Genomic DNA, 57,671 nt, shown 5'->3' with positions numbered 1-57,671 from the left:
CGTTTCCCAGCATGGTATTTACCCAGGTGAACAACTCATTCTCCATGGATGCATGCCCACCACCGGTAATGATGGCTGTGTGCTGGCATCCGGCATCTTCAATACCCCGGAAACAGGACAAGCCATCGCTGACGGCCCGGACACCCTTTTTCAGGGCATGTTCTGCCCACTCCTGAATGGTTTTTCGCCGGAAGTTATCAACGGCATTGAACTTCATGTAGATAGGGTGGTTATCAGCATCTGTCTGAACTGCGGCCACGAAGGGGGCTTTGTTCTCTGAGCCTCTGCCCCGGCGGCCTCCGTGGCGCTCTCCGCCCCAATAGGCGTCATCAATCTGAACAAAACCACTCAACTGCCAGCTGTTATCTCTTTCCATCATGACCTGCATGAGTTTGTGTTTCATGCGCAATGCGGCATTGTAGGAAATGCCAAGTTGTCGATGAAGCGTCAGGCAAGAAATCCCCGCTTTATTCTGGGTGACGAGATAGATACCCAGAAACCAGGTAGCTAGAGGCAGCTTTGTTGAGTCAAAGATAGTGTTACTGGTAAGCGAGGTTTGGCAACGGCAGCAATTGCACTGGAATTCAGCTTTCCGGTGAAGCTTGCAGAAACTGCGGGAGCCACACTTCGGGCATTGGAAGCCATCTGGCCAGCGCCAAGAGGACAGCGCGTTCTCACACTGCTCTTCACTGCCGTAATTAGCCAGAAATTGCATAATGCCAAGGCCTTTTTGGAACTGAATGGTGTTTTTACACATCAGTTTTACCTCCAAAACACATGACTATCGACGTTTATTATAGCAGCTGGCTCACGACGTAGGGTCGGTGGTAATCAGGTACGCTTAAGGCAGCATTTCCTGCTGCCTCTTACTTCCCATTCCCATTTCTTCCTATTCTGCTAGCAGAACGGCGATTTCTGTCTATCTTTTCTTTATGGCTTCTATTCATCGACAATCCTGAACAGTGGATTGCAGTGAATTCAATAGAGGATACCGTTTGCTCAACCAATTCCCTGGTTGAGGCAATAATGCTCAACGGCGTCGATATCAGCCAGAGGGTGATGAGGATAAATGCTACGAACGGCAGTGATTGGCGCAGGTTATCTCGGTAAATTTCATGCGGAGAAATACGCCCGGCTGGCAACCAGTGATCTGGTAGGTGTCGCCGATATTGATGAGGCCTGTGGCCAGGAGGTTGCCAGCAACTGCAATACCCACTATTTCAGCGATTATCGGGATCTGCTCGGGCAGGTTGATGCAGTCAGTGTTGTTGTCCCTACCGCCTTGCATCACGCCATTGCCAGTGACTGTCTGAAAGCGGGTGTGCATGTGCTGGTAGAAAAACCCATAGCCAGTAACCTGTCTCAGGCTGAAGAGATGATTAAACTGGCCAGGGAGCGACAACTCATTCTCCAGGTTGGCTTTCTCGAGCGTTACAACGCTGCGCTGGGCAGCGCTTACGATAAGGTGAAACAACCCCGGTTTATTGAGTCTCATCGACTGGCCAGCTTCAAGCCACGATCCATGGACATCAATGTCATTATGGATCTGATGATTCATGACCTGGATATTATTCTGAATATGGTTGATTCCCCGATCATGGATATTGCCGCCAATGGCAGTGCGGTCTTGTCAGAAACCATTGATATTGCCCAGGCCCGTTTGTCATTTGCCGATGGTTGTGTTGCCAATCTGACCGCCAGTCGTATCAGTCAGAAAAGCAAAAGAAAGATGCGGATTTTTCAAAAATGTTCATGTATTTGTGTTGATTTTCAAGCGCTGAAACTCAGCCATTTCTTTAAAGGTGAAGGGGAGTTACATCCGGGAATTCCGACGATTGAGTGTCATGAGCAGAGTTATCAGGGCAGTGATGCGCTCAGGTTGGAGATTGAAGACTTTCTTCTCAGTGTTAAAGCATCAAGCCCACCAAAGGTCAGTGGTGAAGATGGCAAAGATGCATTGAATGCTGCTAACAGAATTTCAGAAATTATCGTTAGAACTGGCATGTGCCTTTAAGTAGCCAGTAAAAGATAAAAGAGCCATTGGTAGAGGAATCATCGGTACCATTTTCACTGTAAAAGGGGAGCCATGAATCAAAAAAACATGAATACCATACCAATGGTGGATGTGCAGGCATGGCATCGACCAATACAGGCGCAGTTAGAAAAAAAGCACTTGATGTATTACGCAGTGGCCGTTTCATCATGGGAAAAGAAGTCGAGTTTTTTGAGCAGGAAGTGGCTCATTACCTTGGCGCCAGGTACGCCATCAGTTGTGCAAATGGCACAGATGCACTGGTTCTTGCCCTCCATGCCGCCGGTATAGGTGCAGGTGATGAGGTATTAACCACCGGTTATACCTTCTTTGCCACTGCTGAAGCCATTATGCAGGTGGGGGCAACGCCCGTTCTGGTGGATATAGACTCTGAGACATTTAACATGGACCCGCTTGAGCTGGAGCGAAGCATCACTTCCCGTTGCAAAGCCGTGCTGGTGGTTCATCTGTTTGGTTTGCCTGCGGCGCTATCCGAGATTCAGGCGGTCTGTGATCGTCACGGCTTAATTCTGCTGGAAGACTGTGCACAGACGTTTGGGGCTTCTTATCAATCCCGCAAAATCGGTAATTTCGGTTTGCTTGGTGCGTTCAGTTTTTTTCCCAGTAAAAACCTCGGTGGATTTGGTGATGGTGGCCTGGTTATTACCAGCGACTTAAAAGCTGCCGAAACAGTACGGATGCTGTGCAATCATGGCAGTGCCCGCCAGTACTATCATGAGTGTTCAGGCTACAACAGTCGTCTGGATGAGATTCAGGCGGGCATGTTGAGAGTTAAACTGAACCATCTTGATGAGTTTAATGCTCAGCGAAAACAATTGGCCCAATGGTACCGTGAACTGTTAAAAGATACGGAAGTGATATTTCCTGATGACCGTGAGGAACATATCTATCACCAGTTTACGGTAGTATTGCCTTCCGGTAGAGATATGATCAAAAAGCGCCTTGCCAGTAAAGGTATTGCTACTGCCATCTATTACCCTTTGCCGTTAAATAAACAGCGGGCATTGGCAGATCATACCAGTATCGTTGAACTGCCGGTCTGCGAGCAACTGGCTGAACACTGTCTTTCATTGCCTATCTATCCCAATATGACCAGAGAGCAGGTTCAATTGGTTGCTGATGAATTGATCAGAGCTGTATAGTTTTATAAATATATAGTTTTAAAAATATATAGTTTTATAAAGGAAAGTCTGGAATTTTGTATAAGTGATCCTTTGGAGCCTATAGATGTTCTCAAGTGGGCCAATGGAGCGGGTAACCTCCATTGACAGATTGTATCAATCAGAAGAAGCCTCCCGGCCACCCGTTGGTAATGCCAGCTGGAGAGGCTTTTTAGTGTCGGTTTTTAAAGATACCGCATCCACAATGGTTTTGACTGGAGGTTTGGTTACCTGCTTTGTTGGTACATGGATTGGTATCAGGGAAAGGAGTCCGGAAATTTATATCTCATTGCCAGTCATCACTTCTTTGGCGGGAGCCTTATATTTTGGGGCTAAGGGGTATCTGTACGTGAAAAGAAGCAGCCATGGGGAAGGCGATACGCTTGCAACAATGCCCGATAGAGTACCTGTGGACAGGACTGGATTGAACGCTGCTGAGTCTGCTCATTTGCTCAATGGGCGGGTATCTTGTTCAGCAAATAGCGGCAGAGTTGCCAATCCTGAAAGAACTGTCACCGATATGGATTTTTTAAAAGAGTTGGAGCATCAATATTTTGGCTCTGACGGGATGGATTTTGAATTCAGAATAACGTTGTTTCAAGAATTGAAAGACCGGTTTCCAGATTACTTTGCAAAACATCCAACAATAAAAGAGCAATATTTACTGGAAGATACAGAGCAATGCAGAACAATGGTGGAAGGCATTTTCAAATGCTACCGGTATAAACTGAATACCCAGGATCAATATCAGATCTCAGAAACCAGTGATCATGGCGATTGTCTGTACGATGCTTTATGGCAAGGGGTTCCCCCTGAAAAGAAAACGCAGTTGTTGAACCAGTTTCAGGAAGAGCTGACAGTATTGGCCGCCCGGGCAGAGGGAGAGTCTGACCCCTATCTTGTTCTTAAAGTTATATTGAATAATGCGGCAGATAAAGATCAATACAGGGAGATGATTTTGAAAAATGGTAAGAGCCAGGGGCTGGACTCATACACTACTATAAACGACTACAAACGTAAGATAATGGATCAAGGCCTATTTTGGGGGCGTCATGGAATCGAAGGCTGGATTCTGGCTAAAGAGCTTGATTGTAATCTTGTTTTGATTCCGGGGTGTGACTATATTCACGGGGTTGGCTTTGTTGACAGGGATGCTCAGACGATCTTCGAAAGCAGAACGGCTAAAACGACGCTTTACGTTGATAACCGTTTTCTTCACTACAGTGCCGCTGAAAAAAAGACGAAAGATAGCCGAAATGGTAATTTCTCAAAAACTGCTGGCAGCACCACACGGAAGATGACGTGAAGCCTCCTCAATCAGGTTACTCAATCTCGGAAATAACCCATCGCCCATTAGTCGGCTTTTCAGATAATCCCAAAAAGAGAGACCATACAGGCGACACGTTTTTTTCAGGCTGGCAAAGGTGTCGCGACATTGCCGCCCCAAATCGCTTCGCGTCCCACTACTGATCTTTCGTCGTTTAACATATTCTCGTATCTGACTCTCGCTCAGGTTGTTGTGCAGCGGTAAGCTCGGGTCATCCAGAACCAGTAATAGCTCTTCCTTGATTACAGCCAACCCTGACAGAGCATCCTGAAGAAGCCCACTGCACGTTTGGGTTTGGATCAGCGCCTGGAACCCCTGTCGTACTTTTATTGCCTTTTTTTCAGTTGGCTCTGTCTTGAAGTCTTTAAGGTCATCGTAAATGGCCCAGAACCATGTCCGAAGCCATTTCTGAGCCATGGCCTGCTGATCATTGACCGGATGAACTTTTGCCAGCCCTCGCTCTGCATGTATCCAGCACTGGCTGTGTTTGAAAACGTCGAACTGCCTTGCCCCATCACTGAAGGTGGTAAGATGTCCTGCTCCATGCTGTATCAGGCTGCCATAAATCATGGCTTCACTGGCCTGCTGGCGCCGTCTACCAGTTAGTCTCAGGTCTTTCATACATTCTTCCCAGGCTTCATGGCTCAGGAAGGTGACGCCTCTGTATGGATTAAGAACGCGTAGCCACTTTTTGGGGTAATCCAGTTTTTCCAGATAGATCAAGGCATCGTCGGTGAACGTGTAAGTTGACCATGGGCGGTGCAGTAGGCTTACGAAATTTTCCCGGCTTTTGCTGTCTGTGCTCTCGAACCAGGCAAAGGACTCGTTATTGATGATGGTGCAGTAACCGTTCTTCCCCTTATGCCTTGTTCCCGTGTCGTCTGTCTGGATATAACTTGAACAGCGAATACCTGTAGTCAACAGCTCATCTTTCTCAGCATGGAACTGCTCGTGTCCTTTCGTCAGAAGCTGGCTGAGTTCCCCGCTGGAAATAGAGATTCCAATGTCCCATAGCCAGTCCAGCAGTTCTGGCTGGGTAACGGAGCAACCATGATACTGGTGCAGAACGTAGGCCTGCAGCATTGGCCCGTAATGATGTCCATGAAGGCTGGCTGGCGGTTTGGCCGTAATGGTTTGTCCATCGGGTGTCACCCATTGCTCTAAAAGATATTCAATACTGGATGTTTGTATTGTCAGTTCCTGAACATGAAAAGGGGTGGTTCCATTCCTGATTGATCCCTCCGGAACATCAGTGGCAGCAATGGGTATGGATTTTTCCGCCGATGGCTTTCGGGCTGTTTACGCTGCTTTCTGGTTTTCTCGTTGGGCTTCTTAACCTTCTGCTTTGACGAGGTGTCTGGGCTGGCTCCATCGTTACCCTCAGGAGCGGATGGATCTCCATCAGGGCTGCCGGTGTCATCATCGGGAGGTTTGGTGTTTGGTTTGATGTCAGGCTTTGCGGGCAGTTTTTTTAGACGACGAATCTCTGCTTCAAGCAATTCTATCTGCTCTTTGAGCTGAATGATCTGCTCTTGCTGCTGAGTGATGAATCTCAGTAGATCTTCAGGTTGTAACTGCTGGTGTTCTAGAAAAGCCATGGTGAGAGGATAGACGACTGACCGAAATTATCCTGCTTCCAGCACTTTTTGAGAAATTACCCGAAATGGTGTCGCTGGAAATTAGCCTTATGTACATGAGCAAGTGCTTAAACAAAACAGCCACTGACAATGGTTGTAGTGGCTGCATAAGCAAGAGCTGCTGAGCAGGTTCAGGCGGTAGCCAGCTTTTTGAGCGCCTCAAATTTCTCCAGCTGCTCAGGTAAGAAATTGTGCTCTTTATCCCGACGCAGGTAAACCTTAAACAACATACGGCCTTTTTTACTCAGGAATTGAACCGAGCGGGTTGCTACCCCGTGGAATGGCTTGCTCACCAGGGCGATAACCGCCACATTATCCACCTTCAGGTGTCCTTTCAGTGGTGTCCGGCGGTCGCTCAGATTGTAATAGCCGAACTTCTCACCGCCTTTCGGAAAGTGACCGACCATTTCAAAAATAGAACCGTCCACATCAATAACCAGCGTCAGTTCACCCCAGGTTTTAATGTCCCGCAGTACATCCAGGTAATGGCTGGCATCAATCAATGTCACCATGTCAGCCGGCATGGCCTGAATCACATCCAGTTCGCTGGCATTGAGCTGGTTAGCCATTTCGGCAGGCAACATTGCCGGGTTTTCGGTCAGAATATCCTGCACCTGTTGAGCCAGAGTCATGCAGCTTTCTCCGTGTTTTGTCTGTTTAATGGGGGATGCTCAAAGAGCTCAAGAAAATTAATCAGTGCCTGGTGCATAGTGACGTTCCAGAACTGTCCCGGCAGCGTCAGGTCAAGAATACCATGATGAATGGTGGCCAGACCGTTATCCTGCCACGCTGCAAAGAGCGGCATGCAGTGTTCGCTCATGCCGACACCGCCGACTTGGTCAAGCTTGCCAATGTCCAGCCAGCCCCGGTCAAAACCGGAGCCGATGGTTCCCAGTAGCGGCTTGTTACCCGTGGCCTTACTCATCATCATGAGGGGTTTTTTGCCGGCATCCAGGGCTTCGTAATAAGCGGGCAGGGTTCTCAGGCTCATGGCATTATGTCCGGCAAAGTTACCACCGGCGCCGGAACCAAACGGCATGATTTCGGCCCCGGATTTTACGCCATGGTTGTAGATGTTTCGTTCCCGGGTATCCCTTCCCCAGTGACTGACAGTCAGTCGACCCACTTTATGGGAGCTGAGAATATCTACCCCCATACGGAACATTTCTGCGCGCTCCGGTGAGCTGGCCGGTTCTGGCATGGAACCTTTTTCAATGGACTGTTTCATCCGGCTGGAACCCAGCAGAATGAGCTGATAAAGATCGACACCATGGGCTTTGGATTGCAGGAAAGTATGAAGATCCTGCTCCCAGTCATCCATGGTCTGGCCGGGCAAACCAAATATCAGGTCGACGACCACCGCTGCATTGTTCAGGCTGTTTAAATAGTCCAGCCTTTCCAGCAGGAATTCACCGGAGTCAATGCGGCTCATGCGGCGGCGGATAGTCGTATTAAAGCTCTGTGCGCCCAGGGAGAATCGGTTAAACCCGGATTCCAGACAGGCGGCGATTTTGTCGTTATCAAAGCCATGGAAGCGGCCTTCAAAGGTCATCTCTACATCATTGGCCAATGGCAAAGACTCACGAACGGCATTGCCAAGGCGAATAATCTGCTCTGGTGTCAGGTCGGTTGGCGTGCCACCGCCAAAATAAACGCCATGAAACAGGCCTGCCTGGGCCCAGGCATCCTGTGCTGACATCCGGATTTCCCGCTCCAGGTAATCGACATAGCGGGCAATTTCATCGTTCTTTGTGGTGTTCTGAAAGAAACCGCAGTAAGAGCAATGGGTCCTGCAGAAAGGAATTTGAATATAGGCCAGTCGCTTTCCGGAAGCCAGCAGCTGTGGGTTTGCCGGGCTATCCATCAGTTGCTGGTATACCTCCTGAATCTGCTCAGCAGGAACCGCAATGGAGCCGCTGTGGGTATGGGCTGACTTCTTGCCGGCAAAGGCAAACTTCAGTGGATCGGGGGATGATATCCCGGTCAGCTCGGGACCCAGGGTGTGTCTGGCAACCATAATTGGATTGTTCTAACTTAAAAATGAGAATTATTATTATTTGTATTTGTCAGGCGGTGTGCAATTGATACAGATCAACAGATTTCAGGTGAAAAATTTCGGCTTTCCACAATTTGACTGGTGTGGTTACGCGGGAGGAAGGCTAATCTTTGCTGGACTCATCCGTTGGCGTGAATTGTTACCAAAATTTCAGCGATTAAATTTCAGTAAAAAATTTGTAACTGTTCAGCACCCCCACATAAATCTGGAATTTTCTGATTTTTATACCATCCTCTTAAGCACCATTTTTCCACAATATTCGCCAGCATGATTCCAGAACTACCCGCAACTATGTCGGCTGAGATTCTCTTGAAAGAGAATGCAGAGCTGCGGATGAGAGTTGCCTGTCTGGAAGAGCGATGTCGAGAATTGGAAGAAAAGGTTGGCAAGAACAGTCAAAACAGCAGCAAGCCGCCATCGTCTGATGGTTATCAAAAACCTTGTAAAAACAGTAATTCTCCAGATCATTCTGACGACCTTTCCGCAGATAAAGGTACCGATCCATCGGATGAAAAACCCAATCCTAAAAGTCTGAGACAGTCTTCTGGTAATAAAGCCGGTGGAAAGAAAGGGCATCAGGGCACTTGTCTTAAACAGGTCGATATCCCTGACTATATTGAGTACCTTCCGGTTAAAGAATGCAATAAATGTCAGGCGTCTCTTCTTGATAGTGAGCCGGTCAAATATATTGAACGACAGGTGTTTGAACCAGGGAGACCGGGTGAATTTGAAGTAACGGCCCATAGAGCTGAAGTAAAAATCTGCACTTGTGGTTGTCGGAATCAGGCTGAATTCCCGGAAGGTGTTACCGCTGCCGCACAATATGGCTCAGCCACACAGGCTATGGCCGTCTATCTTAACCAATACCATTTCCTGCCTTTTAAGCGCGTGTCAGAGTATTTTAATACTCTCTATAAAATGAGTGTAAGTGCAGGCACTGTCGCCAATTTTGTGGCCAGAACCTATGAAAATCTGGCTTCTACTGAAGAGGTTATTCGTGACGCCTTGCGGGAATCGTCTGTTGCCGGAGCCGATGAAACGGGTATGCGGGCCGAGGGCTCTTTGCACTGGCTACACGTTATGCGGGATGAACAATGGACGCTCTACTACTTGTCTGAAAAGCGAGGTCGTGAGGCCATGGACACGATGGGCATACTGCTAACATTTGCAGGCGTTCTGGTTCATGATCATTGGAAATCCTATTTTGCATATGCGGCAACTCACGTACTTTGCAATGCCCATCACCTGAGGGAGCTTTTGGGTGTTGTTGATAGGGACAGCAATCAACTGGCGTTGCGATTGATGAAGCTACTGAGGCTTTCCTGGCATTACTGCAAGGGCTTTAAGACCATAGGTATGCTACAGATGCCAAGTGTTGTCTGTGAACGAATCGAGAAGATTTATGACCGGTTGCTTCAGCGGGCTCTAATGAAAGAAGTCGTCTATATGGAGAAGCAACGAGAGGAGCTTAAGCGCAAGAAAGTCAAGAATACTAAAGCTTACAATCTCTTCAAACGACTCACTGAGTTCAAGGCTGAGACACTGCGCTTCATGTCAGATTTTACCATTCCCTTCGATAACAATGGCAGTGAGCGGGATGTTCGAATGGCCAAGTTAAAGCAGAAAATCTCAGGCTGCTTCAGGAGTGCAGACGGTGGTTCTATGTTTGCACGGATTCGCAGCTATTTGTCGTCTGCCAGAAAACAGGGAATGGACATATATCAATCACTTCATAGAGCTGTTCGGAATTACTGTAATATGCCTTTGCTCAGTGCTGAATAGTTACAAAAATTTCAGTAAAAAGTTGCTCTACGTGAACCTTGATTAACAAATATCGTCTATTCGAATGATCAATCGATCTGAATGAATAAGGTTGAAATTAATGAAGCAATTTAAGCAGTTTTGTATTTCCCTGTTATTTTCTATTCTTTTGTATCCTATCGCTCAGGCAGATGTGACGCCGGTTACGCCGGATACATTACATATCAGTTATGTCAGGCAGTATATGGCCAACAACCGTTTCTTTGATCGGCTTAACGTCGGCGGATATGCGGGTCAGCCAATTGGTACTCAGGTAAGGGCAGGGAGGGCTGAAGCAAAACGACAGTATGATTGGGTGCTGAGGGAGTATACCTTGTATGAGTCGCTACCCTATATTGCGTTTTATATTCCTGCTTTCATGGTTGGAGCGACCCTGCATGCCTATGAAGTCACCCTTTCGGATTTTATACTTAACCGTTCGACTGTTAATTCCCTGTTAGCGTATATGGCTCTTAGTTTGGGCGTCGCCATCACATTCGCGACATTTGTTCCATTCACTATGAATATCTATTATGGAATATTTACACCCAAGCTTGCAGAAGAGAATTTGATACTGAACTATGGCGCCAAGAAAGCATTGCTGGATAAGCGCACACAACATTACATTGAGGATGAACTGTTTTACAGTTTCTGGCGAAGCCCCGGCAGTATAGCGCTTGGCCGGTTGCAGAAAATTCTGGATAAAGCATTAAGGCTGCCTTTTTACGCCAAGGAACTGGTGTATGATGAAGAAAAAATTGATGACGTTCTGCGCGACTATCCAGCCCATGTAGCCGATCGGCTAAAACTGTTTGCTCATTCTGAGTTGATTTACCAGCAGACCGATGCCTCGATTGCTGACAGCCATTACCCGATTTATTTTCTGGGGGCACCGGGTACCGGAAAAACCCATGCTGCCAAACAGCTGGCTGAAGCAATGGGAACGAATCTTGCCTTTGTCAGTCTGGATGGTGCAAGTATTGATGATATTGTCGGAACCCCTTTTGAAAGTGACGATGCCAAAGCTGGTAGAATTCTTGATGCGATCATTGCCCGTACGGACTCAAGCCTGGACATTAATCATCATAATCAGGTTCTGTTGATTGATGAGTTTGATCGACTGTTCATCTCCGGAAACGAGAAAAGCAAAGATGTTCTGTCGTTTATGTTGAAGTTGCTCGATCCGTCCAATCGCTCCTACTACAATCCCTACCTGAAAACAGATGTACGTTTACCTGACACGATCATTCTTGCGGGTAACCGCGATATTCATGAGTTGAGTACTCATGACCCTGAGCTCGAAGCAATAGCTTCCAGGCTGGATCAAGTTGTATTTGAAGGTTTTGATAGCAGGACGAAAAAGAAAATTGCCTTTGACATTATGGTTCCCAACAAAGAAAGGCGCTATCAGTCTGCGGGTAAGCTTTTTGCCGATTTTACCTTGCCAGAGAGTGGTCGTGAGATGATTCATGCCTTTATTGAAACGGACCAGGACCCGGGGCTGCGCTCCCTTGAAAAATATATAGCCCGGATCTTTGAGCAATTTGCCCATAGCTTTGCACCAAACAGCCTGCCCCCTGCCGGGAATGAGGCTGAACAATGGGGCAAACAGCCGGTGCAGGCAAGTGGATGAAGTGGGTTGTTTGACCAGAATATGGCCTGGCGCATCATCGTCAAGATCGCCAGGCCGTCATAGGGATGGAAACACGCAATTAATGATTCACGACCAGTGGGCAGTGATAGGCCGGATGCTCAGATACACTCACCTCAATATCAAACACCTGCCCAATGGTGACCGGTGTAAGAACCTCATGAGGGGTTCCTTCCGCCGCCATTCTTCCATTCTTGAGAATGACGATCCGGTCTGAGTACCGTGCCGCCAGATTCAGGTCGTGCATGATGACCATAACACCGATACCCTGGTCCGCTTCCTGTCTGGCCATCTTCAGGGTCAACTGCTGATGGGCCGGGTCCAGTGCCGATGTGGGTTCATCAAGCAGCAGATAACGCTGGCCATAAGGGCTTTCATCCCAGATCTGTGCCAGCACCCGTGCCATATGAACGCGCTGACGCTCACCACCGGATAGTGTGGTGTAATGACGATCCTTCAGATGCAAACCATCGACTTTCTTCAGCGCTTCCCGGGTAATCATCAGATTTTCATCATGATGACTGGCACAGGGAATCCGGCCAAGGAGTACCACTTCTTCCGCCGTAAAGGGAAAACTCAAAGATGATGACTGTGGCAAAACACCCAGCATTAAGGCTTGATGGTTCAATGGCCAGTCATTGCGACCATTAAGCAGAACACCACCACTGGATGGTTTTCTCTCGCCACTGATGACTTTCATCAAGGTACTTTTGCCGGCACCGTTCGGGCCCAGTACAGAAACCACTTCGCCGGGCTTCAGGGTCAGGTTAATGTCCTGAAGCAGGTTCCTGCCGCCAATCTGAACCGATACGCCCTGAACGTCCAGAGTGTTTTTCGCTGCACTGTCCTTACCATTACCATGGGCCATATCAGGCAATCCTTTTACGCTGCTGCCACAACAGTGACAGGAAGAAAGGGGCACCCATCAAGGCAGTAACAATACCAATGGGAAGTTCAGCAGGGGCGACAATGGTGCGGGAAATCATATCCGCTACCAGTAACAGAATACCGCCGAGCATGGCTGAGGCTGGCAGCAGAATACGATGGTCCGGGCCGACGGCCAGGCGGATCAGATGGGGAACCACCAATCCCACAAAGCCGATGACACCACTGACAGAAACCGAGACACCCACCGCTAACGCCGTCAGGAAGATCAGTTTCAGCTTGACCTTCTGTACATCAATGCCCAGGTGGCGGGCTTCAGACTCACCCAGCAGCATCGCGTTCAGTACCAGGCCGTAACGACCAAGAAACAGGATAACCGGAACCAGCAGGGTGGCACAGATAATCACCAGGTCCCAGGTAGCACCACCCAGGCTGCCCATTTGCCAGAACGTCAGGTTGCGCAGCATGTTATCGTCAGCGACATAGTTCAACATCCCCATACCCGCCCCGGCCAGGGCATTGATAGCCAAACCGGCCAGCAACATGGTGGCAACAGACGTGCCATTGTTGGTGGTGCCGACTTTATACACCAGCCAGGTGGACAACACGCCGCCAGCAAAGGCCAGGATGGAAACGCTGTAGCTTTGAAACAGGGAGGGAGCACCAGCGAACAGCAGGCCGCCCAGTACGATAGCAATGCCTGCGCCCAGGGCTGCACCACTGGATACGCCGATAATGCTGGGATCAGCCAGCGGGTTTCTGAACAAGCCCTGCATGGATGCACCGGCCACGGCCAGGGCGCCGCCCACAATCAGACCCAGCAGGGTTCTGGGTAGACGTATGGACTCAATGATCAGCGCTGACTGGCTGCTTAAAGAGCTGTCTGTTAGTTCAAGACTGCCTGTCAGTTCAGGACTGCCAAATAAACCAAGCCGGTCAAACAGTATGGTCAGAATATCGCCTGCAGGAATTGGCACAGCACCAACGCCAATGGACACAATCACCACGACTGGCAGCAGGATTGCCAGGGTGGTTAACAGCAGTGCCCCCTGATGGTTACGACTCATGGGAGGATGGATTACCTTGATCTACGTAAAAGGATTTCGCCAGAGACAATGCCACGTCGCCCGTTCTTGGGCCGAGGCCGCCCAGCAGCAGATTACCATCGATGGCAACTACCCGACCGTTTTTACCGGCAGGTGTCTGCTGCAGAATTGGCATCTGTTCCAGCAGTGTTTCCGGGGTCATGTCCGGATTACTGGTTGAACCCGGGAAAATAATCACCTCGGGTGCCAACAGCAGCATGGCTTCATTGGAGAGCGCCTTATACCCTTTAAACTGTTCTGCTGCAGGGTTGTATCCACCGGCCAGACCAATCATGGCATCAGCCGCTGTACCGGTACCGGCAATGGTTGGTGAGCGTCCGCCCATGGCCAGGACAAAAAGAACCGGTACTTTCTTCTCATGCTTCTTTTCATAAGAGGCTGCCAGCGCTTTTGCCTCATTCAGGGAGTCTTCAATGTCTGCCCACAGCGCATTGCCCTGTTCTTCTTTGCCAAGAATGTCAGCAAGCGACTTGATCTGGTTTTCAATACTTTCAGCAGTATGCTTCAGCGGCAGGGCTTCCACTGCAACACCCGCGCTTTCCAGCTGCGCCAGAGTGGAAGGTGGTCCCATGTCTTGCGTACCAATCAGCATGGTTGGTTGCAGCGCCAGAATGCCTTCAGCAGACAGCTGCCGATGATAGCCGAGCCTTGGCAGCTGGTTGACTTCCAGTGGCCAGGTGCTGGTCTGGTCAACGGCGATGACCTGATCACCAGCGCCCAGGGCGTAGATAATCTCGGTAACCCCGTTGCCGGCCGAAACAATGCGTCGATTTTCCTGTGACTCGTGAGCCATTGCAGTATTGGCACTGGTGGCTGCAGAAGCAGCCATTACGGTGGCCATCATGGTAGAGAGCAACAGAGGTTTAAACATTTTCTTCATGAGTCGTCTGTTCCATTTTCTTGTTCCATCAACACTTGCGCAGCGTCAATCTTGTGCTGGCTGAAAAACATCATCAGCTTAACCAGGTTCCCCAGCGGGGCATCTTTATCACCGGCAATCAGCACCGTGGTATCCGGAGCTGCCTTGACCTTTTCCAGTAGTGACACGGCGAACACTTCCCACTGGTCAAACTTCTGTTCACCAATAGCCCAGGGTGCACCTTGCTCGAGAATACTGACGGTCAGCGTTTTGGGTGCTGTGGTAAGCGATGCCTCCTGCTGAGTGGCCTGGGGCAGTTCTACCGGCAGGCTCAGTGTTTGTACATTGGCGGTAAACAGCAGAAACACCATGACGATAAACACCACATCCAGCAGCGGCGTCAGGTCCGCCATGGAGAGTGAGGCACTGGTTTCATCAATGTCGTTGATGCGAATCATGCCGCTACCGCTCCGGCATCGATTACTTCAGGGCAGCCGGTGTTTGAGCCGTTCCTCTCTTTTTTTACAGCAAAGCTATTAACGGTGGAGGCTGAAGGCGCCGTTGCCAAACCGTCATCGTCCATGGTCAGGCCTTCCAGAAGCAGGTTGGTGTGATTCAGGGCAAACTCCAGCCTGGCGAGATAATGGTTAGCCCAGACACCAAAACCGTGAGCTGCCGCCAGGGCCGGAATGGCGATGATCAGGCCGAACGCCGTGGTGAACATCGCCTGCCACAGGCCTGCTGCCAGAATATCCGGCGTGACCGGGCCGGCTGCGGCAGCGATATCACGGAACATATCGATCATACCCAGTACCGTACCGAGCAGGCCCAGCATTGGCGACAGTACCCCAATCAGCATCAATGGCTTCAGCCAGGCATTCAGGTTGCGCTTCTGTTTCAGCAACCACAGGCCGGCAACCTCTTCACGCACTGACTTTTCACAGGTGTTGTGGCTCAGCAGTACCGCGATACCCTGACGAATCCCTTTGCCCTGGCAGAGATTTTGACAAAGGTCGCTCTTGCTTTTTGCGTGCTTCTCGCAACCACAGCATTGACGTACCTCATTAAACAGCCCGGTCAATCCCTTGCGGTTCAGCGAAGGCAGCAGGGCATAAGTCACCAGCCGCTCAAGAATCATGGCCAGGCCAAGGCAAGAGGTGATCAGTAATGGCCAGGCCATGATCCCCAGTGATGCAAGATGTTCTGTCAACATGGCGTTACCTGCTCGGTATTTGATCTCTATAGATGTCTATAAATGGTTTGCTGAATCAACTGATTTCGAATGCGACGGGGATATGCACCCGGGATTTCACAAATCGGCTATTTCGTTGTTCTGGTTTGAATGACCAGCGTTTAACGGCATCAATTGCCGCCTTATCCAGAACGGGGAAACCGGATGACTCAAGAATGTCGATGGTGATCGGATGACCACGTTCATCCACAATCACATCCAGCATCACCACGCCCTGCTGATTTCTCCGCTGAGCCAGTTTCGGATAACGGGGCTGAACCCAATCACGGATTTCCGGCTCAGTCACCATCACCGGTTCATTGCTCAGTCCCGGGGACTGGCTCTCTTCCGTAACGGTTTGCTCCATGACGGGCTCAGTTGGCTGAGACACTTCAGGCTTTTTCTTCTCTACCGGCTTTGGCTGTTCAACAACTTTTTTGGGTTTTTTCTTTACAGGCTCAGTTTTGGGTTCTTTCTTCTCAAGAACGGGCCTGGCCTTTTCTATCGGTTTCTGGACGACCTTTGGTTCAGGCTTGGGTTGCTCCTTAACCACCGGCTCTTCCACCGGAGGCCTGGGTTGGCTGACCGTTGAAAAGCTCAGGGAAACCGGTGCCTGGATAGAACCCATATGGATGGTTCTGGGCTCAGATTCCTGGTGGTCCAGCGCAACCACCACGGCCACATGGGTCGCAATGGATATCAGCAAGGTGAATAAAGCTCTTTTAGGCATGACCAGGAACAGTAATAGAGTTAATTGAGCTAACAGCAGGAGCGTAGGTTACTCGAAGCATAAAATGTGTTCAATAACCTAAATGATAATAATTCGCATTATTTGTGCTAATCAGTAATATCCATTAATTGTTTGATCTGGAACACTATCCGGACCGTAAAAGAGCAGAAAAAAAGTGTCTGTTCAGGACCCTCATGGTCACAGCTGCATTATCACCTTCGGTATACACAGTTATGGTACTAAAAAGAAAAGATATATCCCTGCCGGTTACGCTGTTTTACGATGGTGACTGCGCATTATGCAGGCGCGAGGTTGATCATCTGTCGAAAAAGAACCGAAAAGGTCTGCTCAAGCTGGTTGATATTAGACAGGACGGTTTTCAGGAAAAATATCCGGAATTTGACGTAGTAGAGCTGGATCGCTTGATTCACGCAAAACTGGCTGACGGGCGTGTTGTTAAAGGGGTGGATGCTACCCTGGCAGCCTGGGAGGCGGTTGGTATGGGATGCATTATTGCTCCCTTACGCTGGCCGGGTGTCGCTTGTATTGCTGACCTTGGTTACGAACTGTTCGCAAAAAACCGTCATAGCATATCCCGCCGCCTGGGGCCAATCCTGGGTAAAAACGAGTGCAAAAGATAACCGTCGTGTAACTAGTGCAGCCAAGCGTTGTTATACATACACAAGCACCTCGTTCCCATGGTCCCCCGTGGGAATGCATACGGATCTGGCAGCATGAGAAAGAGCCACTGCCTGGTAGGGTTTTCGGGGGCTCCATGCGAGTATGGTATTTGTGGTGGGATCGGTATGCATTCCCACGCGGAGCGTGGGAACGAGGTGTCCGGAGGGTTTTGCGACAACCTCCAGAGCATGGGAACGAGGGTTTTGTGACACCCTCAGGACCGTGGGAACGAAGTGCAAAAGCATCAATTGCTCGAACTGTAGCAGCGTTTATGAAATATTCGGGCTAATTCAATTCCCTGAAATTAAATTTTCTTAGCTGTCTTCTGTTCTTTCCGTGCAAATATTTATACAAAGCTAAATGAGAATGATTTGCATTTCGTATAAATAGTCAATATGATGCGTCTACTACGGCTTGGTAACCCTTATTGCCGAACCGTAACAACAAAAAAACAGACAGGGTTGTTACCCGCTTGCTGAAAACACCAACACTGGTACAAAAAAACAATGACGTTCCCGAAAAACACGCTGGCTCTGGCGGTGATGGCCGCTACCGTTTCTCTTGCTGCAACTCCGGTTGTTTTTGCTGAAACAGTTGCTGAGAAAGAAAATAAAGCTCAATCGAAACCCGTTTTATTGCAGCAGGTAACTGTTACTGCCACCAGGGCGAAGAAAGATCATGCTGATGTGGTTCAGAACATCGATGTGATTGATCTGGCAGAAATTGAACAGCAACAGGCTTCATCAGTACCAGAATTAATGGAATCTCTGCCCAATGTATCCGTTTCCGGTGGCCCAAGAGGCAGCGCACAAGGGGTTAATATTCGTGGTTTAGAGGGAACACGTGTGCTTCAGGTTATGGATGGTGCACGACAGAATTTCTCAAACGGTCATCGGGGAACCTACTTTACTGACCCTGAATTACTGAAATCAGTTGAAGTTGTTAAAGGTCCGTCAAGCAGTCTGTGGGGCTCAGGGGCTATTGGTGGCGTTGTTGTTCAGAACACCAAAAGTGCACAGGATCTTTTAGAGGAAGGTAAACATCTTGGTGGTTATGTTTCTCAGGGTTACCACAGTAATAACAGCCGTTTATTAACCAGTGGTGCGGTGTATGGGATGCAGGGCGATATTGACTGGTTACTGAATGGTTACTATAACGATGGTGAAAACTATGAACTGGGTAATGGCCAGGACCTGGAAGACTCCGGATCCAGAGAGCAGGGAGGTATGGCCAAACTGGGCTGGAACATTAATGGCGATAGTCGCCTTGAGTTTAAAGCTCAACATGCCCTTTATAATGGTTTGGTGCCCAGTAACCCAACCTCAATGGTGAACGACACCTCTATTCTTCCGGTTGAGAGAGATTCAAAAAATACCAATCTTTCCGCAGCCTGGCTATATAACCCTGACAGGGATTGGATCAATAGTAAGCTGCAGATTTTCCGTAATGACACACATTATGAAGAAGACCGGGTAACCAAAGGGCAGAAAGACGATACCCGTTATAAAACCAATGGTCTTGCCCTGACAAATATCTCTATTGTTGATGCCCTCGAACTGACCTATGGTCTGGATGTTTACCAAAATACGATTACCACTGAGCGTGATACCACCGGCCAGGCATCAGACACCCGTCCGGAAGGGCTGGATGGGCAGTCGGAAACTATGGGGGCATTTGTTCAAGGCAGTTTTCCCCTGAGTCAGTCCTGGGAACTTCAGGGCGGGCTTCGCTATGATCACTTCAGTGCTGAGGATAATCGCGCGGATTCGGATGTTATTAACAAGAAACAGACCGATCAGGCGTTGTCACCTTCTCTGGGTATTATCTGGACGACCACTGACTGGTTAACATTGACTGCCAGTTATAATGAGGCATTCCGTGCACCGGGTATGGAAGAGATGTTTTCTACCGGTACTCACTTTGCTATGGGGCCTATCAAGAATGTGTTTGTACCGAACCCTGATTTAAAACCAGAGGAAGCAGAGAACAAAGAAATATCTGCCCGAATGGAGTTTTCCAATCTATTGGGTGACGATGAGCTTAGACTGAATGCCAACATTTTTAAAAATGACGTCGATAATTTCATTAATCAGTTCACTTATGATCCTGCTTTTGGCGGCTTCGGACCTCCAACAAAAACCAGCTGGGAAAACGTGGAAGAAGCTGAACTTAAAGGTTTTGAAATAGCAGGGGAGTATCGCATTCAAAATATTGAGGCAGGGCTCTCTTATGGCCAGACCCGGGGAGAGGATAAGCAGTCAGGAGAGGCACTGGGTAATATTCCGGCGGATAAAGTCGTCGCCGATCTGGCCTACCTGGCTTTTCATGGCGATGTAAAAGTCGGGACTCGATTCACCCATGTGAATGACCAGAACAGGGTCGATCCGGACAATACCGTTGACCAGTATGAAGGCTATGACCTGGTGGATTTTTATGCGAGCTATGAGCCAGCAGCCGGAAGCTTGAAAGGTCTGAAAGCAGACTTCACCATTAAGAATGCTACCGATAAATACTATCGTGTTGCCTGGCAGGAACTGTACCAGCCAGGTCGCAGTTATCGTCTGGACCTTCGATACATGTTCTAACCTCTGGCCAAGCACCTCGTTCCCACGGTCCCGAGGTTGTCGCAAAACCCTGCGGACACTCCGGACATCTCGTTCCCACGCTCTGCGTGGGAATGCATACCGATCCCGCCACAAATACCATACTCGTATGGAGCCCCCGAAAACCCTACCAGGCAGTGGTTCTTTCTCATGCTGCCAGATCCGTATGCATTCCCACGCGGAGAGGGTGTCGCAAAACCCTGCAGACACTCTGGACATCTCGTTCCCATGCTCCGCGTGGGAATGCATACCGATCCTGCCACAAATACCATACTCGCATGGAGCCACCGAAAACCCTACCAGGCAGTGGCTCTTTCTCCTGCTGCCAGATCTGTATGCATTCCTGCGCGGGACCCACAGGGCCTAAAAGTGTCGGAACGAGGGTTTTGCGACACCCTCCGGAGCGTGGGAACGAGGGATCTGGCTGTATGGGTAATGGGTATTAACGCTTTACTGCACTAGAAAAAATGCGCCATCTTTGAGCTATAGCTGGTAATGCCTTTGCGAAGGAGGTTATTTTTAGGGCGTTCAGCCCGCCCTGTGACTTTCTCCAGCAGACAATCCGTCAGTGACTGTGTTTCCAGCCTTCTGGTCTTTGGTGACTGCTCCTGCGTGTAATCACTGGTAAAGATCACTGTCACTTCCCCGGTTTGCTTTACGCCAATCACTTTTGCGTCTATTGCCGGAATCTCAAACTGAAAGTCACTGACCTCAACGGGTAAAGGCTCAGGTTTGGCCTCCCACAAGCCAGAACGATGGCCAGCGTAGAGCGCAATCACCAGCGCCCGCATGGACCAGAAACTGCTGGCAGGCCCACTGTAATTATCCACAAGACGACTGTCTTCTGAGAAAAGCCCCTGGGTTGGCGCGCCGTAGCGGATGGCGCCATTGCCAATAAAATACCTCAGGCTGGTCGCCAGTGAACGCTGAGCGGCTCCCGCCGTTATTGCCCCTGTTTCCCGATCGTTTGCTATCTCTCTTTTCATATCCACAAAGGCCAGCAACGGTGCCGAGACGGCCAGGCGATAGCAGGCACTGCGCCCAAAAAAGGCAATACCTTCAGGGGTTAAAAGATGACGGTAGGTAGATACAAACGCTGACATAGAGGTGTGGATAAAATGACGGTCGAAGTCAGGGTCTATCTGATCTAACCAATAGAGTGAATAGTGAAAGCCCCAGGCATTGTAGTAATCGTAATTGCCCCTGGCACCATCACGAAACCAGCCGGCTCCCACGTAAAACTCTTTAACTCGCCGATACTTTTTGTGATCAACATGGTCAATCCCGGTTCTTAAGGTAGACATTAAGCTCCACCCACTGCACAGAAGCCTAATCTTGTACGCCCTGAACAACCATCCCGTGCAGGGTGTTCTCGTTTCGCATTATTTCCCCAGAAGTCCAGTAGCTTTTTAATGCATGAGACCAATGACTTTCCTGCATTTATCAACGATGAAATCACATTACCAAACAGGTGAGTCCCACTTTTCATCACCTTGTGCGTCGAGATTTCCTCAATGCTCCCACTTTCACAGAGGTTCGCCTGTGCAGCATGGGCAAGGTACCTTTTCAACGTCACAACCACAAAGGACATCAGAATCAGGCTAAACACCAGTGTCGCTGATTTGGTGTTAAAACGATGCCACCCTGAATAGGATTTGATCTCTTTGAAAATCAGCTCTATCTGCCACCGTAGACGATAGGCCTGGAGCACATCACTCAAGGTGAACTCCACCCGGTTCAGGTTGGTCACAACGAAAACCCACTTCTGTTTTTTGTCATTCCAGCGGACAACCAAGCGGAATGGCCAGGCTTTGAATCCCGGCCATTCTACATCCAGGTCGAGGCACTGGTCTTTGGGGAAGCCAGACAGTACATCCTTCAGTTTTTGTCCTTTGTAGCGATTGAGATTCTTGCCATCCTCCCGTACCGCGCTGAGTATCGTCGGGTTGATACTCTGAGGTGCCTTGCAGATAAAAGAACCCTCCCTGTCATCAATAGCGGCAAAGAGTTCCAGCTCAAAATAACCGGCATCCATTAGCATCAGGATATAGGCCATGGATGTTGGCAGTGGTGGCAGACAGTCTCTTTCTGAACGGGTATCTTCAGTCAGCTGCACCCGCACCAGGTTGTTGGTGAGAAGATCCATTGTCGTATGAAGCTCGACGGCAGCAGGACTGACCGTTGAGAACCTGCCGGGAAATGCTTCTTTCAGGGCATCATAGACAGCTTGTGACGAACCGTCCTGAATCAGAATGTGCTCAAACTCTGAAAATGGACTGTCTTCATCAAACGCCATGACTTTGCGGGAAAATATTTCCAGACACTGCACCCATAGCCACAGGATAAGAGTAGGCAGCGCGTCCTTTTTAGCTTGATTTGCCCAAGAACGATAAGAGACATTCAGCCCCGTCAACTCGTTAAATTTACGGTGTAGATCCGCCTGGGTATCGCAGTTTCCATCACCAGCGAGGGCATCGATCAGTGAGAGGATAAAATCCAAAGGACGGATATCTCGCTGTCGTATAGTAAAACCAAGCTGTTCCGCCATACTTAGGAGTTCTGACCGGTCGAAACAGGTCAACAGTTTTTTTCAACTAATCTACTATTTGCAGTACTCATCTTGGTACGCCCGGCATGGGCATGAACTGATGGGGTGAAAGTCCCCTGTGGGAGAACCTACATCTGACTGGCGGTAAAGACGCCTGCTGATGACAACCACTAGCTTAAGGCAAGTGCAGTCCCGCGAGGGGCTGTGCGGAGGCAGTCTGAGTGCAAAGGTGCGAGCCGACGTACAGAAATCGCATATAAGGCTGAGTCTCTGGGCGAGTGAGCCAAGGATCACAAAGCCCTATGGTTCGTGAGACACGGTAAATGCGGCGGTTGTGCACTGAAAGTTCATGTCCTTATCCGGGGAGATCTGTTCAACATGCGATTGGTAATTCCCAGTTCTCAGCCACTGGTTACAACAGGCTCGGCGAACAGGTCTCATCATCCTGTTCGAGCAAACCCGATGGCAACCAATAGCGCCAGCAGAGGTAACTCCGCGTGGTGATTGGACAGAAGTCAGCAGAGGCCATAGTAGCTGTACGACAGAAGCCATTAACGGATGGGAAGTCGTTAGCGAAGGGCCGAACATCGACGACAAAGAGGAGACTGATTCCCTCAAGGCGATGCAGCCGTCCGGCGACTCACCGTACTTGGCGACAGAATCTTTAACCAGCTTTGAACCATGATCTACTAAATTGCGTACTTGAACCGGCTAATCTGGCAAGTGCATGGAAACAGGTCAAAAGCAACAAGGGTGCTCCGGGTATTGATGGAGTCACTATTGAAGCTTATCCAGACTTTGCCAAACAGCATTGGCCTTCAGTGCGTCAAGCCTTATTGGACGGAACCTACCAGCCATCACCCGTGCGCCGACATGTTATAGAAAAGCCGGACGGCGGTGAGCGTTTGCTGGGAATCCCTACCGTGATGGATAGGGTCATACAGCAGGCCATTGTGCAGGTGCTGACCCCTGTCTTTGATCCGGGTTTCTCTCCAAACAGCTTCGGCTACCGACCGGGACGGTCAGCACACGACGGAGTCCGTCAGGTTAAGCAGTTGATCAACCGGGGGCTTCATTACGCTGTTGACGTTGATCTGAGTAAATTCTTTGATACGGTTAATCACGACGTTTTGATGTCGAGGGTCTCCCGTAAGGTCCGCGACAAACGCCTTCTGAAACTGATTGGTAGCTACCTGCGCTCCGGTGTCATGATTGAGGGCAATGTCTACCCGACCAGGGTTGGCATGCCACAGGGTGGGCCTTTATCACCCTTGCTGTCTAATGTGGTCCTCGACGAACTCGACAAGGAGCTTGAATATCGGGGTCATTGCTTTGCAAGATACTGTGATGATTTTGTGATTCTCGTCAAAAGTCAGCGTGCAGGGGATCGGGTGATGCACAGCATTACCCAATTCATTGAACGCAAATTGAAACTGAAGATTAACTCCCGGAAAAGTAAAGTTGTGAAAGCAACAGAAAGCGAATTCCTGAGTTTCACCTTCACAGGGAAGAAAGTTCGCTGGGCCCAGAAGTGTCTGGACCGATTCAAATACCGGATACTCAAGTTGACCAGTCGTCGCTGGGGTGTCTCAATGCAACATCGGTTACGCAAATTGGCACAATATATCCGGGGTTGGATGGGGTATTTCCGGTTATCGGAATATCACCGACCAATTCCCCTGCTGGATCAATGGATACGTCGGCGAATCCGTTGCTGCTTTCTGAAGCAATGGCGCAAGCCGAAAACCCGTTTTAAGAATCTGGTCAGGTTAGGCGTTGATAAAATTAACGCCGCCAAGATCGCAGCCAGCAGCAAAGGGTATTACCGTCTGAGTAAAACCTATGCGGTACAACAGGCACTGAATAACAGTTACCTCGCGAAAATTGGGCTTGTTTCATTGAAAGACTTATGGATCAGGTTTCACCATCATCGTTGAACCGCCCGGTGCGGACCCGCATGCCGGGTGCTGTGGGGAGGGCTGGAGAAAGACCGGCCCTTACCCGATTTCAGCCATTGATAATGGTTTCGAAGCTTTATTGTGGCTGTTCAAGGTGGGTTCTGCCGCCGGAAACGAACCTTTTTTGAGCTTAATGTCTACCCTAAGAATCCCGGTTAACGACTTCAATACCAGCTGAACCGTCAATGGAAAAAGGTGCCAGTTATTATCCACAGTGGCGAGGGAATTCACCTGAAGAAACCAGTCCGCAACCTGCTTACGCTCATTGTCCGTAAAGGTATTCCAGACCCACTTCTTACTTATCCACAATGCCAGTGCCAGGTCAGCACTTTCGCAGATTTTCTGGTCATAACTTTCCAGCTTGCCCCAATAGCCAAAGTGCTCCGGGTCAGTACCCGCCAGAAATGCGGCTTTTACTATCTCTGGAATCTTCAGCTGGCTGCCATTCAGGGTTGTCATTGCCCCCTGCTGAGTGACCTGTCTCTTGATCACAAATAGCTACCTTGTTCTATCATTTCTCACTGATAAAACAGGTCATGCTTCCACTTTCTCCTAAACCATGGTCAGAACTAACTTTTGGATGTGCTGATTTGGGCGATACTCGACGTACAAAACGACTTGTCAAAGTTGCTGCCGAGCTTTCAGCTCATACCGGTAATTCTTTGTCATCTTCATGCGAAGGTTATACCGCACTGGTAACTGGAGCTTACCGGCTGATTGAGAATGAGGCCGTAAAGCCTGAAGCAATAGCTGAGGCAGGCTTTCAGGCAACTGCCAAAATAGCGAGACAGTCTCGCCTACTTCTGGCTCTCGAAGATACAACAACCCTGGGTTATAACATGCTGTCAGATCCGAGCTTGTGATCTTGGAGGTCCTGAAGGCTCTAAAACCAGAGGATTCCACGTCCACTCTGTCTTCTTGGTTGATGCGGATACAGAGCGAAGCATTGGGCTTATTGATCAAGAACGATGGGTTAGAGAGGACGTTCAGCGGGGGAAAAAAACCACGTCGTCAGCTACCTTACGAGGGAAAGGAAAGCTTTAAGTGGCAAAGAGCCTCTGAAAACACAGAACAAAGGATGGGGGGTAAAATGCCTGACATCATCAGTGTTTGCGACCGGGAGGCGGATATATACGAATATATGCACTACAAACTGGATAACCGACAGCGGTTTGTTGTAAGAGCTACACAAAACAGAATCCTGGTGGATGGCGAACTCTTATTATTTGATTCCTTAGCTCAGACTGAAGTGTTGGGGAAATATACGATAGTGGTTCCTCAAAAAGGAGGTAGAAAGAAGCGAAAGGCAACGCTGCAGGTCAAAAGAAAGAAGATGACAATACAGGCGCCGCAAAGGCCAGGCGGCAGGCCGGAACCGGTAACTATGAATATTGTGTCGGCTGAAGAGATTGGCAATGACTCCGAAGACCGTTTGCACTGGGTACTATTGACAACTGAAGATATTGAAACATTCGAAGACTGTCGCTCTATCATTCGATTTTACGAGCTCCGATGGCGAATAGAAGAGTTCCATAAGGCTTGGAAATCGGGAGCAGGAGTAGAAAGGCTTCGTCTGCAATCTCCGGATAACATTGAACGACTTGCGGTCATATTAATGTTTGTCGCTGTCAGACTAATGCAAATCCGTGAAGCATTAATGTTACCGAATGACAGGCAGCACAAAGACAGAAAGCTTTGGAGTGAAAAAACACTCGCGAATGAGGTGGTCAGTGATGATGAATGGCAGGTTCTCTGGCTAACCTATGAAAAAAAAGCGTTGCCCGATAAGCCGCCAACAGTCACTTGGCTGCTTCAAACGATTGCTCGGCTTGGTGGTTGGGGTGATTCAAAGCATACAGGGCAGCCCGGCTGGTTAGTGGTATGGGAAGGCTGGGCGAAATTGCAGGATCGGGTAAAAACCTGGCAGATAGCCCGGCAGTTCAGCGCTGGAGAGATGTGATCAAGAGTCAGGCTGAGTGACACAGGGTTCAGACTGCTTCTCAAATGAAAAATGCAGCCAGGCGGCCAGCACAGGAATGACACGACTGGTGCCTTCCAGAGCATCTGTTCTGGCACTCTGCTGACTGGGGCGACCGGGGTAATAGGCGTGGCTATAGTTCCATACTGCGTAATGGTCAAAGGCTTCAGCAATATACCGGGTTAGCAGATCACACTGTTCTTCAATGGCTTGCCCATGGTCCTGAAACAGCGCCTGCAGTTCAGCATCATTTCTGTCGTAGGCCGGTTTTCTGACCAAAAGCCGAACGAGATTCTCCCGAAAAATACGCAACCGCATGGAAAAACCGGGGTTCTCACAGGGGATAACCGGACGGGGGCTGGCACTGATTTCAATGGTCATGACAGAAAGTGAAGGAAAAACGAAAGCGGAATAATAAATCAGACAGTATGAATACTCGACTTTAGAGTTTTAAGAGCACAATAGTTCCGGCGCATAATCTGCTAAAAGCAACCATCCCCAATGACGAAATTCGAGATGGTTGCCATGCTCACTTCAGATCATCAAGTAATCCTCAGGGAGCTCGCTTCATATACAACCTTTCTTGCTGGAGCGCTATCATCAACTGCAGTACCAACGTTCTGCGAACTGCTGTTCGGTTGCATGCTTTCAGCCGACGGCTTTGTTACACAGGCGTTGTTAACAATTGATTTTCATTGTGTGTGGAGCAGCTACCACCACTGGCTATCTCAGGGCAAGTGGCAATGGAAGAACTTGGCACGCCACTTGATCCGTCTGGTCTGCTCCAAAGCTCCTGAGAATCAACCTGTGGTCCTGGGGCTTGATGACTGGGTAATCGAACGGTTTTCCGACAAAGCCCCTGCTTGTCGTACACATCATCAACACAGCAAGAAACGCAATCGGCCGACGTACATCTGGGGGCAGTGTTGGGTTTCCCTGGCCATCATATTTGAGCGGGCTGCAGATGAAGTATTTACCGCCATACCGGTGATCTCATTTCCGACACCAGCTTCAGGTAACACCAGCAAACTGAAAATTGCCGTGGCCATGCTCAGGGTGGTACGCAATGAAGTGAAGGATCGAGTGCTACGCCTGCTAACCGATTGCTGGTATATGAACTGGACACTGATAAAGCCAGCTCTGGAAATGAACATAGAAGTTGTTGGTCAGATACCTTCAAATCGGGCCCTCTATGCTTTGCCGCCAGCACCCACCGTAAAGAAGCGAGGGCGCCCAAAAAAGTACGGCATCAAGATGACGACAGAACAGGTTAAGAAACTGCCGGAAGAAAAAGCAACAGTATGGATGTACGGCAAATTTCGCAAAATACGTTATCGTACCCTGATCTGTCGCGCCAGATTCCTTAAAGGTCGTGAAGTACGCGTCGTCTGGAGTCGCTTTGAAAATGACAAAGGTCTGACCGAAAGCAGATAGGACTTACGCATTGACAACAGGCTCTAAAATTTGAGTAACTATTCAGCACTGAGCAAAGGCATATTACAGTAATTCCGAACAGCTCTATGAAGTGATTGATATATGTCCATTCCCTGTTTTCTGGCAGACGACAAATAGCTGCGAATCCGTGCAAACATAGAACCACCGTCTGCACTCCTGAAGCAGCCTGAGATTTTCTGCTTTAACTTGGCCATTCGAACATCCCGCTCACTGCCATTGTTATCGAAGGGAATGGTAAAATCTGACATGAAGCGCAGTGTCTCAGCCTTGAACTCAGTGAGTCGTTTGAAGAGATTGTAAGCTTTAGTATTCTTGACTTTCTTGCGCTTAAGCTCCTCTCGTTGCTTCTCCATATAGACGACTTCTTTCATTAGAGCCCGCTGAAGCAACCGGTCATAAATCTTCTCGATTCGTTCACAGACAACACTTGGCATCTGTAGCATACCTATGGTCTTAAAGCCCTTGCAGTAATGCCAGGAAAGCCTCAGTAGCTTCATCAATCGCAACGCCAGTTGATTGCTGTCCCTATCAACAACACCCAAAAGCTCCCTCAGGTGATGGGCATTGCAAAGTACGTGAGTTGCCGCATATGCAAAATAGGATTTCCAATGATCATGAACCAGAACGCCTGCAAATGTTAGCAGTATGCCCATCGTGTCCATGGCCTCACGACCTCGCTTTTCAGACAAGTAGTAGAGCGTCCATTGTTCATCCCGCATAACGTGTAGCCAGTGCAAAGAGCCCTCGGCCCGCATACCCGTTTCATCGGCTCCGGCAACAGACGATTCCCGCAAGGCGTCACGAATAACCTCTTCAGTAGAAGCCAGATTTTCATAGGTTCTGGCCACAAAATTGGCGACAGTGCCTGCACTTACACTCATTTTATAGAGAGTATTAAAATACTCTGACACGCGCTTAAAAGGCAGGAAATGGTATTGGTTAAGATAGACGGCCATAGCCTGTGTGGCTGAGCCATATTGTGCGGCAGCGGTAACACCTTCCGGGAATTCAGCCTGATTCCGACAACCACAAGTGCAGATTTTTACTTCAGCTCTATGGGCCGTTACTTCAAATTCACCCGGTCTCCCTGGTTCAAACACCTGTCGTTCAATATATTTGACCGGCTCACTATCAAGAAGAGACGCCTGACATTTATTGCATTCTTTAACCGGAAGGTACTCAATATAGTCAGGGATATCGACCTGTTTAAGACAAGTGCCCTGATGCCCTTTCTTTCCACCGGCTTTATTACCAGAAGACTGTCTCAGACTTTTAGGATTGGGTTTTTCATCCGATGGATCGGTACCTTTATCTGCGGAAAGGTCGTCAGAATGATCTGGAGAATTACTGTTTTTACAAGGTTTTTGATAACCATCAGACGATGGCGGCTTGCTGCTGTTTTGACTGTTCTTGCCAACCTTTTCTTCCAATTCTCGACATCGCTCTTCCAGACAGGCAACTCTCATCCGCAGCTCTGCATTCTCTTTCAAGAGAATCTCAGCCGACATAGTTGCGGGTAGTTCTGGAATCATGCTGGCGAATATTGTGGAAAAATGGTGCTTAAGAGGATGGTATAAAAATCAGAAAATTCCAGATTTATGTGGGGGTGCTGAACAGTTACAAATTTGATAATGCCAAAAAACAGATGTCTTCAGGGATGAAAGTGAGAACTACCACTCGACCGACCACTGCACGATGCACTCTTGCAAAATACATTGGCTTTTTGATTAGTGAGCCAAAATCATCAACATGCACAAGACTGGCCGAGGTTACCGACTTTTCTCACGATAGCGCAAACCGCTTTCTTAAGCGTGAAAACTATCAGCCCAAAGATATGTACGATGAAGCAGTCAAAAGTTTAAACCCTATTGGCGGCACCCTGAGCGTTGATGACAGCGTGCTCGACAAACCTTATAGCTACTCCGTGGCACTGGTTGGCCACTTTTGGTCGGGTAAACATCACCGAGTGGTTAAGGGAGTTAACCTCATCACCCTTTATTACACCGACGTATCCGGGCGCCATATGCCGGTGAATTACAGGATATACGACAAATCGGAAGACAAGACAAAAAACGACTACTTCCGTGAAATGTTGATTGAAGTGCTGGTATGGGGGCTGAAGCCAGCGTTCGTTACCGGTGACTCCTGGTACAGCTGCACGACTAACCTGAAGACGATTAAAAACCATCAGACTGGGTTTATGTTTGCCGTTGAGAAAAACAGGACAGTATCACTGGAAAAAGGTAAATGGCAGCAGGTTCAACACCTCGACATCCCCGACAATGGTCTGGATGTATGGCTCAAAGACTTCGGTAAGATCCGGTTGTTCAGGACGATGCTAAAAGACCAGCGTCGCCACTACGTGGTTTACTTGCCAGAGGAAGTCCCTTTTGAACGCAATGACTTCAAGCAGATCCATGACCAGCACTGGCAGATCGAACAGTTTCACAGGGCGATCAAGCAGGTTTGCCATATTGAGCACTTTCAGGTTCGCAGCGAACGACCCGTCAGAAACCATATATTTGCTGCAATTTTAGCTTTTGTTTATCTCCAGAAAATGCAGATAGAGCAGGAGTTTACGAATATTTATCAGCACCAACGGGGGCTGTTTAAAGAGACAATAGGCGCTTTCATTGAGAGTTTTGCAAAGGGGAAGGATCACCTCCTACCAAAATTTATCGGTGTCATCAATGCGTAAGTCCTAGCAGAATATTCATCTCGACCAATCCGGAACTTGAGGGACTGGAGGTGCTTCGTGCCTATTCCCGGAGATGGCCGGTAGAGCCAATGTTTCACCAACTCAAACATGCTTTTGGCTGTTGCCATTTATGGCAGCAGAAATTGCGAACACTGCTTCGATGGATGCATTTGAAAATGGCAGGCTATGCATTATTGCAGTTATTAACCGTTTGTAAAAATCAGGCATGTCTGAATATTTCTCGGATACCCTGGAGAAGCCCGGATACAACCACTGCAGGCATGATGAAAATTGCTCTTTCAGGAATTATTCCGAGGTTCTCTATTCGCAAGGGCTGGAACAGATATAAGCAAAAATATGAGTTCAATTTTCGCGATCTGATCGACCAGTTAATACCGGATAATTCAGAAGCAGCATAACTAAAGGCTTTTAGGCAAAAAACGGAAGTAATAACGAACTTGGAAAAACAGTTCACTGATTTCGGCTTGCTTCACTATAAAAAGCTGACCGAATTATCGTTTTATACAGACTCTAAAGTCGAGTAAAAAAGGTTAAGGTGGATCGAACCACCTTAACCTTCATCTGTCATTCCGCTGTCATTCACAAGAGTGACTAAGCGCAGAGTTTGGCAACCTCTTCTGCTGCCAGCAGGAATGTACCTGCACCATAATCAATATTGTGCTCTTTCCTGGTATCTCTCGGGTAAAGGCAGGAAGCTGAATCCAACCCATCATGCCATCTTCGTGGACACAGGTTTTCAGGGCAGCCCAGGCCTTTTCCAGGGCAGGCATATAGGCATCACGATCCAGGATACCGTTATTGATACCCCAGGCCATACCGTGGGCAAACAGCGAGGTAGCGCTGGATTCTGGTGATGGGAAGCTTTTTGGATCAAGCATACTGGCACGCCAGAAGCCATCGTCACCCTGCAGCTTCACAACCGCTTCGCAAAGTGCCACAAACAGATCAATGTACTTCTGACGGTCAGCAAAATCTTCAGGCATGTGATCCAGTACACGACAGATCGCAGAAACCACCCAGCCATTACCACGACCCCAGAAAACTTTCTCACCATTCTCTTCGCGCAGTTCGCCACCCTGTCCATCAGGGATATAACGCTTGTCCCGGTAGAACAGGCCGGTTTCAGGATCCAGCAGGTGGTCAACACTGTCCCACCACAGGGTATTCATGGCATCCAGATACTTTGGTTCACCGGTCAGCTCTGTCAGCATGGCAAACGCCGGTGGCGCCATAAACAGGGAGTCACACCACCACCAGTCTTCACGGCCCGGCTTTGGATCATTAAGCATCAGGTCAAACGCTTCGATGGAAGACTCTTTCATAGCATCGTCTTTCAGAGCCTGATAGATTTCCAGGTAGGTCTGGCAGCAGGTATGGTCATCAGCAAAACGGTCTTCAGGGCCGACTTGCCACTGGTTGTCTTTTGCCCAATTGATCGCTGCATCCAGGTACTTGCTGTCCGGTTGCACGCCAGGTAGCCATAACACCGGTGTACATGACACCACGTTCCCAGTCAGTGCCCTTGATGTAATAACTCAAGTTACGCACCTTGCTGAAAATCAGCCATTATTGGTGGCATGAAAAATGATCTCATAGAACTTTATTCTGACTACCTGTTGTCGTCGTCTGGGAAGACCACTGCAACGGGAGTGTCAGAGCTTTTGGATAATGTCTACAGTCATGACCAATTCACCCGATTGCTTTCAAACAATGAGTTTACCAGTCGTGACTTATGGCTTTACGTTAAACCCGTCGTGCGACAGGTTGAGTGCAGTGATGGGGTTTTGATCTTTGACGATACGATTCAGGAAAAGCAGTTCAGCAAAGAGAATGCCCTGAACACCTGGCATTTTGATCATACAAAAAATCGCACCGTGAAAGGTATAAATCTGCTCAATGCACACTACCATGCCGGAGATGCGTCGATTCCTGTCGCCTATAAATTGATCGAGAAAACCATCCTGTACACCGACTTGAAGACAAAAAAGGTAAGACGATATGCAGAGCAAACCAAAAATGAAATGATGCGGGAGATGCTGATGATTTGCTGCCATAACCAGCTTATGTTCCGCTATGTCCTTGCAGATAGCTGGTTTTGCTCAAACGACAATATGATGTTTATTCGACACGACTGTAATAAACATTTCCTGATGGCGATGAAGTCAAACCGCAAGGTATCCCTCAGTCTGGACGACAAATTACAAGGCCGTTCACAGCGTATAGATACTGTTGATTTTTCAGAAGATAAGCCTGTACAAGGGTGGATAGCAGGTGTCGATTTCCCTGTTCTGCTATACCGTCAGGTCTTTAAAAACAAAGACGGAAGCACAGGCATTCTCTATCTGGTTTGCAGCGATCTTGACTGTGATGCCGAGACTCTCAAGGCAATCTACGAGAAACGGTGGAAAGTCGAGGTCTTCCATAAAACGCTGAAATCGAATGCGTCAATGGCCAAGTCACCGGCGCATACTGTGAGAACACAGAGTAATCATATCTTTCTTTCAATTTACTCAGCCTTCAGGTTGGAAGTATTGTCATTGAAAGTAAATCTGAATCACTTTCAGCTCAGAGCCAAAATCTATATGGCAGGGCTGAAAGCTTCGTTGGGGCAGCTGAGAGAGCTGTTAGCTGCGTAACTTCAGTTGTTAATCTCATGGGAAGTCCGGAAGCCATCAAAGAAGTGCATGAAAGGTACACGGGATTCCAGGGTCGCGGCCTGGGCAATCAGGGCCAGGTCATGGGCTTCCTGAACCGAGCTGGCGGCCAGCATGGCAAAACCAGTGCTTCTTGCCGCCATCACATCCTGATGGTCACCAAAGATGGATAACCCCTGGGTCGCCAGTGAGCGCGCTGCCACGTAGAACACCGCCGGAGTCAACTCTCCGGCAATCTTATACATATTGGGCAGCATCAACATCAGTCCCTGGGAGGCGGTAAAGGTGGTGGTCAGCGCCCCCGTCTGCAGTGAACCGTGAACTGCGCCGGCAGCACCAGCTTCACTCTGCATCTGGGCAACATGGGGTTTACTGCCCCAGATATTTCTGACGCCTTCGGCAGCCCACTGCTCTGCCAGCTCCGCCATATTAGACGACGGAGTAATAGGATAGATGGCGCAGACTTCGTTGGTACGATAAGCAACGTAGGCAGCCGCCTCATTACCATCGACGGTGACACGAACAGGCTGTTCTTTAGCATGCACTGGCTGAGACATTACCGTACCTCCATTTGAGCAGCCATGACGGGCAATGAGACACCCTGTTGAACGGTCTGCATCTCGATAGCGTGGCAGGGGCACTGACGGTAGCAGGCCAGGCAACCGGTACAGAGATCATGGTTAACCTGATACCCCTCCCCTTTGCCCAGTTTGGTAATGGCACCTTCAGGACACGCCCCGAAGCAGCCATCACATTCAAAACAGTTACCGCAGGAGAAACAGCGGCTGGCTTCATAACGAACCTGCGCCTCACTGAGACCACGAACCACTTCACTGAAATCATTACGCTGTTCTGGAGAGAGGGCATCTTCATGCTGACGATCAGCCCGGGTGCGGTACCAGAGGTGTAACCCGTCAAAATCCACCAGGTGTTGCACTGCGATGTCATTGATTTTGTTACCGGTCAGCCAGCTATCCATACAGCGGGCAGCTTTCTTGCCATGCCCTACAGCAATGGTGGCGGTCCGGTCAGAAGGCACCATATCACCACCGGCAAAAATACCTTCGCAGCCGGTCATCATATGCTCACCAACAGTAAGCGAGCCCCAGCGGTCAAATTCCAGGCCGGGCACTCTGTCCAGCATGCCTCTCTCCACATCCTGACCCAGGGCCAGAATCAGAGAGTCCACCGCCAGCGTTTCATAACGCCCGGTGGGACGTGGACGTCCATCATCACCAATCTCCATGATCTCAACGTTAAACTCGCTGCCTTCTATATTCTGGATGGTGCGCAACCAGTGGATATTGACGCCTTCGGCTTCCGCTTCATCGGCCTCAAAGCTGTGGGCCGGCATATGGTCACGGTCGCGACGATAGATGATCATGGCCTCATCGACACCCATTCTTTTCACCGTTCGTGCGGCATCCATTGCCGTATTACCACCGCCGTATACGGCTACCCGACGACCGAGCACCGGTTTTTCACCCATACCGGTTTCCCGCAGGAAGCTGACCGCGTCCAGCACCTTGCCGGCATCACGGGCAGGAATATCAACCTGCTTGCCAATATGGGCACCAATGGCCAGGTAAACCGCATCAAAATGTCCTTCCTGCTTTTCCGCCATCAGGTCTTCTACCCGGTGATTCAGGGTGATTGAGATCCCCATGGATTCAATACGGGCAATCTCCGCTGCCAGCACGTCCCGTGGCAAACGGTAAGCCGGGATACCAAATTGCATCATGCCACCGGCAACCGGAGCCGCTTCACGTATCTCAACGGTATGCCCCTGCAGGCGCAGATGGTAGGCAGCGGTCAAACCGGAAGGGCCGGCACCGATGACCAGGACTTTTTTCCCGGTCTCGTTTTCGGGAACAGGCATGTGCCAGTTCTGCTCAATGGCCATATCCCCGAGGAAGCGCTCAATGGAATGAATACTTACACCGTCGTCCACTTGCACACGGCTGCAGCCATCTTCACAGGGGTGATAACAGATTCGACCATGGGTTGCCGGCAGCGGGTTATTCTTCATGAATGTGCGCCAGGCTTCTTCAAAGCGCCCTTCCTGGGCCAGTGCCAGGGCACCCTGGATATCATTTCCCGCCGGGCAGGTGTGATTACACGGGGGCAAAGCGTTCTGATAAACCGGCTTGCGGGTAGCGACCGGACCAGTACCCTGTACCGGAGATCGTCCGGGGGGTTGGGTCATATCCAGGGTATTCATAACAGCTCCTTATTTGAACAATGCTCACCATAACAAATCATGTTTGTGCCGCCATGATCAGTGTCATGGGAACCGTTCATCCTCATGATCAATTTCCACAAGCCAGTTCCGTATTCAGAAAACAGGGTTGGTTGTCAGTGTCAGTTAACGAACAAAGACGACTTTATTTTTGATAAGTAATAATTTGAACTGCTGCATTTGATTACCCGAACAGCCATTGACAGTATCCAGACAAATAGCGGCCATGCATCAGGCATTTATCGGGTTAACATATTTTCGAAAATCAATAACTGTTTATAATCTTCAGTGTTCACATACAACTCCATTTTTCCGGTCAGGGAATTCCCCCTCTCTAATTTTGCACCAAAGTTTAAATAAACATTGGCTATGTTTTCTAATGCTTCTATTTGTCGCCAACTAAGGGACTCACATATTGCTTTTACTGGTTGTGCATAAATATCATTTTCATTTTTCTTAAACATCAGGAAAGCTCTGATAGCACCCGCTTCAATAAGCAGCACCTTGTTATCAGAACAACGACCCGGATACGCTCTTCCCCTTAAAGCGTCTACTCTTGAAGCCTGACTATCTGAAGCCTGACTATCGCCAGTAGACTGAGGCAAACTACAGTGACTTGATGACAAGCTATTCATTACTGCTCCAAATAATAAATCTGAACCTGACAGAATAGCTTGCTACCCCCTCCCCTATAATTCCGACCAGGAACCTGCTTCTTCATTCTTCAATGCGTTAAGCATTTTTTCCGGTGTAATGTGCCAGTCCCTGACCCAGACACCGGTAGCGTCATGAATAGCGGATGCAATCGCCGGTGCTGCCGCGTTCACACTGATTTCAGAGACAGACTTGGCACCATAAGGGCCTACCGGGTCATCACTGGGTACCAGGAATGCCTGAAAGTCCTCTGGCAGATCGCCAACCATTGGTGCCCCATAATCGGCAAAGTTGGCATTCAATACACGACCCTGCTCGTCATACTGAATGGCTTCCTGCAGGGTATGGCCAATCGCTCTCATGCTGGCGCCGTAGATCTGTCCCAGGGCCAGTTCCGGATTGATCGGTGTGCCGCAATCCAGCAGTGCATGGAACTTGCGCAGGGATACCTTGCCGGTACGGGTATCAACCGCCACTTCGGCAAAGTTGGCACCGTAGGGGAAGGCAAATTCACTGGTAATAAAGCTGCCCTGCCCCATCAGCTGACCACAGCCGGTACCACTTTCAGCGTAGTGAGCAATGTCACCAAAGCTGATGCTCTTCTGCTTACCCTGAACCACGCCGGGGTATTCCATCACCAACTCATCCACCGGCTCTGCCAGCAGATGGGCGGCCGTTTTCAGAATCTTCCCGCGCAGATCTTCAGCGGCCAGACGGGCGGCATTACCGGAGAAGCAGGTGCCACTGGAAGCGTAAGCGCCTTTATCAAACAGACAGTGGTCCGTATCGCCGGAGATCACATGGATATCAGACAGTTCGGTGCAGAGCACCTCGGCGGTCAGCTTGGCAACCACGGTATCGAGACCAGTACCGATATCGGCACCGCCAGAGTGCACAATCACCGTGCCATCAGACGCCAGCTTGACCCAGGCATTGGCCTGATCAATATCCGGAATACCAGACTTCTGTTGCATGGTGGCAACACCACGGCCAATCTTGATGTGTGGATTTTCCGGTTCCTCTTTAGGCGTTCCCCAGCCAAATCCGGCTGCCCCCTGCTCAAGAATCGGGCCCAGGGCACAGCTGTAGGCAGTCGGCACCTTGGATGGCAGCTTGCCTTCACCCACCTTGCCCAGCAGATCCAGCTTCTGACCCTCCCTTACCCGGTTCTTTTCAATCATCTCCAGATGATCAATGCCCAGGGCATCGGCCATTTCAGCAACAATCATCTGTACGGCGAAGTTACCCTTTGGACCGCCATATCCCTGGTACGCACCGGTAGGCACAATATTGGAATAGTAGGTATCGACCTTGAAACGGACATTCGGGCATGGGTAGAGCGGCAGGGAGATCGCCGGTGCATTACAGGGTACGGTCAGGGCATGGTTGCCATAAGGGCCGGTATTGAAGCGGAAGTTCACATCAAACGCGGTGATGGTACCGTCTTTCTTCGCCCCCATCTTGATATCAATTTCAGCCACGTGTCGTGTAGAGGTGGCAATAAACTCCTCTTCACGGGTGTGACGGAACAGCACCGGGCGGCCAGTAGTGTGGGTGGCAAAGGCGCAGACCTCTTCCACCAGAATATCCTGCTTGGAACCAAAGCCACCGCCCAGACGCTCCTTGATCACATGCACCTTATGCTGCTTCAGGCCGAGCACAATGGCAATCTTGCGACGGACATGCCAGGGCACCTGGGTAGCGGCACGGACAATAATCCGGTCACCTTCCATATAGGTGTAGCAGAGGTGCTGCTCAGGCGGCAGTTGTTGAGACTGGCGTGACTGGTAGGTGCGCTCCAGAATCACATCCGCTTCCGCAAAGCCCTGCTCGATATCACCAATTTCACCGTGGCCACGGGCTGCGATGTTCTTTTTGGGATCGCCACCAAAGGGGAAGTTGAAATGAATCCTGCCATCACGGAGATCAGCCGTTCTGTTCTGCTCATCCAGGTCATCCGGAGCACCCACGCTGTAGCTGATCACACCGTTATGAACAATCGGTGCATCTTCCGCCATGGCTTCTTTAATAGAAAGCACCGGCTTAAGCACTTCATACTCAACCTTGATAGCCTTCAGGGCGGCTTCTGCCTGTGCTTCTGTTTCGGCAACCACCGCAGCAACACGGTCACCGTAATGCCGGACCTTCTGGCCAAACATACGACGGTCCAGTGGTGAAGGTTCCGGTGCGGTCTGACCACCGGGGGTGTAATAAACGTCGGGGCAGTTGCGATGGTCAAATACGGCAACGACACCGGGCATCGCCTGTGCGTCACGGGTATCGATGCGGGTAATGTAAGCGTGGGCATGAGGGCTGCGCAGCATCTTCAGGACACAGGCATCCGATGCAACAAAGTCCTCAACAAAGCAGGGCTCAGCCTTGATGGAGCGGGCTGCATCCACTTTGCCACCGGGCTTACCAACCTGGCGATGCTCTCCGGCAAAAGAAGGCACACTATTGGCAACATAGTCAGGATCAAAGAGACGCTGACGGGCAATGTCAACGGCATCATAAACCTGCTGGTAAGCACTCTCACGCAGGAAGATGGACGACATGACATCGGTAATTTCTGCTTTGGTGGGGTTCGGGCTGCGCTTGAACAGGTCAGTAATCAATAGTGCCAGCGCCGGATCATTGTAGCCGGACTGAATAACACCGGCATCGATCAACGCTGACTGCACCGGGCTGAGCTTGCCATACTCATTCAGAGACTCGGGCGTCACCACTTCCCGGCCATCCAGCTGGGCGGCAATCAACAGGGAAGCGTTGACGGAACAGCCATCCAGCAAAATAGTATCGGAGCCGGCAAAGCCATAACCATCGTCGCTGTTACGGACAGCCCGCATGCCCAGACGCTTCAGCAGTACCTGAACATTTTCACCGGCTTCTGCCTGAATCGCTTTGGGCTTGCCATTGAGGGTAAAGACGATTTCCACGATCAGTTACTCCGTCCATTAAGCCCTTGTTTAACGTTGTATTCATCCACCAGCAGTCCAACCAGGACACTGCTGAGATGACGCTTGTACTCACCGCTGCCAAGGAAATCCGTTGCAGGGAATACCGATTTGCCAACAGCCTCTTCCACAAAACCACGAATCCCTTCCCGCTCCTGCAGTGCCTGATCAGCAAGCAGGGCTTCCACGTCATGAAGACGAATGGCTTTTTCAGCAACACCGGCCAGGGCAATACCAAACTGCTTTTTGCCATCTTTAATGTTGACCGCCAGCGATACGCTGACGATGGGCAGACCTGCACAGCTCTTTACCACTTTCTCACTGCGGCAATAGTCCACACTGGCGGGGATGATCACTTTGGTAATTAATCCGTAAGGCTTTTGCTGCCAAGCCTCAACGGTCATGCGGTCAGATTCCGGTGAACCGGAATGCGCCACTTCTACTTCTGCATCCATGGCCAGCAGTGCCGGCACGATCTGGCAGGCTTTCAAATTGGTAGCAATTTCACCACCGAGAGTAATCTGGTTCCGCATATTACGGCTGAAGATCAGGGCTGCCGCTTCCCGCAGGCCTTCAGGCAGTTCATTATGGTCAACGACCTGCTGCAGAGTGGTCAGCGCACCCAGTTCCCACCCTTTACCGGTTGGCACAATTCCCTGCAAAACGTCGTGCAGACCGCCCTTCAGACCAGAACGGGAAAGATGGATGGCAATGGTTTTATCGGTCTTTGTTGGCGCCGCATTCAAACGTGCACCATTGGCCATATACACGGCCTGATCGCCATGCTGCTGTTTCATGGCCAGAGCCTCTTGAAGAGTCTCGGGCTGCAAGAATTCCCTGATCATAGTGTTTGCCTTTTATCTGCCTTTACGTTTTGCAACACCCTCAGATTCTCAGGAACGAGGTCAACAACGTGGTGTCAACAACATAGTGTCTGGTCATTGCTCGTTCATCTCAGCTCTGGTGTTTCAGAATCACAATTGAGCGGCATAATCTGAGCCAGAAGCAGATATTGATCATTAGATCCGTCCAGTTAATCAGAAAAAAATGATCTGCAGCAAAGCCGGTCGTAAAAAGATGAGAAAAAAACGCAACCCGTTAACATGAAATAAATCAGTTGCTTCTTGATGATTGTGAGTTCCTGGTAAATACCCCGAAGCTATGAACAATAACTAAACAACATCATTGCAACCGATGCTGTGTAAAAAAGACCATTATCAAAATGATGAATCATAATGATAACCGTGTATTTTCCATGAAAACAATTTGATGGAACTATTTCTGCTTCTTCTGGTCCAAATAACAGATTACTAATTAACATAACTATTGAACAACTAAACAAAACAGACCAAACAAAACAGACCAAATAAAACAAACAGTTGTAATAGTTTTGATAGTTGAATAGCTGTGATCGGCTTCCCGGAAATTAAGATTAATCCACTTCTGCACAGGGCATTTATAGAAAATCAAGCTAATACTCCCCAATCAAATATTCCTTTCAGATCAGAAATCATAATATTAATAAAATTTACCTCTTGGTTGATGCTCTATATGAAAAACAAATGGTTAGATACTTAACAATAAATTTTTCCATACCTCAATACTTGAAAAAAGGTAGTTAACATGCAGCCCACTCATCCCACAATAACTCAACAAGTTCTGATTCATCCCATTACTAACAACCCGCCCGCAGGCACGCATTCCAGCAATGACAGCGGAATCCGAACGATACCTCCAACCCATGGGTCAATAAATCCGTTGAATCAGGTGCAGGCTGAACAAAACCACTCCCTGCATGATTACTCTGTGACTCCTTGCGATATTGACAACGCTCAGCCAATTAAGGTGATCCCGACAGCAGAAGTCCCCTCCTGTGATTCCCGGGAGGGCTACGAGACAGCTTCATTCAATCCATTCCAACAAGGTGTTAACGGCGTGAGATTGCAAAGGGAGATATACCTTGCCAGGAATCATATCCAGTCTCATATGGACGAGCACTATCCCGGCAAATTTGCCCTGACCATTCCTGATGACCATGCCATGAAAGTGATTGCCGAATTTGTTGCTCCTTTTGGCTGGTGGGAAGGGGCTTATTACAAGGTTGAGTTCGATTTCAGCAACACTGATAAACACAATGAAGGGCCGTCGGTCAAAGTCATATTGGCCCCACCGGTTGCGCATCTGTTTGGTACAGAGTTATGCCTTGCCCAGGTAATCCCCCACAGTGCTTTTTCACAGTATTGGCGCGGACAAGCTGATGCAAAATACAGCAGCTATAATTTTGACCGGGTACAACAAATGATGAATGTGATTAATTTTCTCATCATGGATACCGACTTCTGGGATGAAGGAGAAGGTTACAGAATCGGCTACCCTAACCCCAGAACTTTTACCCTGCCTGAGTATTTACCATGGCTTCGCAGGTCTGATAACGCGGTATTACGGGCAAATATTAAAAAATTCTCAGACTCCGGGGGGCCTGAAAATGTTAAACGCCATATTTCAGAGAAGATAGCCTCAGTTAACCAAAAAGCTGCAGATAGCGCTGATAGCGCAGATAAAAAGAGTGCACTGTCATTTGAAGTGGACCCGGAAATGCTCTTCCAGCACAAGTCTTCTGGCCTGGTATTTGCCAACATCAAGCCCACAGAGTACAACTTGCCATCTGAAATAACCTCCCACGGCGATCTACCCGGGCGCATACTGATCTATACCCGCGAAGCACTGTCGAGCTGCGTACTGGTGTCACCCATTGTTGTCGAACCCGGTGGTGAATGGAGCCAACAGCTGGCAGCAAAAAATCAGGTTGAGGTAACGCTGGAACGCCATGGAGAAACGTTCACCACTGCCCATAAAGCAGACTACTTTTACCCGGTACAGCTTGATCCACAGGGAAGAGTGGCCGAATTCTATGCTACCTCGGATAAACGATTTCTCATCAAAGATCGCGATGGCAAAATACTGAAACATCGTTGCATACCTCACGCTTTTGGTTCTGAAGGTGCTGAAGGTGTTGAATCAGTGTCGGCAACCCAAAAACCGAACGTTGCTGAAGCACCGCAAACTTTCAGCATCATCGATTTAAAACAGGCACTGGCTATGAAACTCCGTTCCATCACCAGTTACGACCACGAGTTAACCGGTGTGTATCATGGCAACAAGAAAATTGAAAATGATGATGATTTAACCAGAGCAATTGCCAGCTTGGAAAATGATATCAAAAGCAAAAATCGTAACAGGAAAAACATCGAAAAACTGGCGGTCATTTTTGTTAAAGAATCACCTGATACCCGGAAGTGGAAGGCATCATTAAAGCCAACCAAAACCATGGCAAAAAGCAGTAATCTGGCATCACAGTACGATCTGACCATTTCACAGGAGACGCCTGCCACCACTCAGCGTTATCGGGATGGCATGCAGTGGGGAGTTACAGCCAATGCCTGGTTACCGGTTATGGACAGGGAGATGCACAATTATGAAAAAATCGTTGTGGTTAAACAGCTGACTGATTTTGCTCGAAAAACATTAAAGTTGCCCAACAAAAGGGAGGCCATCACCGCGTGTGACGCCAATAACATCATCATGAAATCCATGACCATGACGATGGTAGATGCGCTGAAAAAGGGTAAACACTGGCTCCCTTCTCAATGCTTCCTGGATTTTATGGTCAATGCGATCAATACACACCACGAAATCGGTGAGTTATATGCCGATATCAAGTATCGAAACCTGAAATTACTGACTCATGCATTCTCAGGAACGCTGGATAAGCACAACCTGAAAGACTTTGCATTTTTAATCAACTACCTGGTGTCAGCCTGGAACCAGATGGACAATATCAGCGACCGGGAACGTGATGCACTCAGGCCAAGACTGGTAATGAATGCTTTCACAGAATATCTGGTCAGAGTAATGGAGCGTGAAGCCAAAAACCCTGAGGAATTTGCAGCACAGGGATTGGCCAATGAAGCAGAACTCACGCTGGACAAGATCATCAATGCCTCAAAGACCGGCTTCAGTGTGGTTGCCCATCAACTGACCATCCTTGATTTTCTGTTGCATCGCCAGAACTCCTTAAGCAAGCCGACAGAGAGTGAACTGGAACAGTTACAAATTCTGATCAGAGCTGTCCAGGGATTTATTTCTGCTGCCCGGGACAACCAGTATGCCCAGTTGATGCAACGCCTGTTTCCTGTTGCAAACTACTGGGCACAGCCTGTTGACTTTGCCTCCGCAGAACATCAGCAAGCCATCATCAAGACAGTACTGGAAAAATTTCATGAAAGAACCGGGCAGTCATCCCCATCAAACGCCAGTAAGGATTCAGAACAGCCAATGGGCGTGGTCGAGAGAACGGTACCGGGCAAAACATTCTCGGTTTTAGATGATAAAGAGTATGAATGTATTGACAGAAAATTGGGTGAGCGGCTGTCGGGACTGAAATTACGTAAAAATGTACCGATTGAGGAAGACGGATTCACAAAGTATCAGCAGAGTTGCCATTACTGCGGTGATGCTTTTATAACAAATAATCCTCTGCATGAAACGAAAAAATCGGGAAAAATTGAACGACAAAAGAAAGGTTTTATCTACCGTTCAGGAATGCCTGTTCATAAACCATGCAGAGAGAATAGGCGGGAAGACACAATCAATGCCCTGTCTCTAATCAAGGCCATGGAAAACAATTTCCCTTATGTCCCCAAAAAGGTACAAAAGAAAAAGATAAACGTTTATACCCAGGATATTGAACATAGCTCTCTCCCTGCTAAACCGTATTAAATTGCTTTAGAGCGTACCCCAAGAGCCAGAACTTTTGGGCAATGACTACCTGACCCAACTCGGAGATTGTTATGGATACTACAGGAGCTTCAACTGCTTCAAGCCGGAATCCTTGCCATGTGGCTATGGAAATCACAGACTCATCCTCAGGCTCATTCAATGGCAGCGCCATAGATACCATAGATAATGCTATCGTGAAGGTGGCCATGACCTTGAACCCGGAACAGCGATGCCTGCCACATAGAGATACCGCTGCGCCACAGAGCACCCCGATCGATGAACACTCCAGTGTCCCATGCGAAACCGGCATTCCTTACCTTTCCAGCCTGTTAAACAAAAGGGAAATGACGGCCACATCGGATCAAGTTGACCCGGCAGCTCGCAGCCGTGCCAAAGTGAAAATACAACAATTACTGCAAACAATAACTGGCATAAAATCCGGAACCATAACCCCGGGCTCAAGAACTCCAATTGCGCATACCCCGGAGTGGATAACCCCCGTGGTAACCACTGGTGGCTTTGCCACCGGGCTACTGGCTGCAGGAGGGCCACTGACCCACTTTGAAATAGAACTGGCTCAACAGTCGGGAATATTGGTAACCAGCCATCAGCCCGGTGATCTTGAAAACATCAGGTCAAGACTTAACCGAATCTGGTTTGACGAACCTCACTTTTCCCGCCTCTGCAACATGCTTGATAGTGGCAAATATCGTGTTAATTTCCCTGAAGAAGGCGCTATGTTGATTGTGGTAGCGCTCCACCGGTTCGGGCGCGACGTTGAGGCTGAAGCGCTGATCAGCACAATCGCTCCATTGATGGGCAAAGTCAGGTTTTTCCCGGAACCTGCCGAAAAGCCCCTGCCGCTGAACGGTCATGTGGTCATGAAAAGCATGACAGACATACTGAGACAGTTGGAAAACCGCTTTGGCCCGGATCCTGAACATAAAACCAATACCCGACAGCGAATAGAAAAAAATGCCCTGGTATTTGCTCAGTGGCTACCACTGAAGGACCGGCTTCTTACACTGCTCCAGGATACGGTAGAAGGCGACTTGCCTTATTACAACACTGAAGGGAAGCTGTGTGGCGGCATGCCCCTGGCCACTGTAACGCCAGAGTGGGTTTATCAAGCCAGGCAGTATCAAACAGACAGAAAGCAGATACTGGCGCAACACCCCGAATTAAGGCACCGTACTACCCGCAGACGGGGCAGTGAACGGATTTTGCAACGTTCACTGGAAGTATTACTCACGTACCCACCAGAACAGCGGCAGCCATCTGATCAGGAAGGTTTTCAAAAAATACAGTTAACATTGAAAAAAACTCTGGCAGATATCCACCACAAGCAGGGGTTGCCTGAAACTGAAAAGTATCAGAACGCTCTGAACGACCGCCAATGCTGGCTTGAACAATACCAACAGTTATCCCTTTCAGGCCGGGCACTGATGACGCAGCTACAGCCATTAGAAAACACTGAACAGGTAATACCCTACCTGACAATGGATATGGCAGGAATCCCCGAACCGGTTAAGAAATTACTGGAAAAGCTTCAGCCCAGACCATTAGGTGAACTGCTTGAACGGGGAGATATCACCTCTGCTGAAGTGCTGGCCAGCAAATTGCTGGAAATCGTGCCCATTGTAAGAAGTGAAAGTATCCATGACCCCATGCTGGCCAGGTTGTTCGCACAAATTGCACTAGCCTTCAATAAACGACGATCTCTACTTCTTCTGAATTTGCAATCGCAGGTCAGGATGGATGAACTGCCCTGGGTTAAACACTTACAATCAATCACCCCAATAGACGAAAGCAAAAGACTGGAAAATGCACGAACGCTTATCTCTGACATGATAATCCAGACCTACACATATTTTCCCCATACCATTTTGCCGAATACATTTATCAAATCATTAGGCCAGGTAATAAAAGCACTACCAGAGTCCTCTATGGAGCAGCCTCCCCTGACTGAGGAGCTTGCAGCCGATATATTCATGCATGAATTCTCTGAAAAATTCCTTAAGGCAGCCAAACAAGCTGCCAGCCTGATGCAGGGAACACTTTATGAAAAATATTATGGGCTTGATTACGGGGTCATCGCTAATCTTGAAACCCCGGAAGCACTTTATGATCTATGCCTGAGCAAAAGCGGTACCAGCGTGGACTATTATCATTATGGTGATCGTGTTTATCGAAGCGCCAGGCCTTCCGAAAATGGAAAAATCATTGAGTGGCAACAGGTGATCACCACGCATAACCTGGCAACATTGACCAATGCCATAAACCTGTGTGAATACTTGAGAAGTGAGAATGGCAAGAGATTAAGCCTTAAGGTTGCCGACTGGATAGTGACCAAATGTACACGCTATAACCCTGGTAACCCTGATCAGATAAGATTACAAGAGCATAAAAACCTTGCCTATGCCGTTCGGCAAATGCTTTTTTTCCTCTCTTTTCAACCTGAGGATGTCCAATTTTCAGTGTTGGCAAAACTGCAAGGCATTCCTCAAATACTGGATAATAAAATCAGTATTATCAGTACCAGGAAAACGTGTACCAAAGCACCAGAAACAACCAGCATTTCTGATATGGACGTTGTTGATGAAATGACGGAAGCTGATAAAAATTATAGCGACTTTATGGCAGCTTCTGATGATGATAGCTCTTATTACAGCCCATATTACAGCTCATATTACCGTACCCGAACCACAATAAAACCATCGAGAGAACAGCTACTGGACAGGCTGAACAAAAAGAAAGAGCAGGTAGACATAATGGTTAATAGTCTGGATGCCGCTTTATCCAGCCAACAGGTACATGAGCCACCAAAACCTTTTGTGGGCTGGTTATGATAGTCTTCTCTGATCTGCAACTGTTGTTTACTCGTTCCCTCATGCAAAGGGAACGAGATCGTTTCATCTAACAAAACGAATGACGACAGTCGTTCGTTTTTTTATATCCCGAAAATGATGAATTTAAGGGCGAACATAATGGCCAGAACCCAGACACTGATGCTCACTTCCTTAACACGTCCGGCCAGCAGTTTGATGACCGGGTAAGCGATGAAGCCCAGGGCAATCCCGTTAGCAATGGAGAAGCTCAGAGGCATCATGATGGTGGTGATCACCACAGGGCCCGCTTCGGTCAGATCGGACCAGTCCATAGCGCCCAGGCTGCTGGTCATCAGAACGGCGACGTACAACAACGCTCCGGCAGTGGCATAACCGGGCACCATGCCAGCCAGGGGTGAGAGGAAAAGCGTCAACAGGAACAACAGGCCAATAAATACTGCGGTCAGACCAGTGCGACCACCAACAGCCACACCGGAAGCACTTTCAACATAGGTAGTCACCGTCGGAGCACCGAAGATAGCGCCAACCCATGAAGCAGTACCGTCGGTGACCATGGCCTTACTCATGTTTTCCATCTTGCCATTTTCATCAGCAAGACCAGCTTTATCACCCACCGCAATCAGCGTACCGGTGGTATCGAACAGGTTGACAAACATGAATGCCACGATGACACCGATCATATCAGGGGTCAGGGAGCCCATAATGTCGAGCTTGGCAAAAATGGGTTCAATGCTCGGTGGCAGTGAAACGATACCCGTAAACTGTACCTGTCCTGTCACCAGGGCAATACCGGTCACGATAGCAATGGAGGCAAGCACTGCAGATTTCATCTTGCGATAGCTGAGTGCAAGAATAAGGAAGAGGCTGAGGCTGGCCATGATCTGGGCAAAACCGGTGATATCACCCAGGCCAACAATGGTTGCGGGGTTTGACACAACAATACCGGCAGACTTGAGGCCAATCACTGCCAGGAACAAACCGATACCGGCGGTAATACCGATGCGCAGCCCTTTGGGAATACTGTCAACAATCCACTCCCGGACTTTGAAAATACTCAGCAGCATAAAGCCGATACCACCCCAGAATACGGCACCCATCGCCTGTTCCCAGGAGTACCCCATACCCAGCACCACGGCATAAGCGAAGAATGCGTTCAACCCCATACCCGGAGCCAGACCCACCGGCCAGTTAGCGTAAAGCCCCATGGCAATACAGCTGATTGCGGAGATCAGACAGGTAGCAACAAACAGTGCCCCCCGGTCCATACCGGCAGCGGACAACATTTCCGGCACCACAAACACCACATAGCACATGGTGATGAAGGTGGTGCACCCCGCCAGGGCCTCCATCTTCACGGTTGTCCCGTGCTGTTTCAACTTGAATAGTCGCTCCAGCAGAGAGTTGTCGTGAGACTCGCTACGCTTCTCTACGGAAGCGTGGTCAACATCGGTATTTAGCATGATTTCCCCCAGAGGCCAGTTAACCGGGAATACTCACCATGAACATTCCCCACGGCTTATGGCTGATTTTTTTCAGCTGAGACTGTCCATACCTTTCCACAAACGCCGTGCCGCTTTCCGTGCGTCGGCATAAATCTCACTGACATCAAATGGATGACAACCGTCTTCCAGCACAACGGCACCATCAACGATAACGGTTCTCACGCCACTGCTGTTCATGCCAAATGCCAGGTGACCCGGCAGATTTTCTGCCTGCAGGGGTGTTGGGCTGTGGTAATCGTAAATGACCAGATCCGCCTGGTAACCTGCTTCCAGTCGACCAAAATGACCACCGAAGTTTCTTTCCAGCAAGCGGTTACCGTTATCCAGGAACTTCACGAAGCTGTCCGGCCACAGGGGGCCACCGGCATCACGGTGCTTGAAGAAAGCAAACTTCAGTTCTTCAAACATGTCGCTGCCAATACCATCAGTACCCAGGGCAACGTTTTTATACGACGTCAGTTTTTCGTTATAACCCACATGATTGTTCATGTTGGAACGTGGATTATGCACCAGGAAGGCATCTCTTTCATTCAGCAGTTCAATATCAGAATCCGCCAGGTAAATGCCGTGCCCGATAAGCGTCTGGTCATTGATCAGGCCGAAACGGTCCAGGCGTTGAATCAGCTCCTGTCCGTAGTGATGACGGCTCCAGGTCGCATCGTACTTGTCTTCCGCCACATGGATATGCAGCCCCCGGCCGGTTTCACGCACCGCGTCTGACAGCATGCCCAGACCATCATTGGAAACCGTAAAAGGGGCATGGGCCCCAATATGAGCTTCCACCAGGTAAGGCTCGCTGTCTTTGGTACTGCTGACCAGGTTGGCAAACTCAATGTTCTCCCGAACACCCGCTTCAAGCTCTTTAATGCCCCCATTACGGTCTGTGGTTTCAAAACAGGTCATGCCCCGCAGGCCCGCTTTGAGGAAAGCCTTGCGCAATGTTTTCAGGGAGCCTTTGATATAGGAGGGAGAAGCGTGGTGGTCAATAACGGCAGTACAACCGGCCCGGATGGCATCCAGTGAGCAGATCAGGCCACTGTAATAAAGAATCTCCTCATCAATGGCCCGGTCCAGTCGCCACCAGAGGTTTTTCAGCGTGCTGACAAAATCAGGACTGGGTTTAATATCCGCCATTACCCCCCGGGAAAGGCCGGAGTAAAAATGGTGGCTCTTTTCGGGTTACAGACTGCTCTGCAATGAAAATTGGCCAAAGGCCTTGATATACAATGCCTTCAGGAAACTGCTGGCTAAATATTGCCAAGCCCTGCCACAGGAGGATTCCAGCCTGATTTATGAAATCAGCAGTCTGCAATACGAAAAGAGCCAAAATGGTTATGGCTGCAGACAATCCCCGGCATCACGATACGACCGGCAGCATCGATGGTGCGGGTTGCTTTGGCCCGATCCACCCGGGAGCCGACTTCGACAATTTTGTTGCCATCCACCAGAATATCCACCCCTTCGGTCACTCTGGCGGGTTCAAACTGAACAGCAGTGGCGTTTTTTATCAGTAACATACAACGTGTCCTTATTCGAAACGAACGCTTCCCGCCTCCCGCTGCCCGCAGCCCGAAAAAAACAAGATGTACTTATGCTTTTGCGGGAGACGGGCTGCGGATAGCGGGCAGCAGTCTTATGGACTCAAGTTACGCACCTTGCTGAAAATCAGCCATTATTGGTGGCATGAAAAATGATCTCATAGAACTTTATTCTGACTACCTGTTGTCGTCGTCTGGGAAGACCACTGCAACGGGAGTGTCAGAGCTTTTGGATAATGTCTACAGTCATGACCAATTCACCCGATTGCTTTCAAACAATGAGTTTACCAGTCGTGACTTATGGCTTTACGTTAAACCCGTCGTGCGACAGGTTGAGTGCAGTGATGGGGTTTTGATCTTTGACGATACGATTCAGGAAAAGCAGTTCAGCAAAGAGAATGCCCTGAACACCTGGCATTTTGATCATACAAAAAATCGCACCGTGAAAGGTATAAATCTGCTCAATGCACACTACCATGCCGGAGATGCGTCGATTCCTGTCGCCTATAAATTGATCGAGAAAACCATCCTGTACACCGACTTGAAGACAAAAAAGGTAAGACGATATGCAGAGCAAACCAAAAATGAAATGATGCGGGAGATGCTGATGATTTGCTGCCATAACCAGCTTATGTTCCGCTATGTCCTTGCAGATAGCTGGTTTTGCTCAAACGACAATATGATGTTTATTCGACACGACTGTAATAAACATTTCCTGATGGCGATGAAGTCAAACCGCAAGGTATCCCTCAGTCTGGACGACAAATTACAAGGCCGTTCACAGCGTATAGATACTGTTGATTTTTCAGAAGATAAGCCTGTACAAGGGTGGATAGCAGGTGTCGATTTCCCTGTTCTGCTATACCGTCAGGTCTTTAAAAACAAAGACGGAAGCACAGGCATTCTCTATCTGGTTTGCAGCGATCTTGACTGTGATGCCGAGACTCTCAAGGCAATCTACGAGAAACGGTGGAAAGTCGAGGTCTTCCATAAAACGCTGAAATCGAATGCGTCAATGGCCAAGTCACCGGCGCATACTGTGAGAACACAGAGTAATCATATCTTTCTTTCAATTTACTCAGCCTTCAGGTTGGAAGTATTGTCATTGAAAGTAAATCTGAATCACTTTCAGCTCAGAGCCAAAATCTATATGGCAGGGCTGAAAGCTTCGTTGGGGCAGCTGAGAGAGCTGTTAGCTGCGTAACTTCAGTTATGGATAGACCTTACCCAGCAGATAAGCGTTATTCAGGTAGACATGACTGATAATCCTGCACAGATCATCCTGTCCCCGGGGGATCTCACTCAACTCGCCCATCACATTGATGGACATTTTGTTGACCTGCTTATCACCTGAAGAGTTGCCGCTGCGCAGCCAGACCATATCGTCCTGAACCAGGAAGCCGCTGTTGGTGCTGTTTTCAAAGTCCTCCATCAAACTGAACACGGTGAACTTCTCTTTATAAGGCTTGCTTTCCCAGTTACAGAACTGGGCACAGTTGCCACATTCGGTGCAGTAAGCATCCAGATGCAGAATCTGGTACTTCTCTTTGAAGCCCGGAATTTCCACGGCTACGTTTGCCCGGTTCGGACAGACATCCACACACTTGTTACAGATGTGGTTACACTCAAGGCAGCGTTCACCTTCCTGACGGGCGAAGGCTTCCACGTCGTCCGCAGGCACAGAACTCATGGGAATCAGGCCACGGCGGGCACGAATCCGCTGTTCATCAGCCACAGGCACTGCGCTACTCTTGAATTCAAAAGAATGGTTAACCAATGCCCGGTTGCGGGCAATGGCGGTATCTGTTGCTCTTCTGGCTTCATCAATACAGCGAACCACGGTGGATGGACCGGTATGGGCATCGCCGATCAGGAAGACATTGCTGACGCCAGTCTCTTTGCTGTGACGATCAACAGCCGCCCAGCCATCGGTACCCAGAGGAATACCCATCTTGTTCAGCAGCTCGGAATCAGCCTGCTCACCAATGGCGGTGATAATGGTATCAACCGGCGATGAAAAGGTTTCTTCGGTAGCCACAGGACGGCGACGACCACTGGCATCGGGCTCACCCAGGGTCATGATGCGGCAGGTGAGCATACCCTCTTCGGTCATGCTTTCAGGGTTGGTCAGGAACTGGAACCGTGCTCCGTCGTTAACGGCATTGCCATACTCTTCCCGGTCAGCCGGCATTTCCTCTTCGGTACGGCGGTAGAACACACGGACTTCTTCTACTCCCGGCACTTTCAGAGCAGCACGGGCACTGTCCATGGCAGTATTGCCGCCCCCCACTACCACCACTCGTTTACCAAGTTTGATGGTTTCAGGTGCATCATTGAACTGGCGCAGGAACTGCAGGGAGGGCAATAAACGACTGCAATCGCCTTTAAGCGGCATCTGGTTGCCTTTCTCAGCACCGATACCCAGGAAGACATAATCAAAACCGCTGTGTTTCAGATCCAGTACATCCAGATTAGGATCGCAACCAAACTCAAACTGTACACCGTGGGCCCGGACAAAATCGATATCCTGCTGAATCACCTCGGCAGGGATACGGAAGTTTGGCAGGACATGACGAATGATACCGCCAGCGTCTTTTTCTTTTTCAAACACCACCACCGGGAAACCGGCACGGGCCATGAAATAAGCGGCAGACAGGCCTGCAGGGCCAGCACCGATAACAGCACAACGGGCAGTCTGTTCCCGGGCAGGCTTCTGCCAGGCGGCCTGATATTCATCCCAGCCTTTTTCCATGGCAATCCGCTTCATATCACGGATACGAACGGCACCTTCGTAGTCTTTACGGGAACAGCTGAACATGCATTGATGGTCACAGATATGGCCGGTAATACCTGGCAGTGGGTTCTTGTCATAAATCAGACTGAGAGCCTGCTGGTATTCACCGTTAGCGACCAGCTGAATGTACTCAGGCGCATCCTGACCAATAGCGCATGCCTGCTTGCAGGGAGCGATGGTGCAGTCGGTCAGTGGTGAGTTTGCCTTCTGGCGCGTGGGTGTTTCGTGCCAGCGCTTTTCAGTGTACTCATCAGCGGTTAATGCTTTGGCTGCCAGTGCTTCCAGGGCAGCTACATCAACGGTATCACGGGCCCAGCTGTCACAAGATTCCAGGGCCAGGGCGCAATCACGCAGACGCATATAGCCACCGGGCTTGAGCATCTCGGTAGCCATGGTGATCGGGCGAATACCGGTATTAAAGATGTCAGCGACATTACCTTTCCAGGCACCGCCGGAGTAAGACATTGGTATCTGGCCAGCAAACTCCCGGGCGATAACCGCCGCAAGATTGATGGTCAACGGGTAGAGTGAACGACCAGACATGTACATCTCATCGCCCGGCAAGCGTCCGCGATTATTGACACAGCCCAGGGTATTCGAGAGTTTGACCCCAAAGCTCAGACCCAGGTCAGCACCGGTTTTGCGCAGCCGGTGCAGCATGGGGATTGCATCTTCCATCTGCAGGTCATGGCTGAAGGATTCTTCTTTCAAACCAATGTAGCCAAAACCTCTGTCGTCCAGAACCTTACGGACATAATCAAAGCCCAGCAGGGTTGGATTCAGTTTTACATAAGTATCAATATGCTTTTCTGTCATCATGTAGTGACAGATCGCTTCGATTTCGTGGGGAGGGCAACCGTGCATGGTTGAGAGGGTAACAGAGCGGGCAATGTTGCCGGAGATCCGATCAACGGTGGCCAGCAGTGAACCTAACCGGTCTTTGCACTGGAAGGTTGCCTGGACGTCTTCGCTTTTCAGCCATTCACGGGCAATGGCCTGGTATTGGGCAAACTTCTCATGACCGCTGCTGTCCATCATGTGATCAATGAAGGTTTGCATGGGAGGGGTCTTGATGCCCTTGAGGTCGTAACCGACACTCATATTAAAGATAAAACTTTTTTCACGGTTCCCTGCCCCCGGATTAGCCATGGCCGGATCAAACAGCTCTTCCAGCACATGGAGCACCACCCACGCTTTCAGGTATTCATCGTACGCTTTTGGCAGGGTAAATTCGGTGGACCACTCGGTGTTGTAGCACTCATCTTCCGGATCGATACAGGGCTTTTCGATCTCCAGAGTGTCCATGATCTGAACGGTTTTCAGCTCGATAAAGCGACCACCGGCGGCCCAGGAAGCGATGATGTTCTGTGCCAGCTGAGTGTGTGGGCCAGCGGCAGGGCCAACAGCAGTGGAGGCAGTTTCTGAGCAGACCCTGATGCTCTGGTGATTCTTTTTGCGAAATAGCAGGTCTGTCCGGATACCAAAGAGGGATTGGCTGCTTTTGTACTCTCCATGGATTCGGTCCAGCATTTCCCGAAAAGGGATAGGACGCATAATGTCACCCATTGTCGAAACTCCTCATCCTCAAGCTTTCTTGGAAAACTCTTGTTCTTAAAACTGTTCTTAAAACTGTTCTTAAAACTGTTCTTAAAACTGTTCTTAAAACTGTTCTTAAAACTGTTCTTAAAACTGTTCTTAAATGCAGAGAAAAACGCAGGATTCAGGCCAGATTTGGCAGATGATCGTACCAGGACAGCCAATACCCATTGAAAAAATGACCTGAATCAATGTCTGTTATTTTCACAGCAAATGAGTTCCTGATTACCACCGACCCTACGTCGTGAGCCAGCTGCTATAATAAACGTCGATAGTCATGTGTTTTGGAGGTAAAACTGATGTGTAAAAACACCATTCAGTTCCAAAAAGGCCTTGGCATTATGCAATTTCTGGCTAATTACGGCAGTGAAGAGCAGTGTGAGAACGCGCTGTCCTCTTGGCGCTGGCCAGATGGCTTCCAATGCCCGAAGTGTGGCTCCCGCAGTTTCTGCAAGCTTCACCGGAAAGCTGAATTCCAGTGCAATTGCTGCCGTTGCCAAACCTCGCTTACCAGTAACACTATCTTTGACTCAACAAAGCTGCCTCTAGCTACCTGGTTTCTGGGTATCTATCTCGTCACCCAGAATAAAGCGGGGATTTCTTGCCTGACGCTTCATCGACAACTTGGCATTTCCTACAATGCCGCATTGCGCATGAAACACAAACTCATGCAGGTCATGATGGAAAGAGATAACAGCTGGCAGTTGAGTGGTTTTGTTCAGATTGATGACGCCTATTGGGGCGGAGAGCGCCACGGAGGCCGCCGGGGCAGAGGCTCAGAGAACAAAGCCCCCTTCGTGGCCGCAGTTCAGACAGATGCTGATAACCACCCTATCTACATGAAGTTCAATGCCGTTGATAACTTCCGGCGAAAAACCATTCAGGAGTGGGCAGAACATGCCCTGAAAAAGGGTGTCCGGGCCGTCAGCGATGGCTTGTCCTGTTTCCGGGGTATTGAAGATGCCGGATGCCAGCACACAGCCATCATTACCGGTGGTGGGCATGCATCCATGGAGAATGAGTTGTTCACCTGGGTAAATACCATGCTGGGAAACGTGAAAACAGCGATTACCGGTACTTACCATAAGCTCGACCCCAAGCATCTGGGCCGTTATCTATCAGAGTTCAACTATCGGTTTAACCGGCGTTTTGATATGCCTTCAATGATCTCAAGGCTAGGTCGGGCTGCAGTCAATACAGCACCGATGCCGGATCGACTTCTCAAACTGCCAGACGTCCAGTGGAAACCGGGTTAGCCATCAACCGATAATTGAAAGTCAGTTGACGTATTAATATCATTATTTCGAATGATGATGTGGGTCTTTGCTTGTTCGGAGCGGTTATGAAACCGAATTTAGTTGATAATCTGGAGAACAAGCCGTCATGATGCCTGCTCCACCGGTAATACTGGAGAGGTTCTATTATTTCTTTACCGGGTTATAGACATAAAGAATGAAAAGCTGCACGTATATTCTTAAATTATCTTTCCCTGTGTCATGACGTACGATCAGTGGTAATCAGGAATGAGTTTCAAGGCTGTCGTTTACTGAATGAGATTAATTATTATCTGGTTGGTCACCAAGCAGGCTCTGCTTCAATAATGAGAAGACGTTTATCATTTTGGCGGATCAAGTTGAGAAAATAAAAGCTTACATCTGATGCAGATGAAACGTCATATATCAGTAATGTTTTTCATTTTTATCTTGTCATTTTTTACAGATAAAAACATTACGCGAAATTTCCGAATATTGTTGTCCTTCTTTTTCTGACAGCTTATCAATAGCTTTCAAGTGACATTGAGGATTATCAGAACAATAAAAAAGGGTAAAAAAACGAACCTTTTTCGGATCCAGTGGAACCATAAGGCAAGATAACTGCTCCGGTAATTGAGCAAGGCCACATACTTCGCAGGTACCAAACTGCAAGAACTGAAAAGTTTTTGACATAACCTGGCCTGAAACAAAGAGGTGAAATATTTCTCTAAAGTAAATCCCTGATGTTGACGATATCAAGATAGCACTGAATGCCAATCTGTTTCTCATGGTGACACCAGTCAGTAACAATTACTCAAATATATGGATTTTGTAAATCCGACATTTGATCTCAAGTTACTGTTATTCATGAGAATTGTTATAGTTGGCATGTAAAGTGATTAGATAATGTTGCAAGGAAACAGCTCAGTACCAGTTCCAGGAGGGATGTACAGGCCAAGGATGGCCACCCCAGGGAAATAATAAAAACAAAGAGGAAGTACTTAGATTATAGCCCCGCCAGTCGGGGCTTTGTTTTTTGTACGGGCCATTGTTTTTGTAAGAGCCATTGTTTTTGTAAGGGCCATTGCCTTTCATGATAGTGCACTTATGAGTAACGCTAGATGTCCGTGGGTTTGCACTTATTCTCTTATTCCCCCTTTTCCTTATACTACCCGGCATTTCACGTCTGATTGATAAAACCTTATGAATGCTAAGAAGTGCCTTTTCGGACTGATCCTGTCGTTGAGCCTGACGGGCTGTATTACCTTTCCTACAGAAGAATCTGCAAAAGTACAGGTCATCTGGGATGAAACGGATCGTATTGCAAGTTGTGAGCTGAAGGGAATTGTCTATGGTTCTGAAGGTCATTTTTACGATTACTGGCTGCACAGTGATCGCGATATGGTTTGGGGTACTATTAATCAAATGAGCAAAAAGGCTGTGGAAATGAAAGCAGATACATTGTATCTCTATCGTCCATTTGGCTTTTTAAGTTCCGTAACTATGATGGCGAATGCATATGATTGTCGTCGTGTTGATAAAATCAGGTAGCTGAAACAGCTAATCCTCATGGGTTTTGCCCTGCAAATTCCGGGTCATCTTCCCTGTAGTCATGGGATATCTCTTAACTTCCAGTCTTAACTTCCGGGTAAAGACCCATTGGTGCCAACCTTCCTTCGCCAGGATCAGGCGAGAGAACAGGATCTAAAAAGCATCAGGTCTGGTCTGATGTAATGTCCAATCCTTTCAGGATTATCCGGGTTAACGTCTCTGTTGCCTGGTCATAATCAGACTGCCCAAGCGTATCTTTACCAAGAGCCCGGGTGATCTGGTAAGAGAAATCTGCATAGTGCTGGGTTGATGACCAGAGCAGAAAAATAAGGTGCACGGGATCGACCGGTGCCATTTTCCCCTGGTCTGACCATGCCTTGAATACCTGCGCCCGGTCACGGAACCATTCACGGTAATCTTCACCAAAATACGCCGTCAGATGAGGGCCTCCATTGATAACCTCCTGGGCAAATATTCTGGATGCCAGGGGATTCTTCCGGGAGAACATGATTTTGGTGTGGATGTAAGCTGCCAGTGCTTCTTCCGGGTCATCCTCGGGACTCAGCCGGTCAAAGCTCTGATCCCATAACTTGAGGATATTCGATAGAACAGCAGCGTAGAGCGAGAGCTTATTGCTGAAATAATAGTGGACGTTGGCTTTGGGAAGATTTGCCCGTTGTGCGATGCGCTGCATGGTAGCGCCCTTGAAACCGTGAGCCACAAACTCTTGTTCGGCAGCAGCCAGAATGCTCTTTTTATTATTTTCCCGAATCTTTCCGGGTCGGTATTTTTTTGCAACGGCTTCCATATACGCATTCAATCCTGCTAATAATTGTAACCTCAGGGGATGAGAGAAGAAGTATCCTTCCTG

General features: G+C 49.0%; 46 protein-coding genes and 2 pseudogenes (1 of these 48 cut by a window edge). 19 read left to right on the top strand and 29 right to left on the bottom strand.

The genetic code is table 11. The features are described 5' to 3' along the window. Positions 1 to 757, bottom strand: partial view of an IS1595 family transposase gene (locus MJO57_RS27885; RefSeq protein WP_252017306.1) — the 5' portion only. The gene continues 200 nt to the left of window position 1, outside the view; 757 of the gene's 957 nt are visible here — the first part of the coding sequence; the start codon lies at positions 755 to 757; its stop codon lies off the left edge, out of view. 312 nt (positions 758 to 1,069) lie between these two features. Between MJO57_RS27885 and MJO57_RS27880 the strand changes: the two genes are divergently transcribed. The 3 genes from MJO57_RS27880 to MJO57_RS27870 all read left to right on the top strand — a co-directional run bounded on the left by MJO57_RS27880 (position 1,070) and on the right by MJO57_RS27870 (position 4,519). Beyond that, positions 1,070 to 2,014: a Gfo/Idh/MocA family protein gene (locus tag MJO57_RS27880; RefSeq protein WP_252020382.1), complete on the top strand. Its 945-nt coding sequence runs from the start codon at positions 1,070 to 1,072 to the stop codon at positions 2,012 to 2,014. 119 nt (positions 2,015 to 2,133) lie between these two features. Then, positions 2,134 to 3,195 (top strand): DegT/DnrJ/EryC1/StrS aminotransferase family protein, encoded by a 1,062-nt coding sequence (locus tag MJO57_RS27875; protein WP_252020380.1) that lies wholly within the window; start codon positions 2,134 to 2,136, stop codon positions 3,193 to 3,195. A gap of 103 nt (positions 3,196 to 3,298) precedes the next feature. Continuing rightward, positions 3,299 to 4,519: a hypothetical protein gene (locus tag MJO57_RS27870; protein WP_252020379.1), complete on the top strand. Its 1,221-nt coding sequence runs from the start codon at positions 3,299 to 3,301 to the stop codon at positions 4,517 to 4,519. Here the strand turns inward: MJO57_RS27870 and MJO57_RS27865 are convergent. The 4 genes from MJO57_RS27865 to hutW all read right to left on the bottom strand — a co-directional run bounded on the left by MJO57_RS27865 (position 4,481) and on the right by hutW (position 8,194). After that, on the bottom strand, positions 4,481 to 5,692 hold the full coding sequence (locus MJO57_RS27865; protein ID WP_252020377.1) for a transposase: 1,212 nt from the start codon (positions 5,690 to 5,692) through the stop codon (positions 4,481 to 4,483). The two genes, MJO57_RS27870 and MJO57_RS27865, sit on opposite strands and share 39 nt — an antisense overlap. A gap of 41 nt (positions 5,693 to 5,733) precedes the next feature. After that, positions 5,734 to 6,138 carry a hypothetical protein gene (locus MJO57_RS27860; protein ID WP_252020375.1) on the bottom strand — a complete coding sequence of 135 codons (405 nt, stop codon included), beginning with the start codon at positions 6,136 to 6,138 and terminating at the stop codon, positions 5,734 to 5,736. Between the two features lie 170 nt (positions 6,139 to 6,308). Further along, complete coding sequence (gene hutX / locus MJO57_RS27855) at positions 6,309 to 6,809, bottom strand: heme utilization cystosolic carrier protein HutX (RefSeq protein WP_252020374.1); 501 nt, start codon at positions 6,807 to 6,809, stop codon at positions 6,309 to 6,311. Further along, positions 6,806 to 8,194, bottom strand: coding sequence for a heme anaerobic degradation radical SAM methyltransferase ChuW/HutW (hutW, locus tag MJO57_RS27850; protein ID WP_252020372.1), 1,389 nt, complete (start codon positions 8,192 to 8,194; stop codon positions 6,806 to 6,808). The genes hutX and hutW overlap by 4 nt, the downstream gene beginning before the upstream one ends. A 306-nt stretch (positions 8,195 to 8,500) precedes the next feature. Between hutW and MJO57_RS27845 the strand changes: the two genes are divergently transcribed. Further along, entirely contained in the window at positions 8,501 to 10,015 is a 1,515-nt protein-coding gene (locus MJO57_RS27845) for an IS66 family transposase (RefSeq protein ID WP_252017330.1), read from the top strand. Between the two features lie 100 nt (positions 10,016 to 10,115). Beyond that, on the top strand, positions 10,116 to 11,666 hold the full coding sequence (locus MJO57_RS27840; RefSeq protein WP_252020370.1) for an AAA family ATPase: 1,551 nt from the start codon (positions 10,116 to 10,118) through the stop codon (positions 11,664 to 11,666). A gap of 79 nt (positions 11,667 to 11,745) precedes the next feature. On the opposite strand, the gene MJO57_RS27835 is transcribed toward MJO57_RS27840, so the two are convergent. The 6 genes from MJO57_RS27835 to MJO57_RS27810 are packed head-to-tail and all read right to left on the bottom strand — an operon-like array spanning position 11,746 to position 16,495. After that, positions 11,746 to 12,552: a heme ABC transporter ATP-binding protein gene (locus MJO57_RS27835; RefSeq protein ID WP_252020368.1), complete on the bottom strand. Its 807-nt coding sequence runs from the start codon at positions 12,550 to 12,552 to the stop codon at positions 11,746 to 11,748. A gap of 1 nt (position 12,553) precedes the next feature. Further along, complete coding sequence (locus MJO57_RS27830; protein WP_252020366.1) at positions 12,554 to 13,636, bottom strand: iron ABC transporter permease; 1,083 nt, start codon at positions 13,634 to 13,636, stop codon at positions 12,554 to 12,556. Then, the gene (locus MJO57_RS27825) at positions 13,626 to 14,555 is read right to left on the bottom strand and encodes a hemin ABC transporter substrate-binding protein (protein ID WP_252020364.1); all 930 of its coding nucleotides are present in this window, start codon (positions 14,553 to 14,555) and stop codon (positions 13,626 to 13,628) included. Before MJO57_RS27825 ends, MJO57_RS27830 begins: the two co-directional genes overlap by 11 nt. Further along, the gene (locus MJO57_RS27820) at positions 14,552 to 14,992 is read right to left on the bottom strand and encodes a biopolymer transporter ExbD (RefSeq protein WP_252020362.1); all 441 of its coding nucleotides are present in this window, start codon (positions 14,990 to 14,992) and stop codon (positions 14,552 to 14,554) included. Before MJO57_RS27820 ends, MJO57_RS27825 begins: the two co-directional genes overlap by 4 nt. Beyond that, on the bottom strand, positions 14,989 to 15,747 hold the full coding sequence (locus MJO57_RS27815) for a MotA/TolQ/ExbB proton channel family protein (protein ID WP_252020360.1): 759 nt from the start codon (positions 15,745 to 15,747) through the stop codon (positions 14,989 to 14,991). The genes MJO57_RS27820 and MJO57_RS27815 overlap by 4 nt, the downstream gene beginning before the upstream one ends. Positions 15,748 to 15,802: 55 nt before the next feature. Further along, positions 15,803 to 16,495 carry an energy transducer TonB gene (locus tag MJO57_RS27810; protein ID WP_252020358.1) on the bottom strand — a complete coding sequence of 231 codons (693 nt, stop codon included), beginning with the start codon at positions 16,493 to 16,495 and terminating at the stop codon, positions 15,803 to 15,805. 194 nt (positions 16,496 to 16,689) lie between these two features. On the opposite strand from MJO57_RS27810, the gene MJO57_RS27805 reads away from it, so the two are divergent. Both MJO57_RS27805 and MJO57_RS27800 read left to right on the top strand, forming a co-directional pair. Beyond that, the gene (locus MJO57_RS27805) at positions 16,690 to 17,136 is read left to right on the top strand and encodes a thiol-disulfide oxidoreductase DCC family protein (RefSeq protein WP_252020356.1); all 447 of its coding nucleotides are present in this window, start codon (positions 16,690 to 16,692) and stop codon (positions 17,134 to 17,136) included. A gap of 546 nt (positions 17,137 to 17,682) precedes the next feature. Continuing rightward, complete coding sequence (locus MJO57_RS27800) at positions 17,683 to 19,761, top strand: TonB-dependent hemoglobin/transferrin/lactoferrin family receptor (protein WP_252020354.1); 2,079 nt, start codon at positions 17,683 to 17,685, stop codon at positions 19,759 to 19,761. A 476-nt stretch (positions 19,762 to 20,237) separates the two neighbouring features. Here the strand turns inward: MJO57_RS27800 and MJO57_RS27795 are convergent, their stop codons facing one another. Both MJO57_RS27795 and MJO57_RS27790 read right to left on the bottom strand, forming a co-directional pair. Next, on the bottom strand, positions 20,238 to 21,083 hold the full coding sequence (locus MJO57_RS27795; RefSeq protein ID WP_252020352.1) for a DUF2264 domain-containing protein: 846 nt from the start codon (positions 21,081 to 21,083) through the stop codon (positions 20,238 to 20,240). Further along, the gene (locus tag MJO57_RS27790; RefSeq protein WP_256491593.1) at positions 21,083 to 22,360 is read right to left on the bottom strand and encodes an IS4 family transposase; all 1,278 of its coding nucleotides are present in this window, start codon (positions 22,358 to 22,360) and stop codon (positions 21,083 to 21,085) included. Before MJO57_RS27790 ends, MJO57_RS27795 begins: the two co-directional genes overlap by 1 nt. 641 nt (positions 22,361 to 23,001) lie before the next feature. Here MJO57_RS27790 and ltrA point away from each other — a divergent pair. Then, positions 23,002 to 24,264: a group II intron reverse transcriptase/maturase gene (ltrA, locus tag MJO57_RS27785; RefSeq protein WP_252017357.1), complete on the top strand. Its 1,263-nt coding sequence runs from the start codon at positions 23,002 to 23,004 to the stop codon at positions 24,262 to 24,264. Between the two features lie 60 nt (positions 24,265 to 24,324). Here the strand turns inward: ltrA and MJO57_RS27780 are convergent, their stop codons facing one another. After that, on the bottom strand, positions 24,325 to 24,777 hold the full coding sequence (locus MJO57_RS27780) for a DUF2264 domain-containing protein (protein WP_252020350.1): 453 nt from the start codon (positions 24,775 to 24,777) through the stop codon (positions 24,325 to 24,327). Positions 24,778 to 24,821: 44 nt separating this feature from the next. On the opposite strand from MJO57_RS27780, the gene MJO57_RS27775 reads away from it, so the two are divergent. Together MJO57_RS27775 and MJO57_RS27770 are read left to right on the top strand one after the other, a co-directional pair. After that, on the top strand, positions 24,822 to 25,148 hold the full coding sequence (locus MJO57_RS27775; RefSeq protein WP_252020348.1) for a transposase DNA-binding-containing protein: 327 nt from the start codon (positions 24,822 to 24,824) through the stop codon (positions 25,146 to 25,148). Next, a complete protein-coding gene (locus MJO57_RS27770) occupies positions 25,145 to 26,245 on the top strand; it encodes an IS4 family transposase (RefSeq protein WP_252020346.1) in 1,101 nt (366 codons plus the stop codon). The genes MJO57_RS27775 and MJO57_RS27770 overlap by 4 nt, the downstream gene beginning before the upstream one ends. Here the strand turns inward: MJO57_RS27770 and MJO57_RS27765 are convergent, their stop codons facing one another. Further along, positions 26,246 to 26,644 (bottom strand): hypothetical protein, encoded by a 399-nt coding sequence (locus MJO57_RS27765; RefSeq protein WP_252020344.1) that lies wholly within the window; start codon positions 26,642 to 26,644, stop codon positions 26,246 to 26,248. It lies immediately after the preceding gene. A 120-nt stretch (positions 26,645 to 26,764) separates the two neighbouring features. Between MJO57_RS27765 and MJO57_RS27760 the strand changes: the two genes are divergently transcribed. Continuing rightward, positions 26,765 to 27,697 (top strand): transposase, encoded by a 933-nt coding sequence (locus MJO57_RS27760; protein WP_252020342.1) that lies wholly within the window; start codon positions 26,765 to 26,767, stop codon positions 27,695 to 27,697. A 38-nt stretch (positions 27,698 to 27,735) separates the two neighbouring features. Here MJO57_RS27760 and MJO57_RS27755 read toward each other — a convergent pair whose 3' ends face one another. Then, on the bottom strand, positions 27,736 to 29,250 hold the full coding sequence (locus MJO57_RS27755) for an IS66 family transposase (protein ID WP_252017330.1): 1,515 nt from the start codon (positions 29,248 to 29,250) through the stop codon (positions 27,736 to 27,738). Between the two features lie 131 nt (positions 29,251 to 29,381). Here MJO57_RS27755 and MJO57_RS27750 point away from each other — a divergent pair, with 131 nt between their 5' ends. Next, positions 29,382 to 30,416, top strand: a complete 1,035-nt coding sequence (locus MJO57_RS27750; RefSeq protein WP_252026884.1) for a transposase — start codon at positions 29,382 to 29,384, stop codon at positions 30,414 to 30,416. Positions 30,417 to 30,466: 50 nt separating this feature from the next. Further along, the gene (locus tag MJO57_RS27745) at positions 30,467 to 30,835 is read left to right on the top strand and encodes a hypothetical protein (RefSeq protein ID WP_252020341.1); all 369 of its coding nucleotides are present in this window, start codon (positions 30,467 to 30,469) and stop codon (positions 30,833 to 30,835) included. Between the two features lie 177 nt (positions 30,836 to 31,012). Here MJO57_RS27745 and MJO57_RS27740 read toward each other — a convergent pair whose 3' ends face one another. Beyond that, on the bottom strand, positions 31,013 to 31,906 hold the full coding sequence (locus MJO57_RS27740) for a glycoside hydrolase family 105 protein (protein ID WP_252020339.1): 894 nt from the start codon (positions 31,904 to 31,906) through the stop codon (positions 31,013 to 31,015). 108 nt (positions 31,907 to 32,014) lie between these two features. Between MJO57_RS27740 and MJO57_RS27735 the strand changes: the two genes are divergently transcribed. Further along, on the top strand, positions 32,015 to 33,073 hold the full coding sequence (locus MJO57_RS27735; protein ID WP_252017920.1) for a transposase: 1,059 nt from the start codon (positions 32,015 to 32,017) through the stop codon (positions 33,071 to 33,073). An 11-nt stretch (positions 33,074 to 33,084) separates the two neighbouring features. Here the strand turns inward: MJO57_RS27735 and MJO57_RS27730 are convergent. The 5 genes and pseudogenes from MJO57_RS27730 to MJO57_RS27710 form a co-directional block, all read right to left on the bottom strand. Beyond that, positions 33,085 to 33,648: pseudogene (locus MJO57_RS27730) on the bottom strand (pyruvate:ferredoxin (flavodoxin) oxidoreductase); the annotation flags it as partial. Continuing rightward, on the bottom strand, positions 33,648 to 35,312 hold the full coding sequence (locus tag MJO57_RS27725) for an NAD(P)-binding protein (protein WP_252020335.1): 1,665 nt from the start codon (positions 35,310 to 35,312) through the stop codon (positions 33,648 to 33,650). The gene MJO57_RS27725 and the pseudogene MJO57_RS27730, both read right to left, overlap by 1 nt. A gap of 257 nt (positions 35,313 to 35,569) precedes the next feature. After that, on the bottom strand, positions 35,570 to 35,956 hold the full coding sequence (locus MJO57_RS27720; RefSeq protein ID WP_252020333.1) for a hypothetical protein: 387 nt from the start codon (positions 35,954 to 35,956) through the stop codon (positions 35,570 to 35,572). A gap of 63 nt (positions 35,957 to 36,019) precedes the next feature. Beyond that, a complete protein-coding gene (locus tag MJO57_RS27715; protein ID WP_252020331.1) occupies positions 36,020 to 38,920 on the bottom strand; it encodes a molybdopterin-dependent oxidoreductase Mo/Fe-S-binding subunit in 2,901 nt (966 codons plus the stop codon). A 2-nt stretch (positions 38,921 to 38,922) separates the two neighbouring features. Beyond that, on the bottom strand, positions 38,923 to 39,783 hold the full coding sequence (locus MJO57_RS27710; protein WP_256492542.1) for a xanthine dehydrogenase family protein subunit M: 861 nt from the start codon (positions 39,781 to 39,783) through the stop codon (positions 38,923 to 38,925). 778 nt (positions 39,784 to 40,561) lie between these two features. Here MJO57_RS27710 and MJO57_RS27705 point away from each other — a divergent pair. Beyond that, positions 40,562 to 43,717 (top strand): hypothetical protein, encoded by a 3,156-nt coding sequence (locus tag MJO57_RS27705; protein WP_252020327.1) that lies wholly within the window; start codon positions 40,562 to 40,564, stop codon positions 43,715 to 43,717. A 635-nt stretch (positions 43,718 to 44,352) separates the two neighbouring features. On the opposite strand, the gene MJO57_RS27700 is transcribed toward MJO57_RS27705, so the two are convergent. Next, a complete protein-coding gene (locus MJO57_RS27700) occupies positions 44,353 to 44,661 on the bottom strand; it encodes a hypothetical protein (RefSeq protein ID WP_252020325.1) in 309 nt (102 codons plus the stop codon). A gap of 279 nt (positions 44,662 to 44,940) precedes the next feature. Between MJO57_RS27700 and MJO57_RS27695 the strand changes: the two genes are divergently transcribed. Beyond that, positions 44,941 to 46,566, top strand: coding sequence for a hypothetical protein (locus tag MJO57_RS27695; RefSeq protein ID WP_252020316.1), 1,626 nt, complete (start codon positions 44,941 to 44,943; stop codon positions 46,564 to 46,566). Positions 46,567 to 46,667: 101 nt separating this feature from the next. On the opposite strand, the gene MJO57_RS27690 is transcribed toward MJO57_RS27695, so the two are convergent. From MJO57_RS27690 to MJO57_RS27680, 3 genes and pseudogenes are all read right to left on the bottom strand, one after another. Then, positions 46,668 to 48,026 carry an NCS2 family permease gene (locus MJO57_RS27690; protein WP_252020315.1) on the bottom strand — a complete coding sequence of 453 codons (1,359 nt, stop codon included), beginning with the start codon at positions 48,024 to 48,026 and terminating at the stop codon, positions 46,668 to 46,670. Between the two features lie 72 nt (positions 48,027 to 48,098). After that, positions 48,099 to 49,223 (bottom strand): annotated as a pseudogene (ssnA, locus tag MJO57_RS27685) (putative aminohydrolase SsnA); the annotation flags it as partial. A 143-nt stretch (positions 49,224 to 49,366) separates the two neighbouring features. Next, the gene (locus tag MJO57_RS27680) at positions 49,367 to 49,585 is read right to left on the bottom strand and encodes a hypothetical protein (RefSeq protein ID WP_252020311.1); all 219 of its coding nucleotides are present in this window, start codon (positions 49,583 to 49,585) and stop codon (positions 49,367 to 49,369) included. 166 nt (positions 49,586 to 49,751) lie between these two features. On the opposite strand from MJO57_RS27680, the gene MJO57_RS27675 reads away from it, so the two are divergent. Next, the gene (locus tag MJO57_RS27675) at positions 49,752 to 50,810 is read left to right on the top strand and encodes a transposase (RefSeq protein ID WP_252017920.1); all 1,059 of its coding nucleotides are present in this window, start codon (positions 49,752 to 49,754) and stop codon (positions 50,808 to 50,810) included. A gap of 6 nt (positions 50,811 to 50,816) precedes the next feature. On the opposite strand, the gene ygfK is transcribed toward MJO57_RS27675, so the two are convergent. Then, a complete protein-coding gene (gene ygfK, locus MJO57_RS27670; RefSeq protein ID WP_252020309.1) occupies positions 50,817 to 53,966 on the bottom strand; it encodes a putative selenate reductase subunit YgfK in 3,150 nt (1,049 codons plus the stop codon). A 329-nt stretch (positions 53,967 to 54,295) separates the two neighbouring features. Here ygfK and MJO57_RS27665 point away from each other — a divergent pair, with 329 nt between their 5' ends. Further along, the gene (locus MJO57_RS27665) at positions 54,296 to 55,252 is read left to right on the top strand and encodes an IS1595 family transposase (protein ID WP_252017306.1); all 957 of its coding nucleotides are present in this window, start codon (positions 54,296 to 54,298) and stop codon (positions 55,250 to 55,252) included. A gap of 450 nt (positions 55,253 to 55,702) precedes the next feature. Here the strand turns inward: MJO57_RS27665 and MJO57_RS27660 are convergent, their stop codons facing one another. After that, the gene (locus tag MJO57_RS27660; RefSeq protein WP_252020307.1) at positions 55,703 to 55,942 is read right to left on the bottom strand and encodes a hypothetical protein; all 240 of its coding nucleotides are present in this window, start codon (positions 55,940 to 55,942) and stop codon (positions 55,703 to 55,705) included. Positions 55,943 to 56,491: 549 nt separating this feature from the next. Between MJO57_RS27660 and MJO57_RS27655 the strand changes: the two genes are divergently transcribed. Further along, entirely contained in the window at positions 56,492 to 56,800 is a 309-nt protein-coding gene (locus tag MJO57_RS27655; protein ID WP_252020305.1) for a DUF4156 domain-containing protein, read from the top strand. Between the two features lie 163 nt (positions 56,801 to 56,963). On the opposite strand, the gene MJO57_RS27650 is transcribed toward MJO57_RS27655, so the two are convergent. Beyond that, positions 56,964 to 57,608 carry a TetR/AcrR family transcriptional regulator gene (locus MJO57_RS27650; protein WP_252020304.1) on the bottom strand — a complete coding sequence of 215 codons (645 nt, stop codon included), beginning with the start codon at positions 57,606 to 57,608 and terminating at the stop codon, positions 56,964 to 56,966. Positions 57,609 to 57,671: the final 63 nt, after the last annotated feature.

Origin of the sequence: Endozoicomonas sp. SCSIO W0465, assembly GCF_023716865.1 — a bacterium.
In the GTDB taxonomy this organism is placed as follows: domain Bacteria; phylum Pseudomonadota; class Gammaproteobacteria; order Pseudomonadales; family Endozoicomonadaceae; genus Endozoicomonas.
The sequence above is the reverse complement of the archived record's forward strand: the minus strand, read 5'-3'. Positions and strand labels throughout refer to the sequence as shown.

Excerpts from the sequence above, each read along its gene's own strand:
- MJO57_RS27860 (WP_252020375.1), bottom strand. The coding sequence starts at position 6,138 with ATGGCTTTTCTAGAACACCAGCAGTTACAACCTGAAGATCTACTGAGA.
- MJO57_RS27825 (WP_252020364.1), bottom strand. The coding sequence starts at position 14,555 with ATGAAGAAAATGTTTAAACCTCTGTTGCTCTCTACCATGATGGCCACC.
- MJO57_RS27760 (WP_252020342.1), top strand. The coding sequence starts at position 26,765 with ATGACGAAATTCGAGATGGTTGCCATGCTCACTTCAGATCATCAAGTA.
- MJO57_RS27875 (WP_252020380.1), top strand. The coding sequence starts at position 2,134 with ATGGCATCGACCAATACAGGCGCAGTTAGAAAAAAAGCACTTGATGTA.
- MJO57_RS27830 (WP_252020366.1), bottom strand. The coding sequence starts at position 13,636 with ATGAGTCGTAACCATCAGGGGGCACTGCTGTTAACCACCCTGGCAATC.
- MJO57_RS27700 (WP_252020325.1), bottom strand. The coding sequence starts at position 44,661 with ATGTTCAGGATCCGGGCCAAAGCGGTTTTCCAACTGTCTCAGTATGTC.
- MJO57_RS27840 (WP_252020370.1), top strand. The coding sequence starts at position 10,116 with ATGAAGCAATTTAAGCAGTTTTGTATTTCCCTGTTATTTTCTATTCTT.
- MJO57_RS27820 (WP_252020362.1), bottom strand. The coding sequence starts at position 14,992 with ATGATTCGCATCAACGACATTGATGAAACCAGTGCCTCACTCTCCATG.
- MJO57_RS27800 (WP_252020354.1), top strand. The coding sequence starts at position 17,683 with ATGACGTTCCCGAAAAACACGCTGGCTCTGGCGGTGATGGCCGCTACC.
- MJO57_RS27725 (WP_252020335.1), bottom strand. The coding sequence starts at position 35,312 with ATGAATACCCTGGATATGACCCAACCCCCCGGACGATCTCCGGTACAG.
- hutX (WP_252020374.1), bottom strand. The coding sequence starts at position 6,809 with ATGACTCTGGCTCAACAGGTGCAGGATATTCTGACCGAAAACCCGGCA.
- MJO57_RS27775 (WP_252020348.1), top strand. The coding sequence starts at position 24,822 with ATGCTTCCACTTTCTCCTAAACCATGGTCAGAACTAACTTTTGGATGT.
- MJO57_RS27845 (WP_252017330.1), top strand. The coding sequence starts at position 8,501 with ATGATTCCAGAACTACCCGCAACTATGTCGGCTGAGATTCTCTTGAAA.
- MJO57_RS27660 (WP_252020307.1), bottom strand. The coding sequence starts at position 55,942 with ATGTCAAAAACTTTTCAGTTCTTGCAGTTTGGTACCTGCGAAGTATGT.
- ygfK (WP_252020309.1), bottom strand. The coding sequence starts at position 53,966 with ATGGGTGACATTATGCGTCCTATCCCTTTTCGGGAAATGCTGGACCGA.
- hutW (WP_252020372.1), bottom strand. The coding sequence starts at position 8,194 with ATGGTTGCCAGACACACCCTGGGTCCCGAGCTGACCGGGATATCATCC.
- MJO57_RS27880 (WP_252020382.1), top strand. The coding sequence starts at position 1,070 with ATGCTACGAACGGCAGTGATTGGCGCAGGTTATCTCGGTAAATTTCAT.
- MJO57_RS27795 (WP_252020352.1), bottom strand. The coding sequence starts at position 21,083 with ATGTCTACCTTAAGAACCGGGATTGACCATGTTGATCACAAAAAGTAT.
- MJO57_RS27765 (WP_252020344.1), bottom strand. The coding sequence starts at position 26,644 with ATGACCATTGAAATCAGTGCCAGCCCCCGTCCGGTTATCCCCTGTGAG.
- MJO57_RS27690 (WP_252020315.1), bottom strand. The coding sequence starts at position 48,026 with ATGCTAAATACCGATGTTGACCACGCTTCCGTAGAGAAGCGTAGCGAG.
- MJO57_RS27675 (WP_252017920.1), top strand. The coding sequence starts at position 49,752 with ATGAAAAATGATCTCATAGAACTTTATTCTGACTACCTGTTGTCGTCG.
- MJO57_RS27705 (WP_252020327.1), top strand. The coding sequence starts at position 40,562 with ATGCAGCCCACTCATCCCACAATAACTCAACAAGTTCTGATTCATCCC.
- MJO57_RS27710 (WP_256492542.1), bottom strand. The coding sequence starts at position 39,783 with ATGATCAGGGAATTCTTGCAGCCCGAGACTCTTCAAGAGGCTCTGGCC.
- MJO57_RS27755 (WP_252017330.1), bottom strand. The coding sequence starts at position 29,250 with ATGATTCCAGAACTACCCGCAACTATGTCGGCTGAGATTCTCTTGAAA.
- MJO57_RS27815 (WP_252020360.1), bottom strand. The coding sequence starts at position 15,747 with ATGTTGACAGAACATCTTGCATCACTGGGGATCATGGCCTGGCCATTA.
- MJO57_RS27735 (WP_252017920.1), top strand. The coding sequence starts at position 32,015 with ATGAAAAATGATCTCATAGAACTTTATTCTGACTACCTGTTGTCGTCG.
- MJO57_RS27835 (WP_252020368.1), bottom strand. The coding sequence starts at position 12,552 with ATGGCCCATGGTAATGGTAAGGACAGTGCAGCGAAAAACACTCTGGAC.
- MJO57_RS27810 (WP_252020358.1), bottom strand. The coding sequence starts at position 16,495 with ATGCCTAAAAGAGCTTTATTCACCTTGCTGATATCCATTGCGACCCAT.
- MJO57_RS27650 (WP_252020304.1), bottom strand. The coding sequence starts at position 57,608 with ATGGAAGCCGTTGCAAAAAAATACCGACCCGGAAAGATTCGGGAAAAT.
- MJO57_RS27805 (WP_252020356.1), top strand. The coding sequence starts at position 16,690 with ATGGTCACAGCTGCATTATCACCTTCGGTATACACAGTTATGGTACTA.
- MJO57_RS27870 (WP_252020379.1), top strand. The coding sequence starts at position 3,299 with ATGGAGCGGGTAACCTCCATTGACAGATTGTATCAATCAGAAGAAGCC.
- MJO57_RS27680 (WP_252020311.1), bottom strand. The coding sequence starts at position 49,585 with ATGTTACTGATAAAAAACGCCACTGCTGTTCAGTTTGAACCCGCCAGA.
- MJO57_RS27665 (WP_252017306.1), top strand. The coding sequence starts at position 54,296 with ATGTGTAAAAACACCATTCAGTTCCAAAAAGGCCTTGGCATTATGCAA.